At 72.9% G+C, this 56,447-nt stretch carries 48 protein-coding genes, 1 tRNA gene and 2 pseudogenes (2 of these 51 only partly in view); 25 read left to right on the forward strand and 26 right to left on the reverse strand.

All coding sequences use genetic code 11. From position 1 onward, the window contains the following. On the reverse strand, positions 1 to 59 hold the start of the coding sequence (locus ACIP2X_RS10970) for a LacI family DNA-binding transcriptional regulator (protein WP_401670385.1). Its footprint begins 976 nt before the window's first position; 59 of the gene's 1,035 nt are visible here — the first part of the coding sequence; its start codon is at positions 57 to 59; its stop codon lies off the left edge, out of view. Positions 60 to 259: 200 nt separating this feature from the next. Between ACIP2X_RS10970 and ACIP2X_RS10975 the strand changes: the two genes are divergently transcribed. The 3 genes from ACIP2X_RS10975 to ACIP2X_RS10985 are packed head-to-tail and all read left to right on the forward strand — an operon-like array spanning position 260 to position 2,993. Next, on the forward strand, positions 260 to 1,108 hold the full coding sequence (locus ACIP2X_RS10975) for an ABC transporter permease (RefSeq protein WP_401672294.1): 849 nt from the start codon (positions 260 to 262) through the stop codon (positions 1,106 to 1,108). 35 nt (positions 1,109 to 1,143) lie between these two features. Further along, entirely contained in the window at positions 1,144 to 2,163 is a 1,020-nt protein-coding gene (locus ACIP2X_RS10980) for an ABC transporter substrate-binding protein (RefSeq protein ID WP_401670387.1), read from the forward strand. Further along, positions 2,160 to 2,993, forward strand: a complete 834-nt coding sequence (locus ACIP2X_RS10985; protein WP_401670389.1) for an ABC transporter ATP-binding protein — start codon at positions 2,160 to 2,162, stop codon at positions 2,991 to 2,993. Before ACIP2X_RS10980 ends, ACIP2X_RS10985 begins: the two co-directional genes overlap by 4 nt. Before the next feature lie 91 nt (positions 2,994 to 3,084). Here ACIP2X_RS10985 and ACIP2X_RS10990 read toward each other — a convergent pair whose 3' ends face one another. Further along, positions 3,085 to 3,942: a sugar phosphate isomerase/epimerase family protein gene (locus ACIP2X_RS10990; RefSeq protein ID WP_401670391.1), complete on the reverse strand. Its 858-nt coding sequence runs from the start codon at positions 3,940 to 3,942 to the stop codon at positions 3,085 to 3,087. Between the two features lie 28 nt (positions 3,943 to 3,970). Beyond that, positions 3,971 to 7,444: a ThuA domain-containing protein gene (locus ACIP2X_RS10995; RefSeq protein ID WP_401670393.1), complete on the reverse strand. Its 3,474-nt coding sequence runs from the start codon at positions 7,442 to 7,444 to the stop codon at positions 3,971 to 3,973. A 367-nt stretch (positions 7,445 to 7,811) separates the two neighbouring features. Between ACIP2X_RS10995 and ACIP2X_RS11000 the strand changes: the two genes are divergently transcribed. The 4 genes from ACIP2X_RS11000 to ACIP2X_RS11015 all read left to right on the forward strand — a co-directional run bounded on the left by ACIP2X_RS11000 (position 7,812) and on the right by ACIP2X_RS11015 (position 10,631). After that, a complete protein-coding gene (locus ACIP2X_RS11000; protein WP_401670396.1) occupies positions 7,812 to 9,077 on the forward strand; it encodes a serine hydrolase domain-containing protein in 1,266 nt (421 codons plus the stop codon). A 149-nt stretch (positions 9,078 to 9,226) separates the two neighbouring features. Further along, on the forward strand, positions 9,227 to 9,442 hold the full coding sequence (locus ACIP2X_RS11005; RefSeq protein WP_401670400.1) for a hypothetical protein: 216 nt from the start codon (positions 9,227 to 9,229) through the stop codon (positions 9,440 to 9,442). A 92-nt stretch (positions 9,443 to 9,534) separates the two neighbouring features. Then, complete coding sequence (locus ACIP2X_RS11010) at positions 9,535 to 10,008, forward strand: carboxymuconolactone decarboxylase family protein (protein WP_401670286.1); 474 nt, start codon at positions 9,535 to 9,537, stop codon at positions 10,006 to 10,008. A 137-nt stretch (positions 10,009 to 10,145) separates the two neighbouring features. After that, a complete protein-coding gene (locus tag ACIP2X_RS11015) occupies positions 10,146 to 10,631 on the forward strand; it encodes a MarR family winged helix-turn-helix transcriptional regulator (RefSeq protein WP_401670403.1) in 486 nt (161 codons plus the stop codon). Between the two features lie 80 nt (positions 10,632 to 10,711). On the opposite strand, the gene ACIP2X_RS11020 is transcribed toward ACIP2X_RS11015, so the two are convergent. Beyond that, on the reverse strand, positions 10,712 to 11,362 hold the full coding sequence (locus ACIP2X_RS11020; RefSeq protein WP_401670405.1) for an FMN-dependent NADH-azoreductase: 651 nt from the start codon (positions 11,360 to 11,362) through the stop codon (positions 10,712 to 10,714). A gap of 146 nt (positions 11,363 to 11,508) precedes the next feature. Between ACIP2X_RS11020 and ACIP2X_RS11025 the strand changes: the two are divergent. From ACIP2X_RS11025 to ACIP2X_RS11045, 5 genes and pseudogenes are all read left to right on the forward strand, one after another. Continuing rightward, positions 11,509 to 12,171 (forward strand): annotated as a pseudogene (locus ACIP2X_RS11025) (nitroreductase); the annotation flags it as partial. Positions 12,172 to 12,775: 604 nt separating this feature from the next. Further along, a complete protein-coding gene (locus tag ACIP2X_RS11030; protein WP_401670407.1) occupies positions 12,776 to 13,984 on the forward strand; it encodes a macrolide family glycosyltransferase in 1,209 nt (402 codons plus the stop codon). A 3-nt stretch (positions 13,985 to 13,987) separates the two neighbouring features. Continuing rightward, positions 13,988 to 14,476, forward strand: a complete 489-nt coding sequence (locus ACIP2X_RS11035; RefSeq protein WP_401670410.1) for a hypothetical protein — start codon at positions 13,988 to 13,990, stop codon at positions 14,474 to 14,476. Next, entirely contained in the window at positions 14,473 to 15,405 is a 933-nt protein-coding gene (locus ACIP2X_RS11040) for a hypothetical protein (RefSeq protein ID WP_401670412.1), read from the forward strand. Before ACIP2X_RS11035 ends, ACIP2X_RS11040 begins: the two co-directional genes overlap by 4 nt. Positions 15,406 to 15,539: 134 nt before the next feature. Further along, positions 15,540 to 16,385 (forward strand): polysaccharide deacetylase family protein, encoded by an 846-nt coding sequence (locus ACIP2X_RS11045; protein WP_401670416.1) that lies wholly within the window; start codon positions 15,540 to 15,542, stop codon positions 16,383 to 16,385. Positions 16,386 to 16,539: 154 nt separating this feature from the next. Here ACIP2X_RS11045 and ACIP2X_RS11050 read toward each other — a convergent pair whose 3' ends face one another. The 4 genes from ACIP2X_RS11050 to ACIP2X_RS11065 form a co-directional block, all read right to left on the reverse strand. Further along, positions 16,540 to 17,619: a hypothetical protein gene (locus tag ACIP2X_RS11050; protein ID WP_401670418.1), complete on the reverse strand. Its 1,080-nt coding sequence runs from the start codon at positions 17,617 to 17,619 to the stop codon at positions 16,540 to 16,542. Positions 17,620 to 17,684: 65 nt separating this feature from the next. Next, the gene (locus tag ACIP2X_RS11055; protein WP_401670420.1) at positions 17,685 to 18,941 is read right to left on the reverse strand and encodes a wax ester/triacylglycerol synthase domain-containing protein; all 1,257 of its coding nucleotides are present in this window, start codon (positions 18,939 to 18,941) and stop codon (positions 17,685 to 17,687) included. 86 nt (positions 18,942 to 19,027) lie between these two features. Next, a complete protein-coding gene (locus ACIP2X_RS11060; protein ID WP_401670423.1) occupies positions 19,028 to 19,738 on the reverse strand; it encodes a sulfite exporter TauE/SafE family protein in 711 nt (236 codons plus the stop codon). A 245-nt stretch (positions 19,739 to 19,983) separates the two neighbouring features. Next, complete coding sequence (locus ACIP2X_RS11065; protein ID WP_401672297.1) at positions 19,984 to 23,700, reverse strand: S8 family serine peptidase; 3,717 nt, start codon at positions 23,698 to 23,700, stop codon at positions 19,984 to 19,986. A 225-nt stretch (positions 23,701 to 23,925) separates the two neighbouring features. Between ACIP2X_RS11065 and ACIP2X_RS11070 the strand changes: the two genes are divergently transcribed. Next, entirely contained in the window at positions 23,926 to 24,417 is a 492-nt protein-coding gene (locus ACIP2X_RS11070; RefSeq protein WP_401670426.1) for a flavin reductase family protein, read from the forward strand. Here ACIP2X_RS11070 and ACIP2X_RS11075 read toward each other — a convergent pair whose 3' ends face one another. Continuing rightward, positions 24,418 to 25,389, reverse strand: coding sequence for a LysR family transcriptional regulator (locus tag ACIP2X_RS11075; protein WP_401670429.1), 972 nt, complete (start codon positions 25,387 to 25,389; stop codon positions 24,418 to 24,420). Between the two features lie 135 nt (positions 25,390 to 25,524). Between ACIP2X_RS11075 and ACIP2X_RS11080 the strand changes: the two genes are divergently transcribed. Then, complete coding sequence (locus ACIP2X_RS11080) at positions 25,525 to 26,733, forward strand: MFS transporter (protein WP_401670431.1); 1,209 nt, start codon at positions 25,525 to 25,527, stop codon at positions 26,731 to 26,733. A gap of 6 nt (positions 26,734 to 26,739) precedes the next feature. Here ACIP2X_RS11080 and ACIP2X_RS11085 read toward each other — a convergent pair whose 3' ends face one another. From ACIP2X_RS11085 to ACIP2X_RS11130, 10 genes are all read right to left on the reverse strand, one after another. Continuing rightward, positions 26,740 to 27,528 carry an endo alpha-1,4 polygalactosaminidase gene (locus ACIP2X_RS11085; RefSeq protein ID WP_401670433.1) on the reverse strand — a complete coding sequence of 263 codons (789 nt, stop codon included), beginning with the start codon at positions 27,526 to 27,528 and terminating at the stop codon, positions 26,740 to 26,742. Beyond that, positions 27,525 to 28,187 (reverse strand): spherulation-specific family 4 protein, encoded by a 663-nt coding sequence (locus ACIP2X_RS11090; RefSeq protein ID WP_401670436.1) that lies wholly within the window; start codon positions 28,185 to 28,187, stop codon positions 27,525 to 27,527. Before ACIP2X_RS11090 ends, ACIP2X_RS11085 begins: the two co-directional genes overlap by 4 nt. Continuing rightward, the gene (locus ACIP2X_RS11095) at positions 28,184 to 29,110 is read right to left on the reverse strand and encodes an NAD-dependent epimerase/dehydratase family protein (protein WP_401670439.1); all 927 of its coding nucleotides are present in this window, start codon (positions 29,108 to 29,110) and stop codon (positions 28,184 to 28,186) included. Before ACIP2X_RS11095 ends, ACIP2X_RS11090 begins: the two co-directional genes overlap by 4 nt. A gap of 6 nt (positions 29,111 to 29,116) precedes the next feature. Further along, positions 29,117 to 29,830 (reverse strand): NDP-sugar synthase, encoded by a 714-nt coding sequence (locus ACIP2X_RS11100; protein ID WP_401670442.1) that lies wholly within the window; start codon positions 29,828 to 29,830, stop codon positions 29,117 to 29,119. Between the two features lie 31 nt (positions 29,831 to 29,861). Further along, on the reverse strand, positions 29,862 to 30,863 hold the full coding sequence (locus tag ACIP2X_RS11105) for a GDP-mannose 4,6-dehydratase (RefSeq protein ID WP_401670444.1): 1,002 nt from the start codon (positions 30,861 to 30,863) through the stop codon (positions 29,862 to 29,864). A gap of 75 nt (positions 30,864 to 30,938) precedes the next feature. Next, on the reverse strand, positions 30,939 to 32,363 hold the full coding sequence (locus tag ACIP2X_RS11110) for a hypothetical protein (RefSeq protein ID WP_401670446.1): 1,425 nt from the start codon (positions 32,361 to 32,363) through the stop codon (positions 30,939 to 30,941). Beyond that, the gene (gene pelF, locus ACIP2X_RS11115; protein ID WP_401670449.1) at positions 32,360 to 33,871 is read right to left on the reverse strand and encodes a GT4 family glycosyltransferase PelF; all 1,512 of its coding nucleotides are present in this window, start codon (positions 33,869 to 33,871) and stop codon (positions 32,360 to 32,362) included. The genes ACIP2X_RS11110 and pelF overlap by 4 nt, the downstream gene beginning before the upstream one ends. 85 nt (positions 33,872 to 33,956) lie before the next feature. After that, positions 33,957 to 36,089: a hypothetical protein gene (locus ACIP2X_RS11120; RefSeq protein WP_401670452.1), complete on the reverse strand. Its 2,133-nt coding sequence runs from the start codon at positions 36,087 to 36,089 to the stop codon at positions 33,957 to 33,959. A 398-nt stretch (positions 36,090 to 36,487) separates the two neighbouring features. Next, entirely contained in the window at positions 36,488 to 37,012 is a 525-nt protein-coding gene (locus ACIP2X_RS11125; protein ID WP_401670454.1) for a hypothetical protein, read from the reverse strand. A gap of 321 nt (positions 37,013 to 37,333) precedes the next feature. Further along, complete coding sequence (locus tag ACIP2X_RS11130) at positions 37,334 to 38,818, reverse strand: SpoIIE family protein phosphatase (protein WP_401670456.1); 1,485 nt, start codon at positions 38,816 to 38,818, stop codon at positions 37,334 to 37,336. Between the two features lie 220 nt (positions 38,819 to 39,038). Here ACIP2X_RS11130 and ACIP2X_RS11135 point away from each other — a divergent pair, with 220 nt between their 5' ends. The 8 genes from ACIP2X_RS11135 to fdh all read left to right on the forward strand — a co-directional run bounded on the left by ACIP2X_RS11135 (position 39,039) and on the right by fdh (position 47,927). Beyond that, the gene (locus tag ACIP2X_RS11135; RefSeq protein ID WP_401670458.1) at positions 39,039 to 39,752 is read left to right on the forward strand and encodes an SDR family NAD(P)-dependent oxidoreductase; all 714 of its coding nucleotides are present in this window, start codon (positions 39,039 to 39,041) and stop codon (positions 39,750 to 39,752) included. A 42-nt stretch (positions 39,753 to 39,794) separates the two neighbouring features. After that, a complete protein-coding gene (locus ACIP2X_RS11140) occupies positions 39,795 to 40,160 on the forward strand; it encodes a YybH family protein (RefSeq protein WP_401670462.1) in 366 nt (121 codons plus the stop codon). Between the two features lie 82 nt (positions 40,161 to 40,242). Then, positions 40,243 to 40,545 (forward strand): muconolactone Delta-isomerase family protein, encoded by a 303-nt coding sequence (locus ACIP2X_RS11145; protein ID WP_401670465.1) that lies wholly within the window; start codon positions 40,243 to 40,245, stop codon positions 40,543 to 40,545. An 85-nt stretch (positions 40,546 to 40,630) separates the two neighbouring features. Continuing rightward, positions 40,631 to 41,101 (forward strand): MSMEG_6728 family protein, encoded by a 471-nt coding sequence (locus ACIP2X_RS11150; RefSeq protein ID WP_401670468.1) that lies wholly within the window; start codon positions 40,631 to 40,633, stop codon positions 41,099 to 41,101. 33 nt (positions 41,102 to 41,134) lie between these two features. After that, on the forward strand, positions 41,135 to 42,106 hold the full coding sequence (locus ACIP2X_RS11155) for an SDR family NAD(P)-dependent oxidoreductase (protein ID WP_401670470.1): 972 nt from the start codon (positions 41,135 to 41,137) through the stop codon (positions 42,104 to 42,106). Between the two features lie 419 nt (positions 42,107 to 42,525). Beyond that, positions 42,526 to 43,398: a 4Fe-4S dicluster domain-containing protein gene (locus ACIP2X_RS11160; protein WP_401672299.1), complete on the forward strand. Its 873-nt coding sequence runs from the start codon at positions 42,526 to 42,528 to the stop codon at positions 43,396 to 43,398. Positions 43,399 to 43,586: 188 nt separating this feature from the next. After that, entirely contained in the window at positions 43,587 to 44,537 is a 951-nt protein-coding gene (gene nrfD, locus ACIP2X_RS11165; protein ID WP_401672302.1) for an NrfD/PsrC family molybdoenzyme membrane anchor subunit, read from the forward strand. Positions 44,538 to 44,666: 129 nt separating this feature from the next. Further along, entirely contained in the window at positions 44,667 to 47,927 is a 3,261-nt protein-coding gene (gene fdh, locus ACIP2X_RS11170) for a formate dehydrogenase (protein ID WP_401670473.1), read from the forward strand. Between the two features lie 51 nt (positions 47,928 to 47,978). On the opposite strand, the gene selD is transcribed toward fdh, so the two are convergent. Further along, positions 47,979 to 49,001: a selenide, water dikinase SelD gene (selD, locus tag ACIP2X_RS11175; RefSeq protein WP_401670475.1), complete on the reverse strand. Its 1,023-nt coding sequence runs from the start codon at positions 48,999 to 49,001 to the stop codon at positions 47,979 to 47,981. A gap of 52 nt (positions 49,002 to 49,053) precedes the next feature. Between selD and ACIP2X_RS11180 the strand changes: the two genes are divergently transcribed. Continuing rightward, positions 49,054 to 49,146 (forward strand) — tRNA-Sec (locus ACIP2X_RS11180). A gap of 35 nt (positions 49,147 to 49,181) precedes the next feature. On the opposite strand, the pseudogene ACIP2X_RS11185 reads toward ACIP2X_RS11180, so the two are convergent. From ACIP2X_RS11185 to ACIP2X_RS11205, 5 genes and pseudogenes are all read right to left on the reverse strand, one after another. Then, positions 49,182 to 50,951, reverse strand: a pseudogene (locus ACIP2X_RS11185) (SelB C-terminal domain-containing protein); the annotation flags it as partial. Beyond that, on the reverse strand, positions 50,948 to 52,348 hold the full coding sequence (gene selA, locus ACIP2X_RS11190) for an L-seryl-tRNA(Sec) selenium transferase (protein WP_401670477.1): 1,401 nt from the start codon (positions 52,346 to 52,348) through the stop codon (positions 50,948 to 50,950). The gene selA and the pseudogene ACIP2X_RS11185, both read right to left, overlap by 4 nt. A 119-nt stretch (positions 52,349 to 52,467) precedes the next feature. Continuing rightward, positions 52,468 to 53,037 (reverse strand): DM13 domain-containing protein, encoded by a 570-nt coding sequence (locus ACIP2X_RS11195; protein ID WP_401670479.1) that lies wholly within the window; start codon positions 53,035 to 53,037, stop codon positions 52,468 to 52,470. Positions 53,038 to 53,141: 104 nt separating this feature from the next. Then, positions 53,142 to 53,879 (reverse strand): flavodoxin family protein, encoded by a 738-nt coding sequence (locus ACIP2X_RS11200; RefSeq protein ID WP_401670481.1) that lies wholly within the window; start codon positions 53,877 to 53,879, stop codon positions 53,142 to 53,144. Between the two features lie 305 nt (positions 53,880 to 54,184). Continuing rightward, a complete protein-coding gene (locus ACIP2X_RS11205; RefSeq protein ID WP_401670483.1) occupies positions 54,185 to 54,472 on the reverse strand; it encodes a DUF3040 domain-containing protein in 288 nt (95 codons plus the stop codon). A 239-nt stretch (positions 54,473 to 54,711) separates the two neighbouring features. On the opposite strand from ACIP2X_RS11205, the gene ACIP2X_RS11210 reads away from it, so the two are divergent. Together ACIP2X_RS11210 and ACIP2X_RS11215 are read left to right on the forward strand one after the other, a co-directional pair. Then, positions 54,712 to 55,653, forward strand: coding sequence for a HAMP domain-containing sensor histidine kinase (locus ACIP2X_RS11210; RefSeq protein WP_401670485.1), 942 nt, complete (start codon positions 54,712 to 54,714; stop codon positions 55,651 to 55,653). Between the two features lie 2 nt (positions 55,654 to 55,655). Next, the gene (locus ACIP2X_RS11215) at positions 55,656 to 56,318 is read left to right on the forward strand and encodes a response regulator (RefSeq protein ID WP_401670488.1); all 663 of its coding nucleotides are present in this window, start codon (positions 55,656 to 55,658) and stop codon (positions 56,316 to 56,318) included. 31 nt (positions 56,319 to 56,349) lie between these two features. Here the strand turns inward: ACIP2X_RS11215 and ACIP2X_RS11220 are convergent, their stop codons facing one another. Then, positions 56,350 to 56,447, reverse strand: partial view of a cation:proton antiporter gene (locus tag ACIP2X_RS11220; RefSeq protein ID WP_401670490.1) — the final stretch only. It continues 1,192 nt past the right edge of the window; only the last 98 of its 1,290 coding nucleotides appear in the window; the start codon falls outside the window, past its right edge; the stop codon is at positions 56,350 to 56,352.

A 56,447-nucleotide genomic window follows, 5' to 3' on the forward strand; every position in this document is an offset into this window, starting at 1 on the left:
ACTCTGGAGGCCGTGGCCAGGGAGACGCCGGCCTCTCGCGCGACGACGTCGAGCGTCACATGGACGGATGTTGCATGCCGTTCTCTCACCGCACCCCCGAAACTTCGGGACGACCTATTGACCGTGCGCACAGGCAGTCACTAGCGTGGCCACACCTTACCAGAAAGCGCTTTCTGAAAGCGTTTTCCGACCACCCCGGACCACAGCTCCTCCCCACCGCTCCGGAAACCGGAGGAATCGACCCGTGAGCCAGAGCGTCATGAACGCAACACCCGGTAAGGCGACGGGAGTTGCCGAGCGGAACAAGCCGGGAGCCGCAGAGCGGATCACCCGGGCCCTGGAGCGAAGCTGGCGCCCCTTCGCGCTGCTGCTGGCCTGCTTCGGCGCCTGGTGGGTGATCGCGGCGGCCGAACTGGTCGAGCCCTATCTCGTCCCCTCGCCGGGCGCGACGCTCGACGTCCTGACCGGCAAGACCGACTACCTCTGGCAGCACACCTGGGTGACCACCTACGAGACGCTGCTGGGCTTCCTCATCGCCGTCGCCGTCGGTGTGGCCGCCGCGGTGATCATGGTCTACTCGTCGACCGTCGAGAAGACGCTCTACCCGATCCTGCTCTTCGCCCAGGTCGTCCCCAAGATCGCCATCGCCCCGCTGTTCGTGGTCTGGCTCGGCTTCGGCATCGCCCCGAAGATCCTCATCGCCGTGCTGATCGCCTTCTTCCCCGTGGTGATCTCGATGGTGACCGGACTCAAGGCCGTCGACCCGGAGATGCTCCAGCTCTCGTCGACGATGGGCGCCAACTCCTGGCAGACCTTCGTCAAGATCCGCTTCCCCGCCTCGCTCCCCCACCTCTTCTCCGGCCTCAAGGTCGCGGTCACCCTCGCCGTGACCGGCGCCGTCGTCGGCGAGTTCGTCGGCGCGAACGAGGGGCTCGGCTACGTCATCCTCCAGGCCAACGGCAACCTCGACACCCCGATGCTCTTCGCGGGACTGCTCGTGATGTCGCTGATCGGCGTGGTCCTGTTCGTCCTCGTCGAGATCGCCGAGAAGTTGCTCCTCCCGTGGCACGCCAGCCGCCGCGACTCCGGTGTCACCACCGCCTACTGACCCCGCACGACCCACGCTGACGAGAAGGACCAGCCATGACTGCGCGCAGACTTCTGATCGGCCTCGTTCCGCTGCTCCTGGTCGCCACGGCCTGCGGTGAGGACGGCTCGGACCAGAGCACCAGCGAGTCGGGCAAGAAGCTCGACAAGGTCACCCTGACCCTCAACTGGTATCCCTACGGCGAACACGCCCCGTTCTACTACGGCAAGCAGCAGAAGATCTTCGAGAAGCACGGCATCGACCTCACCATCCAGGCCGGCCAGGGCTCCCAGAAGACCGTCCAGGCCACGGGCGCCGGCCAGACCGACTTCGGCTGGGCCGACACCCCCGCGGTGCTCTCCGGCGTCGACTCCGGCGTCAAGGTGAAGAGCCTCGGGGTCTTCCTCCAGACCACGCCGTCCTCGGTGCAGTTCTTCGCGTCGCAGGGCATCAAGTCCCCCGCCGACCTCAAGGGCAGGACCATCGCGGGCACCGCGGGCGACGCGCTCTCGAAGACGTTCCCGATCTTCCTGGAGAAGAACGGCCTCGCGGAATCGGACGTCAAGGTCCAGAACACCGACCCGGCGGGCAAGATCGCCGCGGTGATCTCCGGCAAGACGGACGGACTGCTCGGCTACGCCAGCGACCAGGGCCCCACCATGCAGAACAAGGCGAACAAGCCGGTCGCGTATCTGCGCTTCTCCGAGCACGGGCTCAACTTCTACTCCAACGGCCTCATCGCCGGTCAGCGCTTCCTGACCACGGAGAAGGACGTCGCCGCCCGGATGGCCAAGGCGGTCAGCGAGTCCTTCGCCGCCGCGGAGAAGTCCCCCGACCCGGCCGTCGCCGCGATGGAGGGCGCCAGCGAGCAACTCCCGCCCAAGGAGGTGCTGTCCGAGCAGTTCAGGACGACCCTGACGCTGCTGCACACCCCGGCGACCGAGGGCAAGGCACCGGGTGTGAACACCGAGGCCGACTGGCAGCAGACGATCGACGTCTTCTCCGAGGCAGGCCTGGTCCAGAGCCCCAAGGCCGTGGCGGAGTACTGGGACAGCGCCACCGCGATGAAGGGATGACGATGGCGAGAGAGACGACGGTGCGGGAGCCCGCTGTGGAGCTGGACAAGGACGAGCGGCGGCCGGCGGTCGGACTCTCCGACGTGGCGGTCCGCTTCCGGACGAAGAACCGGGACGTCACCGCGCTGGAGCGCGTCTCCCTCGACGTCGCACCCGGCGAGTTCGTCGCCCTCGTCGGCCCCTCGGGCTGCGGCAAGTCCACCCTGCTGAAACTGGTCGCGGGCCTGCTGAGGCCGTCCGCCGGGGACGTCCGGCTGGCGGGCGAGCAGGTACGCGGTCCGCGCCACGACATCGGCTACGTCTTCCAGCGCGCGGCCCTGCTGGAGTGGCGGTCGGCGCGCCGCAACATCCTGCTCCAGGCCGAGATGCGCGGGATGCCGGGCGCCGCCGCCCGGCGTCGCGTCGACGAGCTGATCGCCATGACCGGCCTCGACGGCTTCGAGGACGCCTATCCGCACGAGCTGTCCGGCGGTATGCAGCAGCGGGTGGCGCTGTGCCGCGCGCTGCTGCACGAGCCCCCGGTGCTGCTGATGGACGAGCCGTTCGGCGCGCTGGACGCGCTGACCCGCGAGCAGATGAACATGGAACTCAACCGGATCTGGCGGGAGACGGGCACCACCGTGCTGCTCGTCACGCACTCCATCTCCGAGGCCTGCTACCTGGCCGACCGGGTGGTGGTCATGAGCCCGCGGCCGGGCACGGTCACGGAGATCATCGAGGTGGGGCTGCCGGCCGAGCGCGACTACACCGAGACGATGGGACGCCCGGAGTTCCGGGAGGCCACCGGCCGTGTCCGGCATCTGCTGGGGGCGGCCTCCGCGGCGGACTGACCCGGGCCCTCGGGTCGGCGCGCGCTTTCACGCCACTGGGCCTCGCACCCCTCCTTGCCGGGGTGCGAGGCCCAGTGGTGTACGCGTGCCGTCAGTACCGCAGACGGGAGAGGTACCGGTAGCTGTTCAGCGCGGTGGCGAACGGGTCCGCCGGCGCGTCGTGCTCCACCAGCCACTGCCGCACGCCGCCGCTGTCCGCCGTCTCGAACATCGACGGGAAGTCGAGGACACCGGAACCGACGTCGGCGAAGTCACCGTTCACGGCCATGTCCTTGACGTGCAGCGCGGGGAAGCGCCGGCGGTGGCGCAGGAACAGCGACCGGGGATCCGCCCCGCCCTTGGCGGCCCAGTACACGTCGAGTTCGAACCCGACCAGGTGCGGGTCGGTCTCCTCCAGCAGGATGTCGTAGAGGTTCTCGCCCTCCACGACCTCGTGGTCCAGGCCGTGGTTGTGGAACAGGAGGGGTCCGAGACCGGCCTCGCGGGCGGCGAGACCGGCCTTGTTGAACTCCCGGGCGGCCTCCCGGAACCCCGCCGGGGTGTGCATCGCGCTGGGCAGGCTCGGGACGACGATCCACCTGGCGCCGAGGGTGTGGATGTCCTCCAGGGCCTGCGGCAGGCCGCTGCCGCGGACGATGTCGTACCCGACGTGTTCGAGCACCGCCTTGAGGCGGGTCTCGTCCAGCATCCTCCGGATCGCGGCAGCGCTGTTGCCGTGCCGGCCGCTCACGCCGACCGTCGCGTAGCCCATGTCCGCGAGCCGGGCGAGGGTGCCCTTGAAGTCCGTCGCCAGCGGGGTGCGCATGGTGTAGAGGTGCATCCCGATGCCGGACGGCGGTATGCGCCGCCGGCACCGGCCCGTCTCGGCGGCCTGGGCGGGTGCGCCGAGGCCGGTCGCCGCGGCCGCGCCCAGTGCGGTGGCGAGGAAGGCGCGTCGTGTGCCGTTCATGTCAGCTCCTCTCATGTCCGTTCCTGCCTCAGCTCACGGTGACGCGGGCGAAGGCGCTGGTGGTGTCGCCCTTGTCGTCGGTGACGGTCAGATGTGCCGTGTACGTGCCGGGCCTGGCGTAGGTGTGCGTGGCCGTCGCGCCCTCGGGGCCGGTGGGCCTGGTGTTGTCACCGAAGTCCCAGTGGTACGAGGCGACGGTGCGGCCGGCGAGCGGTTTCACGGTGCTGGTGAGCTGGACCGCGAGGGGGGCCGCGCCGGAGGCCGGAGCCGCCTTCACGGTGACCTTGGTGCCCGGGTGCTTCTCGACGCCACGCCCGTTGAAGTGCAGCCAGTCCAGGGCGAGCAGGTCAGGCTTGTCGGCGGCCCACTGCGGGTTGGAGAAGACCACGTACAACGGGGCGGTGATACCCGCGAACTTCAGGGGTGTCGTCGGTGAGACGACGTTGCCCCAGCCCCCGGTGCTGGGCACGTTCACGCTGCCGAGCAGCGAGCCGGTGGGTGAGCCGGAGCGGAACTCGACGGTTCCGCCGAGGCCGCCCGAGGCCGCGCCGACGGTCACCGAGTCGATGCCCTTGAGGTGCACGGGATCGAAGCGGATCCAGTCGCCGTCCTCGATCTCCGTCAGCCGCTTGCCTCCGGAGGCGTCGGCGCGGTCGGCCACCACCACGCCCTCGTGGGCGCCGCCCGTGGAGGTGTGGTGCTCCGCCTCACGCAGGGCGGGGCGCAGGGTGAGCGAGGTGGACCCGGTGAGCGCCGGTGCCCCGGGCGCGCCCTTGTCCTCGTACTGGGCGGTGATCCCGTAGTAGAGGTTCTGGCCGGGGCCGTGGCTGTCGCCGGCGTCCGTGCGGATCTCGCCGGCGCATCCGGTGTAGTTGTCCAGCGGATGCAGATGCGAGTCATGGCCGAGCTGCGACTGGACGACCACCCGCGAGCAGTCGATCTCGCCGTCCTCCCGGTCCTTCACCTTGACCTTGAACGGGATGGTGTCGCCGAAGCTGAACATCCCGCCGTTGGGCGGCTGCTGGATGGTCACCTCGGGCCGGGAGTTGCCGACGGTGATGTCGGTGACGGCGAGAGCGCTGAGGTTTCCGGGGGCCGTGACCGTCAGCCGGGCGGTGAAGCGGCCCACGGTCCGGTAGACATGGGTCGGGTTGGCGACCGTCGAGTCGGTCGTGCCGTTGCCGTCGAAGTCCCAGGCGTACGTCATGGGGGCGCCACTCGGCAGGCCCGAACCGGCGCTGGAGAACTGGACCTTCAACGGCGCCTTGCCACTGTCGGGCGTGGCGCTGACCTTGGCGTCCGGCAGCCGGTCGTCGCCGACGTAGTCGATGCGGTAGATGCCCGACCCCTCGTTACTGCCGCCGCGGCCGGTGCCGCTGCCGAGACCGAAGTCGATGACGTAGAGCGCGCCGTCGGGCCCGAAGTCGGCGTCGAAGGGCTGGTTCCACTTCATGTCGCCGAAGATCCCGTTGATGGAGTGCAGATCACCGGCCTTCACCGGCGCGAAGCGGGGATCGGTGAACGTCTGGTCCTTCTGCTGGAACGAGAACGCCTTGAACCAGGTGCGGGTGAGCTCGTAGTTGAGCCACTTCCCGTCGAAGTACTCCGGGAACTTGGTGCGGTAGGTGTTCTCCGGGTCGTAGTCGTAGACCGGACCGCCCATCGGCCCGCCGCCACCCGTGCCCACTTCGGGGAACTCGGGGGAGGCGGAGTAGGCGTACCAGACGGTGGCCGGCTGGGCGGGCGGCAACTGGGTGAGCCCGGTGTTGTTCGGCGAGTTGTTGACCGGGGCGGAGCAGTCGAACTTCGGACCCGACGTCTTCGTCGTGAAGTCGTAGTCGTTGAAGGGGGTGTTGTTGCCGATGCAGTACGGCCACCCGAAGTTGCCGGCCTTGGTGATGCGGGTGTACTCGACCGTGCCCTCCGGGCCGCGGTCCGCCTTGGCCTCGCGGGCGTCGGGACCGTAGTCCGCCACCATCAGCGCGCCGCTGTGCGGATCGGTCGTGATGCGGAAGGGGTTGCGCATGCCCATGGCGTAGACCTCGGGGCGCGTCCTGTCCGTTCCCGGCGCGAAGAGATTGCCCTCGGGGATGCGGTAGGTCCCGTCGTCCTGCGGGGTGATGCGCAGGATCTTGCCACGCAGGTCGTTGGTGTTGCCCGAGGTGCCCTGGGCGTCCCACGCGCGACGGCCCGCGCCCTCGTCGATGGGCGTGAATCCGTCCGAGGCGAAGGGGTCGGTGTTGTCCCCGGTCGCGATGTAGAGGTCGCCGTGCTTGTCGAAGGTGAGCGAGCCGGCCATGTGGGAGTTGGCCCTGCCCTCGCCGCGCAGGGTCGGTATCGCCAGCAGCCGCTTCTCCGAGGCGGGGTCGATCGTGTTGCCGGTCACCGTGAACCGCGACAGGTTGATCTGCTTCTCGGTCTTGTCGGAGTTCAGGAGATACAGCCAGTGGTTCTCGGCGAAGTCCGGGTCCAGGGCCAGGCCGAGAAGGCCGTCGGACTGACTCGTCATCTCCGGCGTGTAGGCGAAGTCCAGGGCGGTGGTGACCTTGAGCGTCTGCTGGTCGATCACCTTGACCTTGCCGGTGCGCTGGATGAAGAACACGCGCCGGTCGGGCGCCACGGCCAGTTCGAAGGGGTCGGCCAGATCGCTGGTGGCCAGCGGGGTGCGCTGGAAGGCGCCGGTCTTGGTGGCGGTGCAGTCGCCGGGCTTGTCGCCCGCGGCCCACTGGATGCCGCCGAGCAGATGCCTCAGGAACGGGGCCTCGCTGAACGCGGCCTTGTCGTGGCCGCCGGCGGTGAACCAGGAGCGTCCGCCGTCGTAGTTCTGGCACCAGGACCACGGATGGTCGACGCCCTCGTCAAGGCCGGTGATGCCGTCGCGCACCTTGATCTGGGCGAGCGTGTGGACCTTGCCGGTCGGGTTGGTGCGCCAGTTGTACCACTCCTCGGAGCGCTCCCAGAGCTCCGGCAGGCCCTTGGTGGAGGGGTGCGCCTGGTCGAGGACCTTGACCCGCCCGGTCTGGACGGCGGGGTGCTTGTCGAAGATGGCGCCGACGAGTCCCTCGTACCAGGTCCAGTCGCGCTCGCTGGCCGAGGCGGCGTGCAGACCGACCCAGCCGCCACCGCCACGCACGTACTTCTGGAGCGCGGCACGCTGCGCGGCGTCGAGCAGATCGCCGGACTCCGGCGTGGAGTTGGTGTTGTTGAAGACGATCGCCTGGAAGCGCGCGAGGTTCGCGTCGGTGAAGGCGGCGGCGTCGTCGGTGGCCTCGACCTCGAAACCGTTCTCGCTGCCCAGTTTCTCGATGGCCTCGATCCCCGCGGGGATGGAGTCATGGGTGAAGTTGGTGACCTTGGAGAAGACCAGGACCCGGTAGGCCGCGGCCGCTTCCGCGCGTGGGGGCGCGGCCAGCCCTAATCCGACGAGGAGCGCGAGAAGCGCCGTGGCGACGGTGGCGGGAAAGAGGACTCTTCGGCGGAGCCGGGTGTGATGACTGCTCAATGTGCGCTCCCGGTGCTGGTATGCGGACCGTGATCTGGAAAGCGCTTTCTGGTATACGTCGCACAGCGTAGGTTCCGGCTTCACAGGGGGTCAATGGGTCGGATGCGGCCCGTGTGAGGCGCCGTCGGCCACTGACGGGGCGTCATGTCGCCCGCTCCGGGCGCCGCCGCGTCCCCGGTCCGGCGGTGCCGAGTGTCTTTTCAAGGGCGCGTCGCGTTTCTGCAACCGGAGGCCGACTTCAGGCACTCCTGACCCATGCGTGCGCGTGGCCGACCACCTCGTGCGCGCGGCACCCAGCCGAAAACGCGGCATCCACCGCATCAACCGCATCAACCGCATCAACCGAGGAAGAAAACGAGGATTCATCGTGTTGCTGTCGCCACGCCGACGTCTGACCGTCGGCGTCACCGTGATCACCGCCCTCGTCGGGGGAATCGCTCCTCTCACCACCGCGTCGGCCGCTCCCGCCGCGCCCCGTACCGTCGCCGGGGCGCCCGTCTCCCCCGCACCGGACATGGGCGGGGTCGTCGCGGCCCTGAACGGGGCGATGGCCAAGGGCGCTCCGGGCGCCATGGCGCGCTACAGCGCGCCGGACGGGGTCCGCAGCCGCGCCGTCGGAGTCCGCGACAGAGTGTCGGGGGCGCCGATGGACATTCACGCGCGCTTCCGGATCGGCAGCGTGAGCAAGACCTTCTCCGCCGTCGTGCTGCTCCAACTGGTGGAGGAGGGCAGGCTGGAGCTGGACCGGCCCGTCAACGACGTGCTGCCGGGGCTGCTGCCCGACGACCGGATCACGGTCCGTCATCTGCTCACCCACCGCAGCGGCCTGGCCGACTACACCGAGGCCATGTTCCAGCACACCGTGCCCGGCTTCGAGGCCGTTCGCCACCGCGTCTTCAGCTACCAGGAGCTTCTCGACCTGTCCCTCGCCGAGCCGCCCACCACCGAGCCCGGCGCCGCGTACAAGTACTCGAACACCAACTTCGTGGTCGTCGGCATGCTCATCGAGAAGCTGACGGGCCGTCCGGTGGCCGACGCCTACCAGCGCCGCGTCATCAAGCCGCTGGGGCTGCGTCAGACCTCGTACGTGCATCCCGACACGCGTATCAAGGGACTGCGGGTCCGGGGCTATCTGCACCCCGACGAGGCCGGCGCGCCGCTCGTGGACTCCACCGAGCAGACCGTGTCCTGGGCGCAGTCGGCCGGCGCCGTCATCTCCAGCCCCGCCGACCTCAACACCTTCACCAGCGCGCTCATGCGCGGCCGGCTGCTGTCCCGGGCCACGCTGGAGGCCATGACGACGGTGACACCGACGGACACGACCAACACCCGCTTCTACGGGCTCGGTCTGCGCCGCTACGACCTGTCCTGCGGTACGCGGGTGTACGGCCACACCGGCACCGTGCAGGGCTACTACACCTACGCCTTCTCGACCCGCGACGGCCGCCGCAGCCTGTCGGCGATGGCGAACACCTCCAACCGCGGCGAGGCCAACACGGCGCTCGGTGACACGCTGGAGGCCGCGTTCTGCGGGAAGCGGCCGGCGCCCGCGCCGTCCGCGCGCACCGCCACCGCGCCGGTGCGGGACACGCAGTCGCTGCCGGCCGAGCGCGACCTGCCCGAGCGGCGCTGATCCCTCGCCCCGGGGGACTCGGGCGTGGTGGTGAGGGCACAACCCCTTCACCACCGCGCCCGCGGCGCGCGCTTTTTGCGGTCGCGCACATATCACCGGGCGATTCCGGGGCACCCGCCTGGCATGGCGATCGAGGGAGGGGAAAGCCCGTGCTGATGCTCGCCGTCCTGCTGCTGCCCGGTCTCAGCCTGCTGCTGATCATGATGAGCCGTATGGAGGACAAGCTCAACGAGGATCCCCGGCCCGGCCGGCACGCCCGGCGCCGTCGCCATCTGCGGCTCGTCCACGGCGGCCTGAAGGGTGGCGGCAGGGCGGCCGGCGGCACCGGCGCGGGCGATACGGACCGGCGGACCGCGGCGGCCTGAGCCGCTCACCCCGTCCTTCGGGACCCGGGTGTCACAGACGGTGGGGCCGGCCTGTCTGAACTGCGTACCCGGTACCCGATCAGGAGATCCCCATGGAACCCCGCCTGAACTTCTTCGGCAACGCCTTCGCCGGCAAGGTGCTCCGCCACATCAACACCGCCAACAAGGTCGTCACGGAATCCACCCTCCCGACCACCACCCAGGAACTCGTCAAAATCCGCGCCAGCCAGATCAACGGCTGCGGCTTCTGCACCGACATGCACACCAAGGACGCCACCCACGCCGGCGAAACCCAGCAACGCCTCAACCTCGTCGCCGCCTGGCGCGAAGCCACCGTCTTCACCGACGCCGAACGCGCCGCCCTCGAACTCACCGAACAAGGCACCCGCACCGCCGACGCCGCCGGCGGCGTCACCGACGAAGCCTGGAACAACGCCACCAAGCACTACGACGAAGACCAACTCGCCGCCCTCATCTCCCTCATCGCCGTCATCAACGCCTACAACCGCATCAACGTCATCAACCAGCAGCCCGCCGGCAGCTACCAGCCCGGCCAGTTCGGCTGATCACACCGTCCGTCTCCCCGTCACCCCGACCTCCGTCGGGGAGACGGACCGCCGCGGCTGAGGGCCGCCGCAGGCACGGCCACACTTGGAATCGGGCGAGACCGTATCGAATGAAACGTGGCTGCTACTGTGCATCCATGGCCGCCGACGCACCTGACGAATCCGCCACCTCACGTGCGACCGACCGTCCGGGGGACGCCTCGCCCTTCGCGCTCGGCCTGCTGCTGCGCCGGGCGCACTGGCGTGCCGCCGCGGTGATGACGGAGGCGCTTCGGCCGCTCGGCATCGAGCTGCGCCATTTCGCCGTGCTGATCGTGCTGGTGGAGCACGGGCCCACGATGCAGCGGGACTTGGCCGCCGCCACCGGGTCGGACAAGGCGGGGGTCATGCGGGTGGTGGACGATCTGGAGCGCCGGGGGCTCGCCGAGCGCAAGGCCGTTCCGGGGGACCGCCGGGCGCGGGCCGTGGAGATCACGCCTGACGGCCTCGCGCTCTTCGACGCGGCCCATGTGGCAGCGGGACCCCTGGCCGAGCGCCTGGTCGCCGAACTGGCCCCCGGGGAGCCCGAGCAACTGGCGGACCTGCTGACCCGCTTCGCCTATCCGCGCGGCGAAAACTCCTGAACGCGCGCGGCCGACGGGGCCGTGACGGCGCCGTATGACGACCTGGACGCGGGCGTCACACGGTGCCTGCGCCCCTGGGGTCAGCGCGCGAGCCGTTCCGCGAGCGCCTTGGCCTTGGTCGCCGCGTCGGCGAACGCGCGCTCGCGGGAGGCCTCGTAGAGGGGGACGAGATCGGACATGGCCGCGTTGCGCGGGGCCATGGTCAGTTCCGGGACGATGAAGTCGGGCTCCAGACCGAGGCTGCCCTTGAGGACGGCCTCCAGGTAGTTCTGCACGAACTCGAAGCCCTCACGGGGAGTGCCCGGCGCGTAGGAGCCGCCTCGGCTGGCGACGACGGTGACCGGGGTGCCCTCGGCGGACGGCGCCTCCCCGGTGGTGCGGCCGGGCAGGATGACGTTGTCCAGCCATGCCTTGAGGGTCGACGGGATCGTGAAGTTGTACATGGGGGCGCCGATCAGGATGGCGTCCGCCCGCTCGAACTCCTCGATGAGTGTCATGCGCACGGCAAAGGCGGCGGACTGCTCCGGGGTGCGGTCCGCCGGGGCGGCGAAGGCGGCGGCGTGGGCGTCGATGCCGATGTGGGGGACCGGCGCGGCGGCGAGGTCGCGGTAGATCACCGTGCCGTCGGGGTGCTGCTCCTCCCAGGCCTTGCGGAAGGCGTCCGTGACCGCTCGGGACGCGGACAGGCCGCCCGGATACAGGGACGAGTCGATGTGCAACAGCGAGGCCATGGGCTTCCTCCGGGGTGCGGCAACCAGGGCGACAGGGCCGTGGGCTGCGGATTCCTGCTCGGTGACCGTTACAGCCGAGACGGTATCGAGTGATACTATCGTGAATGCAACCAGTATGAATGCCGAGCACCCGGGAGGTGGAGACGATGTCGGACGTCTATGAGGCGGTCACCAGCAGACGGGCGGTACGGGCCTTCACCGACCGGCACGTCCCGCGGGAGGTGCTGGAGCGCGTGCTGTCCGCGGCGGCCTGGGCACCCTCCGGGTCGAACCTTCAGCCCTGGCACACCTACGTGCTCACCGGCGACGCGCTGGCGGAGCTCAAGAAGCGCACGGGCAGGCGGTTGGCCGCGGGCGACGCCTTCGACCAGCCGGAGTACCAGCAGTACCCGCCCGTACTGAAGTCCCCGTACCGCGAGCGCCGGTCCGCCTTCGGTGAGCAGCGCTACGGCGCGCTCGGCATCCCGCGCGAGGACCTGGAAGCCCGCCAGCGGGCGTCCGCCGAGAACTGGAACTGCTTCGGCGCCCCCGCCGCCCTGTTCTGCTACGTCGACCGCGACATGGGCCCGGCCCAGTGGTCCGACGTCGGCGGCTATCTGCAGACCGTCATGCTGCTCCTGCGCGCCGAGGGTCTGCACAGCTGCCCGCAGATGGCGTGGGCGAAGTTCCACGCGTCCGTCGCGGCGATCGTGGCACCGCCGGACGATCTCCTTCTCTTCTGCGGCATGTCGATCGGCTTCGCGGACGCCGGCTCGCGGCAGCCCCGCACGGGCCGGGCACCGCTCGACGAGACGGTCACGTTCGTCGACACGCCGGGCGCCGCGTCCCTTCGGCGTCCGCCCGAGCGGACGGCGGGCCGCGCGGCCTCGAAGCCCACCCGGCCACGGATCACGAGCACGGCTCCCGCGAGGCGTCCCGCGTCTCGGCCTCGGCGGGTACGGGGCGTCGTCGCGCGCCTCGGCGACGGCCTCACCAGGCGCATGGGCCGGCTCGCGTCCCGGATCGGGGTGCCGCCCGCCGGCTGAGAGCCGGTCCCGATCCGTGGCGTGGCTCGGCGTGGCGTGGCAAGAGAGGTTGATCAATGAGGATTGCTTGTGGCCGGGTTCCGGTCGCAGGGGTGCGCCCGGGCTTCGGTCACGACGCGACGCGGGGACGTGACCTCCGCGGACGCCGGCCCGCGAACGGCGACATGGGTCCGGACCAGGGGCCATGTGCCCCGGTGCCGGGCCCGCGGCCCGACGGCGGCTTCGGCCGGTCGCGGCGGCTGATCAGCACCGCACACCGCACGGCCGGTCGGTCCCACGACCGGCCGCGCAGCAGTGGTCCCGGTCCGTACCGGACCGAGGAGCCCCCGGAGGCATCGGCCGACCCGGGCGGCGAGGCATCGACCTATTCCTTCTCGCGGAGCGCCATGTGAGTACCATCGCTTTTCTCGGCATCGCCATGCACGGGCACGTCAATCCGACGCTGCCGCTCGTGGCGGAGCTCGTACGACGTGGCCACTCCGTCACGTACCACACCTCCCCCGCCTTCTTCGGCCGGATCGCGGCCACCGGCGCGAAGGTGTTCCTCTACCCCGGCGCCGACCAGCCGCTCCCCGATCCGCCGATCCCGCTCACCCTGATCGAGGGACTGACGGACACGGCCACCCACCTGCTGCCCCCGGTGCTCGAAGACCTGCGCGAGATCCGGCCCGACCTGATCGTGCACGACAACACCTGTCCGTGGGGCGCCGTCGCCGCTCGCGAACTCGGGGTGCCGGCGGCGTCGTCGTTCACCACGTTCGCGTTCAACCGGCGGGTGCACAGCCCCACCCGCGCCTCGCGTGACCTGCTGGTCGCGGCGGCGGCCCGTCCCGGCAGCCTCCGGCGCCACCTGCGCTCACGTCTGCGACTGCGCCACGACTACGACACGAAGGGGCTGCCCTGGTTCGACATGCTGAACATCCGCCAGCCCCTCAATCTCGTCTACACCGCCCGGGAGTTCCAGCCCGCCGCCGACAGCTTCGACGAGAGCTACCGGTTCGTCGGCCCCAGCATCGGCGCCCGGCCGGCGGATCCGTCGTTCTCCGTCGAGCGGCTGCACGACCCCGTTCTCTACGCGTCCCTGGGCACCGTGTTCAGCGCCGACCCGCGCATCCTGCGCAGTTTGGCGACCGCGCTCGCGCCCCTGGGCGGCACCGTGGTCGTCTCGACCGGGCAGACCGAACCCGACGCGCTGGGCCCCCTGCCGGCCAATGTGCTCGCCCGCCGCTTCGTCCCGCAGCCGGAGGTGCTCGCGCGTGCCGCGCTGTTCGTCACCCACGGCGGGATGAACAGCGTCAACGAGGCCATGTACGCCGGGGTCCCGATGCTGGTCGTGCCGCTGGGCGCCGACCAGCCGCTGGTGGCCCGCCGCGTCATGGACCTCGGCGCCGGACTGTCACTGCCTCCCCAGGACGTCACCAAGGAGTCCGTACGTGCCCTCGCACGGCGGCTGCTGCGCGAGGACCACTTCCGCGAGTCCGCGGCCACCCTGCGGGACGCCCTGCACGCGGCGGGCGGCTACCGGCGCGCCGCCGACGAACTCGAACGGTACGTGCGTGCGGCCGGGTCGTCCGGCGCCTCGGTGCGGCGAGGCTGATCGATGTCACTTGTCGTCGTCCTCCTGCTGCTGCTCGCGGGGGTGTCGGAGGCCGCCGGGCGCATCCTGCCCCTGGCGGTGCGCCGGCCCGGCATGCCGCGGAGCCTGGTGGCCTCGTTGCTGCTGGCCGGCGGACTCGTCGAGGGCGTGGTGTTCGCGCTGTGGCCGCTGACCGCGTGGACCCTGGCCGAACTGGTGCTGTCGTCCCCGCCGCCCGGTGACGGGCTGGTGTGGACGCCGGGCGTGGCCGCACCGCTGGTGCTCTCCGCCGTCCTCGCGTTCCCCTGGCTCGGCCCCGTGCTGCACCTGCTGCTCTTCGTCGGGGTCGGAGCCGGTCTCGCCGGGCCCCTCGCCACGGCGACCGAGCTCGGCTGGTGGACCGCCGTGGGGTGCGTCGCCGTCGCGGGCGCCGGACTCGGTGCCGCCGTCGAGGCCGTCCGCCGGGTCGTCGTCCGCCTCAGCGCCGCCGGAACTCGGGAGTCGCTCGCATGAACAGCTTCCTGCTCTGGGTCTTCGCGATCGGGCCCGCCCTGCTGGCCGAAGCCCTGCTGGCCCGCTACGAGGTGCTGGCCTACGGCGCCGGCTGGCGGGCCCCGGTCACCGTGCTGCCCCGGGGGGTGCCCTACGCCCGGGGCGCCGAGCCCGACACTCCCCCGGACGCCTACCTGGTCTACCTCGACGGCATCGGCAAGCGGCGCGTGCGCGACAGCCGGGACGGCGGCCAGCTGGTGAAGGCCCTGCTCGCCGGGGCGCCGGAGCTGCGGGTGCTGGGCCAGGTGCAGCCGTACTCGCCGCTCGCCGACCCGCTCGCCGACCGGCCGGTGTGGGCGTGGCTGCAGCGCCGCGTCGGACTGCTGCTCTTCCTGCACAACGTCATGCAGATCTTCGTCGCCGCCGACCGCCGCTACCGCCCGTTGTACAACCGGGCGGTCGGCTCCCAGATCGCCACGCAGCTACGGCTCGCGGGCTACCTGCCCGACAGCGGCATCCCGGTGGTGCTGCTCAGCTACAGCGGCGGCGCGCAGGTCGCCTGCGGCGCCGTCGCCGAACTGCACGCGCAACTGCGCTCCCCGCTGCTGCTGATCACGCTCGGTGGTTTCCACAACGGCGCCAACGACCTCACGCATGCCGACCACCTCCACCGGCTGACCAGTGCCGGCGACCGGATCGAGCGGCTCGGCACCTGGATCTTCCCGCAGCGCTGGCCGCTCGTGCGGGCCAGCGCCTGGAACCGCGCCGTCCGGGCCGGGAAGATCACCTCGCACCGGCTGGACCCGGCCACGCACGTCGGTCCGCTCAGCTACATCAGCCCCGCCGCGCAGTTGCCCGACGGCCGCACCCACCTCGCCCGCACCGCGGAGACGGTGATCGCCCTCGTCCGCGCCCACCGCGGCACGACCCTGACGGCGGATCGCTCGTAGCTCTGCCACGACGCGCGGGGCCGCACTCCCGACGAAGCCGTACGGCCCGCCCGGACGCGGCGCAGCAGACCGACCGTGACACCGGCGCCCGCCACATCCCCAGCACCGAACCAACCGCCCCGAAAGGGACCACAGTGACGTCCGCAGCACCGCCGCGAGGCACCGCACCCACCCCATCCGGGCCGGCCCGGACCCGGCCCAGGAGAGGCCGGGCGCTTGCTGCCGTCACGCTCGCCGCGCTCGCCCTCACAGGCTGCCGAACCGACTTCACCTCGCCCTCCGAGGCCCGCGCGCAGGCGCTGGAGGACGCCGGGGCCGTCACTGCAAGGCCGACGGAGTCCACGATCGCCGCGCGCCCCGACCTACCCGTCGACTGCGAGAGGGCCAAGTGCATAGCCCTGACCTTCGACGCCGGCCCCGGCAGGGACACGCCCGAGCTCCTCGACATCCTCAAGAAGGAGAAGGTCCGCGCGACCTTCTTCCTGCTGGGCAGAAACCATGTGCTCAGGTATCCGGAGACCGTTCGCCGCCTCGCGGCGGAGGGCCACGAGGTGGGCAACCACACCTGGACCCACCAGCGTCTGGACAGGCTCGACAAGGACGCCATACGGGACGAGCTGGCCCGCACGCAGGACGCGATAGCCGACGTCACCGGCCGGAGGCCCACGCTGATGCGGCCTCCGCAGGGCCGCACCGACGACGAGGTCACCGCCGTCTGCAAGGAGCTCGGCCTCTCCCAGATCCTGTGGAGCACGACCGCGAAGGACTACGCGACCAAGGACTCGGCCCTGATCCGGAAGCGCACCCTGGACCAGGCAGGCCGGGACGGCATCATCCTGCTGCACGACATCTACGACGGCACCGTGCCCGCCGTGCCGGGCATCATCGCGGAGCTGAAGAGACGCGGCTACACCTTCGTCACGGTGCCCGAACTCCTCCATCCCGCCCGGCCGGTGCCGGGAGCGGTCTACCGCCCCTGAAGCAGAGTTGGGCGACCCCAGCCCAGGGCGCAGAGGTACGGGGGCCGCCCGGGCCCTGCGGCCCGGTTGGCGCAAGGCACTTCGACGCTAGGTCCCCACGCCCCGCCGGGCCCGCTCGGCGGGGCCGGGCGGGTGACCGCCTCGGCCCGGCGGTTCACTCCAGGCCGACGCGCGTGCCGTGCTCGGTGAGGAGGTCGAGCACCTCGGCGAACACGTCGTAGGGCCGGCCGTCCGGGGTCAGCCTGCGGGACAGATGCTCGCGGGCGGTCGCCGAGTCCCGCCAGCGCAGGGTCGCGGGGACGCTACGCCCGAGGGCGCCGCGCAGGCAGTCGTCGACGGCCGCCAGGCAGCCGCCGAGGTAACCGCCCGGCCCGTGCACCGCTTCGCCGAGCGCGAGGTAGAGGCCGGGTTCGTCGGTGACGTGCCGCCCGTCGAGCTCATGGGCGTGACCGGCCGGCCTGTCGGCGGGGGCGCGCAGGAAGACGCGCTGTTGCACCAGGTCGAGCCAGGCCCCGCGGCGCCGGGTGTCCAGAGCGGACCAGGCGGCCGGGGTGTCCGGTGGTCCGCCGAGCCACCGCTCCCAGACCGGCCGCGCGTACTCGGGAACGGGCGCGAAGTGCCTGCCGTCGAGCTCCAGGTCGATCAGATCGGCACCGTAGGACGACGGGCGCCAGGCGATGACCTCGGTCCACAGCAGTCGCCGGTCCAGCGGCTCGCCGCGGGCGTCCTGTGTCTCCAGCGCGACCTGCTCCAGGTCCAGCGCCCGCCGGCTGCCCCGGGCGAGGGCCGCACGCAGCGGCTCCCGCGGCGCGAGTCCCCGCAGGACGAGCGGGGGCGCCACCGGCTCGGCCGGCAGGACGCGGGTGAACTCCTGGCAGGAGCCCAGCCATCGGCGCCCGTCATGCACGCGCACGCCGCCCCGGTGGCCTTCGGGCGGGCCTTCGAAATCGTCGAGGCCCCTGAGCACGAGGCTGTCCGTCCCCGACGGTCGTCCCGCGCTCTCCGCGTCCTCCAGCAGCCAGGGTTCGAGTGCCTCGTCGTCCGGCACGAGCCACACCCGGTCGCCGACCCACCCGCGTACCTCGGGACCTTCCGGCACCCACCCGAACAGTTCGTACGTCCCCCGCTGCGGCTGCCCGAAGAGTCCGTCCACCGCGACGCACACGCCCAAGGCGTCGCCGTGTTCCGTCCTGCTCAGCGTGTGACGCCCGCGCGCGCCGCTCTCCGTGTGCACCAGGGCATCCTGCCCGGCCCGGCGCTCAGGACGAAGCCCTTTTCCTGGCCCTTGCCGGTCTCGTCTCAGGGGCTCGGGCGGGTGGTGACGAGTTCGTCGAGGGCGGTGCGCCAGTGGTCGCCTAGGCAGTCGATGCCGGTCAGGGCGTCGTCGTGGACGACCGTGAGCCGGGCGTTGTCCTGGTACGTCGTCAAGGCGGTGTAGCAGCGCAGTCCGCCCGCCAGGGCGATGAACATGGCGGCGCGCGTGGCCCGTAGGCCCTGGTGGGTCAGCTCGGGCCCGGCCTCCATCGTGGACGCCAGGGCGGGGACCGCCTCGGCGTCGGCCAGCCGCAGGGCCGCCCGCATGCCGACGGCCGGAGGCAGGCTGCGCAGCAGGACGCGGGCGGCGTGCCGATGGTGGCTGCGCCGGAGGGGTCCGGTCTGGGAGATGACGTGCCGCAGAGCCCCGTGGGAGTCGCCGTGTGCGCAGGGCAGGGTCACCCGTGCGGTCACCAGCGCGTTGCCGACGGCCAGTTCCTGACCCGGCGCCCGCACCGACAGGGGCATCGAGATCGGCATCGGGGGGTGCGTCCGGCCGGTGCGCTCCACGTGCCAGCGTCGGACGGCCTGCGAAAGGGCCGCCAGATAGACGTCGTTGACGGTGCCGCCGTGGAGGCGGCGCGCCGCGTGCAGCCGGTCCAGGGCGGCGTCGGCGTGGAACATGCTCTGCGTCCCGGCGGAGGCGCCGGCGAAGGCCGGGGGCACCTCGGGGGAGCGCAGGGCCCGCAGCGCCTGCCCCGTCACCGATGTGAACCCGCGCAGGCCGGGGGTCACCGCGGGATGCGTCCGTGGCCGCCAGCCGGGCCGGTCGTCCAGCAGGGCACGGGTGATGCAGACGGCGGCGGCTCCGTCCCTGAGCGCGTGGTCGGAACGGAAGCACAGCGAGTGGCCCCGCGCTCTGGGGATCAGCCACAGGTCCCACGGCGGCCGGCTCGACGTCAGCGGAGTGCTGATCATCCTGCGGTCGGCCGCCCGGTCCGCGTCGTCCGGGCTCTCGTACTCCTCCCGCGTGAGGTCGAGCCGGTGCACGTGCTCGTCCACCGCGAGCGCGGTGACGGCCCGCAACTCTCTCTCGTCACCGTCGACCTGGTAGTGCAGGGAGGCGATGTCCGCGACGCGTTCGGCGACCCGGGCGCGCAGGCTGGACAGGGTAGGGGCGGGGCCCTCGAAGTCGAGCATGATGCCCATGGGCAGCGGACCGGCGGCCACCGCGCGGAAGGCCCGGTCGACCGCCCCCAGGTTCCTGGGTGGACGAGGCGAGGTCGAAGGGGACGGCTGCATGGCGGACCTCTCGGAACGTGACTGACGGGTCGTCTGGCGTACAGCCTGGCAGGAACATCCGCGGCACGGAGAACCCACCGGCCGGGTCAGAACCCCAGCATCAGCACCACCCCCGACACCAGCGCGAACCCCAGCACGAACAGCCGCATCCTGCGGCCGTCCAGGCGCCCGTGCGTCACGCGGCTGAGCCACGCGCCCGCCGCGATCGCCGGGAGCAGGACCGCCGCCTGGGTGAGTTCCGCCGGTTGGGCCTTCCCCGCGGCGAACAGCAGTGCCAGGGAGGCGACTTCACCGACCAGGAAGCACGCCGCGACGGTGGAGCGCAGTTCGGCCGGCGGCCGGTGCTGGTAGACGAGCGCGAGCGGGGGGCCGCCGACTCCCGTCGCGGTCTCCGTCAGTCCGGTGACGGCGCCCGCGCCGACGTAGGCGGCCCGTCCTGGTGTGAAGGCGGGCGCGGCAAGGCTCACGGCGGCCGCGAGGACGGTGGCGGCGCCGACGAACAGGCCGAGACTCCGTTCCGGGATCAGCCGGAGCAGGGCCAGCCCGGCGGGAGTGGCGGCGAGCCGCGCCCCGGTGATCCAGCCCGCGCCCCGCAGATCGAGCGACGCCCGTTCGCGCCAGGCCACGTACAGGTTGAGCGGGATCATCGACGCCAGCACGAAGACCGGGACCAGACCGGGGTCGAGGATGCCGGCCACCGGCGCGACGATCAGCGCGAATCCGAGCCCGCTGCTGCCCTGGACGAACGCCGCGGCGGCCACCGTCAGGGCGAGGACCGCCAGGGTCTGGGTACTCACCGTGCCGCACTCCGCTCCCGCTCCCGCTCCCGCGCCCGCGCCCGCGCCCGCGCCCGCGAGGGTGGCGCGTGCCGGCATCCGTCATCGCGGGCCCCGTCGATTCGGCCGTCAGTATGTGAGGGCTTGCACCCACCGTCAAGATTCGGGCGGCTGCCGTGCTGGAGGCGTGCAGCGAGGGCCGGCCGGACGGCGAAGGGCGGGGCCGCTGGATGCGGTCCCGCCCGTGCGCGTGCTGCTCCGGGACGTCAGCGCAGGCCGAAGGCCCGGGTGATCGTCTGGATGACGGTGTTGCCGGCGCTGTCCCTGCCGGTGACCCGCAGGGTGACGAAGTCCGCGCTCCTCGGGGCCTTCAGGCTCGTGCGCCAGCCGTCACCGTGACGGTCCACGTCCGACCGGTGCCAGGTCGCCCCGTCGTCGTAGGAGACCTCGACGGAGAGCTTCCCGACGGTCGCGGCCGTCCCGGGCAGATGTGACGCCGTCACCGTCAGTCCGGCGCGCCGGTCGGCCCGGCCGGCCTTGTCGGTGTCCACGTCGTAGTCCAGCTGGATCAGCGGGAGCGCCTCGGCCGACTCGGTACCGGTGACACCGGAGGTGAAGGTCCACTCGGTCGAGGTGTGTGTCGAGTACGGGTGCTCCCAGGCGCCGCGGTCGTTGTCGACCACCAGCCGGTAGGGCAGGCGCTCGGCGGGGAGTTCGGGGGTCGTGAGCCGCTCGGCGTTGCCCCAGTCGAGCTCGCGGTCTCCCTGGTGCAACGACACCCGGTTGACGGCGTCGTAGTTGCCGTACGCGTCGCCGACATGGCCGGCTCCGGAGTCCCCCCAGCCCGGGGCGGGGATGTACATCGTGTCGAGGTAGCGCACCGGCTGGAAACCGCGCGCGCTCATCCGGGGCCGCTGGACGGGGCCGAACCACTTGACGTCACCGGTCCTGCGGGGCGCGTAGCGCAGGACGTCGATCGACTGCTGTCCGGTCTCCCCCACGACGTGGGCCGCCTCCAGCCAGTCCGCGCCGGCGGTGACCCAGTCGGTCCGCTCCCCCTGGGCGGGCGCCGTGAGCTGGTTGCCGGCGGTCCAGCCCTCCCACAGGTCGTAGCGGAACTCGTTGGCCTTGCCGGGCCGGGGGTTGCGGAAGGAGACGTCCACCCGGCCCAGTTCGCGCGGCTCCACGCGCCAGGTCGGGTCCGCCGGGACCGCGCCGCTCCAGTGCCGCACCACGTCGTAGGCGTAGTCGGTGGTGGGATGCGAGGTCACCTTCAGTGCGACCGCGCCGCGCCGCAGCCGGTCGATCAGGTCGGCGCCCTGGTCGGCGTTCAGCGTCGCCACGGTCAGCGGGGCCGGACTCGCCGGGCTGAAGGGGTGCTCGTCCCAGGGCTGCAGGCGGCCGATGCCGTCGTTCACGACCAGGAGCAGCCGCGCGCCCGCCGCGGCGGCGGCCTCCGCCTGCTCCCGGATCTCGGCCGTGTCGCCGCGCCGCACCACGACGGCCTTGCCGCGCACGTCGTGCCGGGCCAGGGCGTCGGGCGTCCCCGCGTCGGCGAAGACCGCCTTCAGGGTCCTGGTCCCGGCAGGGAGCGGCTGGGCGGCGCGCTTGACCAGCGGGTCGTCATAGGTTCGGTTGCCCGTGCCCACGGTCAGCGCCGGCTGTTCCAGGCGGAAGCGGGCACCGAAGTCGAAGGCCCCCTCCGTGACCTTCCGGCCGGTCGGCAGCGCCCAGATGCTGTCGTAGGCCGGGTTGGGCAGCATGGAGGACGCGAACAGGCTGTCGCCGAAGGACCGTTGGACGTCCAGTCGGGGTGCGACGGCGGTGGTCTGCCGGGGTGCGCGCGCGACGATCCGGCGCGCCTCGCGGGCGTCCAGGGTGACCGTGCGGTCCTGGTCGAGCCGGACGTCGTTGAAGGCGAGCAGCGCCATGCCCAGCGAGTGGGGTCCCTCGGCCCCCGCCACGTCGGCGGTCAGCCAGCCGCTGTAACTGCCCTCGGGAAGGCGGGCCGTGCCGGTGCCGGACGCGTCGAGGTCCAGCACCTCGAAGCGGCCCTTGGATAGGAGGTAGACCCGGCCGGACAGCGGTCGGCCCGAACGGTCCTTGGCGACGACGGTCAGTTCGCGCCGCAGCCCCTCCCGGGCCCCGCCGATCAGGGTGCGGGCCCGGACCTCACCGGCCCCGTCCGTGGCGGTGATCATGCCGCTGACCGGCCGGTCGGCAGGAAGCAGCGGAAGGTCCGCGGTGAGGGAGACCGAGGCGGTGCCGTGGGCGGGTACGGTGATCCGGCCCTCGGAGAGGCCGAACAGCCCCGCCGGGGCGCTGTCGGCGTCGATCGCGAGGTCCAGGTCGACCGGGGCGTCCCCGACGTTGGTGTACGTCACCTTCCGGACGTCGGTCTCTCCCGGCTGCGCGGGCGAGGTGTGGAAGCCGGAGTAGGCGCTGACGGTCGCGAAGACCGAGGCACGCACCGCCGCGGCGGCGTCGAGCCGTCCGGCGCCCGCCTGGTACGGCGTGTACGCCGGGGTGGCCTCGGCGCTGGACACCAGCGCCTCCTTCAGGCGCGCGCCGGTCCAGTCCGGGTGCGCCGCGGCCAGCAGCGCGGCGGCGCCGGCGACGTGCGGTGTCGCCATCGACGTGCCGCTCATCGTGGTGTAGTGGCCCGTGCCGCCCCGCTGGTAGTGGGTGCGCGCCGCCAGGATGTCGACGCCCGGCGCGGTGATCTCGGGCTTGAGGCCGGCGTCGCCGTCACGCGGGCCCTGGCTGGAGAACTCGGCGAGCCGGTCCGCCGCGTCGACGGCGCCGACGGTGAGCGCCGAGTCCGCGGCACCGGGGCTGGTGACGGACTTGGGGCCGCCGTTGCCCGCGGCGACGACGAACAGCGCGCCCGTCTCGCGGCTGAGCCGGTCGACGGCCTCGCTCATCGGGTCGGTGTGGTCCCCGCCGCCGCCGAGGCTCATGTTGACGATCTTGGCCTGCTGGTCCCGGGCGGCCCATTCCATGCCCGCGATGATCCAGGACTCCTGGCCCCGGCCCTCGTTGTCGAGGACCTTGCCGATGCCCAGCCGGGCGCCGGGGGCGACGCCCCGCTCCTTGCCCTCGGAGGCGCTGCCGGTGCCGGCGATCGTCGAGGCGACGTGCGTGCCGTGACCGTGGTAGTCGGTGACGTCCTCCTCGTAGGGGACAAAGGTGGCACGGGCGTCGACCTGTTCGGCGAGATCGGGGTGTTCGGGGTCCACGCCGGTGTCGAGGACCGCGACCTTCACGTCCTTGCCGGTGTTCCCCTTCTCCCACACCTCCGGCGCGCCGACCTGCGCGGTCGACTCCGACAGGTCGGCCCGCACCCTGCCGTCCAGCCACACCTTGGCAATGCCGTTCGTGAAGGCGGGCCGCGCGCCACGGGCCGTCGCCGGGGCCGGGTCGCCGGTGAGCGCGGACCAGAACACCGTTGCCTTCTGGCGGTTCTGGGCCAGGGAGGCGCCCTGCATGCTGTTCAGCCGGCGGACGACGGTCGCGCCCGCCACGTCCGGCCGGGTCCGTGACCTCGCCGCCGCGTCGGTGTACCGCACGATGAGCGGTAGCCGGTCGGCGTGCGCGTCGTCGTAGCCGTCGGCGATCAACTGCGTCACGTTGAACAGCCGTTTGTCGAGCTTCCCGGCGCTGACGTAGGGCAGCACGGAGTCCGGGTAGACGTAGGTCGCGCCGTCGAGGACCGCCCGGTGGTAGCCGGTGGTGGTGCCGTTCGCGCCTTCGAAGGACCGCACGACGGTGCCGTCGGCGGCGGTGCCGATGGTGACCTTGTCGCCGGTGATCAGCGTGACGGTGTGGGTGCCGCCGTTGCCGGGTGACCGTGGTGCGGTGCCGGCGGACGGCGCGGCACCGGCCGGGTGCCCGGGTACGGCGGTCGCGGCCGGTACGGCCCCGAGAACCAGGGCCGCGACCGCGCCGAGCGCCAGCAGGCCGGGCCTGGGGTGGGGAACCATGTGCAAGAGGACTCCTCAGACCGTGGTGAAGAGAGGAAGACCCTGATCGTCGGGCCACCCCCGGCCGTGCTCAAGAGCCGGGTGGCGTCGCGGTTGTGCCATGGCGCAGTTGCGACGCGGGACGCGTCCGGTGGCCGCGACGGTTCGGGGCGGCAAAGGAAGCCGTTTTCGGGGCACTTGTGGGTCGCACGGTCGCACGCCGCACAGAGCAGGAGGGGTTCGAGCATGCCGCACATGGACGAATTCACCGACCGCCTCGATCCCGACATGTATGTGGTGACGGCCGTGGCGGGCGAGGAGCGCGCCGGATGCCTCGTCGGGTTCGCCTCGCAGTGCTCGCTGCGCCCGGTGCGGTTCGTGGTGTGGCTGTCGGAGGCGAACCGCACGTTCCGGGTGGCGCGGTCCGCGCGGTTCCTGGCCGTCCATCTGCTGGGCCCGGAGCAGTCGGGGCTGGCGGAGATCTTCGGTGGGCGGACCGGCGACGACGGGCACGACAAGTTCCGGGACGTCCGGTGGCGACCGGGGCACGGCGGCACCGCGGTGCTGGAGGACGCCGAGGCGTGGTTCGTCGGCCGGGCCGTGGAGCGGGTCGGCGGAGGCGATCATGTCGGGTTCGTCCTGGACCCGGTCGAGTGGGGCGCGCGGGACGCCTCAGGCGGGCCGCTGCTCCGGCTCAGCGACACCTACGGCATCGAGCCCGGCCACCCCGTGGAGTGATCAGCGCGACCACACCCGGTCCCGCGGCCCCTCCGCTGTCCGGTCCGGTGTCCACTCCGGCACCCAGGTCCCGGCGGCGTGGTGGCCGTCCGCCATGGCGGCGAGGTGGGCGCGGAGGGTGGCCAGCGCCGGGTGCGGGTCGTCGCGGCGCCACACGAGGGAGTGCGGGTAGACGGGTGTCGGGCCGGTCACCGGGATGCGGCGCAGTCCGTGGCCGGCGGGCCAGACGAGCCGGGTGTGCCCGCCCATGAACGTGGCCAGTGCCGGGGTGTCGGCGATGGTGTCGAGGAGCGCGTCGGAGCCGAAGTTGGGGCCGGTGGCCTCGATGGTGAGGCCGAACTCGGCGACGAGGTCGTCGTAGTAGGCGGCCCACTCGGTTCCGGGGACGATGCCGGGCATCCAGATCCGGTGCCCCACGAGCTCGGCGAGGGTCACCGCACGGGCGCCCGCCAGCGCGTGCGCGGGGCCGGTGAGGAGCTGGAGCGGTTCGTCCAGCACCCGGACGGAGGCGATGTCCTCGGGCAGCGGCCGGCCGGGCGCGCCGACGGCGCGGAAGGACGCGTCGACGGCGCCGGAGCGGATCGCCGCGACGGCCGTCTCGATGTCGAACAGCATCACCACGTCGAGCTCGATCTCGGGGTACGCCCGGTGGAAGCCGCGCAGGAGGCCCGACGCGGCACCGCGCGAGGCGATGATGTCGACGCGCAGCGGGCGGCGGGCGGTGTGCACGGAAGCGGCCGCCCGCTCGGCGACGCGCAGCAGTTCGCGGGCGTGGGGAAGGAACGCCTGGCCGTCGATGGTGAGTCCGGCGCCGCGCGGGGTGCGCGTGAACAGCCGCACCCCGAGGTGGCGCTCCAGTGAGGCGATGCGCTTGGAGACGGCCTGCTGGGTGACGGCGAGCTCGGCCGCGGCCTCCTGGAACTGCCCCGCGTCGGCGGCGACGACGAACGTGCGGACGGTGTCGAGGTCCATGCCGACACCCTAGGGCCACAACCATTGGTTGTGGCACACCGGCTCCGTGGTTGTTTGACCTGGGTCGACGGCGCTCGTTTTGATGCCTCCGGTCGCGGATCAGTTGTACACGGCGGAGGCGGGAGGGGGTCGGCCATGAGGTACGGGCAGCGGCTGGGCCGGCGGTTCGGGTGGCTGTGGGCGGCGTACGGAACCAGTGCGCTCGGCACCTGGCTCGCCTTCGGCGCGTTCCCGTTGATCGCCCTCCAGGTGCTGCACGCCGGGCCGGCCGGGGTCGCGGCGCTCTCCGCCGTGGGGGCCGCGGTGGGCGCGGCCGTGGCGGTGCCGCTCGGCCCGTGGGTGGAGTTCCGCCGCAAACGGCACGTGCTGATCGCGACGGACCTTGTGCGGTGCGCCGCGCTGCTGACGGTCCCCGCCGCGTACGCCCTCGGCGCGCTCACCTTCCTTCAGCTCCTGCTGGTCTCGGTGGTCGTCGCGGCGGCCGACATCACCTTCCGGGCCGCCTCCGGCGCCTACCTGAAGGCGCTGCTGCCGGCCGAGCACCTGCTCGTGGCCAACGCCCGGTTCGAGTCCACGGCCTGGACGGCCACGATCGTCGGGCCGCCGCTGGGCGGTGCGGCGATCGGCCTCCTCGGTCCGACGGTCACCGTGTTGGCCGACGCGGTCAGCCACCTGGCCTCGGCCCTGGGCATCCGCGCGATCGGTGGGCACGAGCCGCCGCCCGAGCGCCGCGAGGCCGGGCGCCTGCGGGCCTTGGACCTGCTGGACGGCTGGCGGTACATCCTCGCCGACGCCACGCTTCGTCCGCTGTTCCTGAACACCGCGCTCTTCAACGGACTGGTGATGGCCGTCTCACCGCTGCTGGCCGTCCTGATGCTCGGGCACCTCGGCTTCGCGCCGTGGCAGTACGGCCTGGCCTTCGCCGCGCCCTCGGTCGGCGGGCTGCTCGGCGCCCGGCTGGCCCCGCGCCTGGTCACCCGGTTCGGGCAGCACCGGGTCCTGGTCACGGCCGGGTCGCTGCGCGCGGCCTGGCCCGTCGGCCTGGCCTTCCTCGGGCCGGGCACCGGCGGGCTGCTGCTGGTGACGGGCGTCGAGTTCGCGCTCATCCTCTGCTGCGGTGTCTTCAACCCCGTCCACGCCACCTGCCGCCTGGAGCGCACCCGGGCCGACCGGGTCACCCGCACCCTGACCGCCTGGGCGGTGACGACCCGGGCGTCGACCGCGCTCCTGACGGCCCTCTGGGGCGTGCTCGGCGGCCTGCTCGGCCCGCGTACGGCCATCGGCCTGGCCGGTGTGCTGCTGCTGGCGACCCCGCTGCTGCTCCCCCGCCGCGCCGCCGCGTGACCGCGCTCAGCACGGTTCGCGCCAGGTGCCCAGCTCCAACTTCTTGCGCATCGACGACAATTTCAGTTGCCGGGCCTGCGCGCAGAAGCTTCCGGTGGTCCGCGCGTACTCCACGTGGAAGACCGCCTTGCCGGCGGCGATGAAGGGTGCGAGGAGCGCGCACTCGTCGAACTGCGCGCACTCCTCGTTCACGGCGAAGTCGAAGTCGTCGAGCAGGTGGGGGATCTGGGCCAGGTCGTTCTTGAGACCCACGGCAAGGCCGCGGTCGTGGGCGATGTCGGCGATCATGCGGTTGTAGCGGAGCTGGTCGCTCGCGGTCAGGGGGAATCCGGTTTCGTTGGCGTAGCCCTCCACCAGGTCTGGTTCCACTGCGTCGAAGCCCTTGTCGCGGCACATGTCGAAGCGGCGTTCCATGAGGGGCCGCAGGACGCCGATACGGCGGATGTCGAGCCAGCGTTCGCCGTGCCAGCCGTTGGGCCTGCCCAGCAGGGAGCGCGGGAAGGCCTTCCGGTCGGGACGGTAGTCCTCCCAGGCGCCGACGTTGATGTAACAGATCACCTTGCGGCCGTCGCGGTGCAGGCGGGCCACGTCGTCGGCGCTGTTCTCGAAGCCGTCGATGTCGTAGACGGGCACGTCGACGGACGGGTCGACCTTGCCGTCGAGCTGCCACTGCCAGGCGAGTCCCGGCCGCGGCTGCCACAGCGCGCGGGGCGCGCGCTCGGGCTCCTCGGAGCATGCGGCGAGGGTGGCCAGGAGCAGCAGCACGGCGGTGCAGGCCGCGACCGGCCCTCTCACCGGTCCGCCTCGGCCAGCGCGGGGGTCAGCCCCGACCAGGGGTTGGGCGGCTCGCCCGTCACCGGCCCGCACACCGCCGCGCCGCGCTGGAGCGCGGTGCGCACGGCGAGCGGAACCAGCGGGGCGGGCACGCCGTAGACCAGGTGGCAGAACCGTTCGGGCGGCTGCCGCTCGGTCCACGACGGGCGGCTGAACGACGAGACGTACGTGGACCAGTGGCCCTCGAAGGTGACGGTCAGGTCGGCGAGGGCCACGTAGCCGGGGGCGGGGTGGACGCCCGGGTTGAGGACCACGGTCGACACGCCCTGCTTGCGCAGGGAGCGCACCAGACGCCGGCAGGCCGGCAGTCCGTCGGGGTCCGCGGTCGTCTGGTCGAGGAAGCAGCCGTCCGCGGCGTACCACTCCTGGTGCCGGCGCATGTCGGCGATCACCTGCGCCGGTTCGCGCGCCCCGTAGTCCGTGTCGACGTAGCCGAGCAGCCGGGCCCCGGCCGCGCGCAGCGCCCGCGCGGCGGCGAGGAACGCCGGGTCCTTCACCTCACCTGGTCCGTTCGCGGGGTTGAGCACGACCGCGTGGGTGCGGGCGGCGCAGGTGATGAGGCGGTGCCACGCGGCCGGGTCCTCGGCCGGGTGGACGTAGAGCGGGATCAGCAGGCTCACGGTGCCGGTACCCCTTCGGGGCGCGGGGACCGGACCGCGCGCGCGGCCCACAGGGCCGCCACCGACACGTCGAGGCCGTGCGTGGGCCGCCAGCCGAGGGCGTCGCGTGCGGCGCTGATGTCGGAGCACTGCCAGGACACCTGAGCGGAGCGCGCGGACCCGCCGCCGCCCGCTTCGGTGATGCGGCCCCGGAACCCGGCGGCCGTCGCCAGCCTCCGCACCAGCTCCCGTACGGGGACCGCCTCACCGCCCCCGATGTTGAGAAGGGGCGGCAGCGGACCCACGGCGGTGGCCGCGAGCTCCGCCGCGGCGGCCACGTCGCGTACGTCCACGAAGTCGCGGTGCGCCGAGAGGTCGCCGAGCCGCAGCGTCGCGTCCGGATCGCGCCCGGCCTCGCCGAGCAGCGCGGCGACCCGTCCGGGCAGCCCGGTGGGCGGGGCCCCCGGTCCCACCGGGTTCCCCACCCTCAGCACCACCGCGTCCAGACCCGACGCGGTCACCGCCACCGTGCCCGCCAGCTTGGTCGCGCCGTAGGGCCCGACCGGGCCGGCCGGGTCCGACTCCCGCACCCGCAGGCCCGGTGTGCCGGGTCCGTACTCGGCGGCCGAGCCGAGATGGACCAGGCGGGCCGCGGGAGCCGCCTCCCGCAGTGCGGCGCACAGCGCGGCGGGGCCGCGCGCGTTGACCTCCGCGAGGGTGACGGCGTCGCCCCCGGTCGCGCCCGCGCAGTTCACGACGACCGCGGGCGCGGCCCCGGCCAGCGCCTCGGCCAGTTCGCGCGGGCCGCCACGGGCGAGGTCGACGGCGACGTCGGCGTCGGGTGAGCGGCCGCCGACGAGCAGCTGCGTGCCGGGGCGGGCACGCAGCCGCTCGACGACGTGTCCGCCCAGGTAGCCGGTGGCGCCGAGGACGAGGATGCGCATCGGTGCTCAGGCTCCTTTGAGCAGCAAGGACTTGCGGCTGGTGAACTCCGCGTTGGCCCGGTCGTAGTCGTCGGGGCGCCCGATGTCCAGCCAGTAGCCGTCGAACTCGTAGGCGTGCGGCGGCTGTCCGGCCGCGAGCAGATCCAGCACCAGCTCGTCGAAGCCCAGCGGAAGGCCGGGCGTGTAGCCGTCGAGGGTGGTCCGCGAGACGCCGTAGACGCCCATGGACACCCGGTAGTCGATGCTGGGCTTCTCGGTGAAGGCGACCACGCGGCTGTCGTCCGTCGTCAGCACGCCGAAGTCGATGTGCACCTTGCGGGCGTACGTGGCGATGGTCAGCGGCGCCGCCGACTCCTCGTGCCGGCGCAGCACGTCGGCGTAGTCGAGGTCGGTGAGCACGTCGCCGTTCATGACCAGGAAGTGCTCCGGGAGACGCTCGCGCAGTTGGAGCAGCGGACCCATGGTGCCGAGCGGGCTCTCCTCGGTGGCGTAGTCGACTCTCATGCCCCACTGCGCGCCGTCGCCGACATAGGCGCGGATGATCTCGCCCAAGTGGCCTATGGCGAGGGTGCAGTGGGTGAAACCGGCCGTGGACAGCTGGCGCAGCACGATCTCCAGGATGGCGTGCTGGTCGCCGATGGGAACCAGGGGCTTGGGCAGCGCCGTGGTGTACGGCCGCAGCCGAACGCCCTTTCCTCCGGCCAGGATGACTGCGTGCATGGCATACCTCCTGCGAGTACGTCCGGTCGGGTCAGATGTTGTAGATGCCGGTCTTGTAGCGGGCGAGGTTGGCCGGATCGGCGAACCACCGCGCGGTGCGCGAGAGTCCCTCCTCCAGCGTGTGACCGGGCCGCCAGCCGGTCGCAGCGGTCAGCCGGGTCGCGTCGGCGACGAGGCGCATCACCTCGGAGGCCGCGGGGCGCAGGCGTTCGGCGTCCTCACGGACGTCGAGGGGCGCGTCCATGACCTTGCCGATCAGCGCGACCAGGTCGCCGACGGAGATCTCGCCGCCGGTCCCGGCGTTGAAGGTGCGGCCCACGACCTGCTCGGCCGGGGCGGTGCCGACCGCGAGGAAGGCCTGCGCGGTGTCCTCGACGAAGGTGAAGTCCCGGGTGGGCCGCAGGTCGCCGAGGGTGATGGTGCGCTGCCCTGCCGCCACCTGGCCGACGACGGTGGGGATCACCGCGCGCATCGACTGGCGCGGGCCGAAGGTGTTGAAGGGCCGCAGCGTCACCACGGGGGTGCCGAAGCTGGCGTGGTAGCTGTCGGCGAGCCGGTCGCCCCCGGCCTTCGAAGCGGCGTACGGGGACTGGGTGTTGATGGGGTGGTCCTCGGTGATCGGCACGGTCTGCGCGGTGCCGTAGGTCTCGCTGGTCGAGGTGTGCACGAGGCGCGGTGTGCCCAGCGCGCGTACCGCCTCCAGCACGTTGAGGGTGCCGGTGACGTTGGTGTCCACGTAGCTGTGCGGGGCCTGGTAGGAGTACGGGATCGCGATGAGCGCGGCCAGGTGGTACGCGCAGTCGGCGCCGTCGAGCAGTCCGCGTACCGAGCCGGGATCTCGTACGTCGCCGAGGACGATCTCCACCTGGTCGAGCACCTCGGCGGGCAGGCTCTCCAGCCAGCCGTAGGAGGAGAAGGAGTTGTACTGGGCCATGGCCCTGACGCGGTGTCCGGAGGCGACGAGCGCCTCGGTGAGGTGCGAGCCGATGAAACCTTCGGCTCCGGTGACGGCGGCGAGCGGTGCGGAGGTCAACTCTTCGGTTCCTTTCGTCGTGGCAAGGGCAAGGTGCCGCTCCGGTGGGCGCGCGGCGGGTGGGCAGCGGCGAGGTCAGAGGTGCGGGGACGGCCTGCCGAGCAGGCGTACCGCACAGGCCGCGAGGCAGACGGCGGCCACACCGCAGGCGGCCGGCAGAACGGCCGGGCCGGGTGGCAGGTGCAGCCAGGTGACCGCACCGGCGGCGCCGGCCGCCGCAAGGCAGAGCACGGCCGGCGGCCAGGCGATGCCGAAGGCCTGCAGGAGGAGCGCGGTCCACAGGGCCGCCGCGAGGAGCAGCACGGCGGCGGGGTCGGCTCCGGTCAGCAGCGCCGGGGGCAGCAACAGCAGCAGGTAGCAGGTCAGGCAGAGGCCGAGGACGGCGGCCGAGCGGCGTACGAACGCCCGCGGTGTCCGGCTGACCCGCAGGGCGGCGACCGACCAGCCCCGGTAGCGGTACAGCAGCCACTCGGCCGGGCCCATGCTCAGCGTCAGCGCGATCACCGCGTACGGGTGCCGCCGGCCTTCCAGCATGACCAGCACGGCCGCGGCCAGCCCGAACAGGCCGTACGGGAGGGAGGAGAGCAGGGGCGGGCGCGGACCGCCGGGGGCGGCCGCGGTCGCGAGGCCCGCCCGCAGGACGTGGGCGGTGGCGGCGAGGGTGGCCAGCAGCGCCAGCAGGGGCAGTGTCCACCGCAGGACGGGACCCGGTTCCCACCACGGCAGCAGCGCGGCCCCCGCGACCAGCGGGCTGAGCGCGGCCAGCAGCAGCCTCTCCCGGGCCAGCACCAGCAGCACGCCGGCCGCCGCCAGGTACAGCGACTGTCCGGCCGCCACCGCGAGGACCGTACCGCCGCCTCCGGCGGGCAGTGCGGCGAGTCCGGTGGCCACCGCTGCGCCGAGCAGGGAACCGGTCAGCAGGGTGCCGGAGGCCTCCCGGCGGCCCCTCACCAGCCGGAGGTGCGCGCGGTGTCCGAGGGCCTGTCCCCAGGCCCAGGAGGCGATGCCCGCCACGACCAGGACGGGTGCGTACCGCGCGACGGGCCACAGCGGGGCGGTGAGCAGGTAGGCCAGCGCGGGCAGGGCGAACAGCACCCCGCGCAGCAGGCAGCGGACCGTGTCGGGCCGCCACGGGTCGGGCGGCGCGGACGGCTCGGGGAACGACCGTGGCACGCGCGCGTACAGCGCTGACGCCAGGGAGAACAGGTTCGGATGGCCGTAGCGCTCGTTGACGACGGAGGCGGACAGGCCGTCCGCCTCCAGCAGCGCGGCCACCTCGTAGGGGTGGACGGCCGGGCCTATGCGGTCGGCGAGTTCGGCGGCGAGCGCGCTGACCGCCTCCTCGTCGGGTCCCTGGCGCGGCACCCGGATCGCGAGCGTCCTGTCGTCGGCCGTGTCGTCCAGGGCCCAGCGGGGGCGGCGGCGCCGGGGCCGGGCCAGCCGCAGCGCCAGCGTGTCCTGTTCGACGCCGCCGGGTTCGAGGGACATCGGCCCGCTCATACGGCGAGGCTCCCGGTGCCGGTGACCGCCGGGGCGGGCAGGACGATCCGGTCGGGCGACTGCTGCGGGCCCGTGGCGAGTTCGTGGTAGATGGCGCGGAACGTGTCGATGGTCTGCCGGAGCGTGAACTGCTCGATCACGCGCAGCCGGGCCGCCTCGCCCATGGCCCGGCGCCGGGCGGGGTCGCCGAGCAGTTCCAGGGCGGCCGCGGCCATCGCCTCCGGGTCGCGCGGCGGCACCACGAGACCGGTGTCGCCGACGGCCTCCCGGACACCGCCCACGTCGGTGGAGACGGTCGCCCGTCCGCACGACATGGCCTCGATCAGGGTGAAGGGGAAGCCCTCGCTGATGCTGGACAGCATCACGACGTTGCCCGCCGCGTAGGCGTCCTTGATGTCGTCGACGCGTCCCTCGAACGTCACGGCGTCGGCGTGTCCCAACTCGGCGGCGAGCGCCTCGCAGCGCTCCCGGTAGGCCTCTCCGCCCCGGGGCGTCCCGCCGAACATCCGCAGCCGCGCGTCGGGCAGCCGGTCGCGGACGAGGGCGAAGGCCCGGATGAGGGTCTCCAGGTCCTTGATCGGGTCGACCCGCCCGGCCCAGCTGAGGGTCGGCGTCCCCGGCTCGGGGCCGGCCGGCGGGAACGCGGCGGGGTCGACGCCGTTGTAGACCGTGCGGATCGACGCCGGGTCGGCGCCGCCCTGCTCCTCCCACAGCCGGTTGTAGCGGTTGCCGGGGGTGATCAGTGCCGCCCGGCGGTAGCTCTCCTCCGCCAGCAGCCGGAAGAAGCCCAGGATCACCGCCTTCACCGGCCAGCGGTAGGGAGCGGTGCGGTAGCCGAGGTAGCGCTCGCGCAGGTAGACGCCGTGCTCGGTCAACAGCAGGGGCACCCCGTGGCGTTCGAGGGCCGCGAGCCCGGGCAGGACGGCGACCCCGCCGCTGACGGCGTGCGCGACGCCGTTCTCGGGTGGCGGTGCGGCCAGCGGGCGCAGGGCGTGCTCGAGCAGCCCGGTCGCCGTGAGGGCGTCGTGCAGGGTCGGGCCCGCCTCACGCACGGCCAGCCCCGGCCGCCGCCATACGGCGGTCAGCACCGCGATCGCGGTGTCGCCGCGCAGGAAGGGGCTGAGCGCTCCGTCCGCCGCCGCCCCCGCCAGCGTGTACAGGGCGGGGGCGAAGCCGTGCTCGGCGCCCGGGTCGAGCAGCGCGGTCACGAAACGCTCGTAGGCGTCCGCGAGCCGTCTGCGGGCGCGGCCGCGGGGCGGGCCGCCCGCCGGGGCGTCGCCCCACATGGGGACGGACAGGACGCCGGAGACGTGGTCCGGCAGTTCCCACACGACCGGCTCACGGCCGGTGCCCGTGACGGCGATGACGTCGAAGTCGATGTCCGGCATGCCGGTGACGAGCTGGTCGCACCAGACGCTCACGCCGCCGTGACTGTGGGGGTAGGTGCCTTCGGTGAGGAGGGTGACGCGGGTCGCGCCGAAGGGCCGCCCGCTGGGGTGAACGTGCATCGATGTGCTCCACGGCCGAGGTGTGGGTGGTCGTGCCGGTCCCGGCCGCCGACGGGCGGCCGGGACCTCGCTGCCGGTGGTCCGGTCAGCTCCCCGCGCCGGGGGAAAGGGGTTCGGCGACGCCCTCGGGCACGCGGGTGTCCGGCGCCGGCTCACCGGCGGGCGCGGAGCCGACGGTGTCGGAGGCCGTGGAGGCGGCGGCGGAGCCCGGCAGGGTGAGGGTGAGCGGCGCGCCGGCGGAGGCGGTCCATCCGGACCGGTCGCCCGCGTAGGCCTCACCGAAGGCGGAGCCGGCCCGCGTGGTGCCGTCGGGCATGGTCGCGGGGACGGTCACACCGGCCGGGCCCTCGACGGTGACGGTGGTGCCGATGCGGTAGGCGGTGACCTGTCCGTCCCGCACGGCGGCGCGCCAGGCGGCGCGGCGCTGGAGTTCGGCCCCGATGTCCGCCATCGGCAGGTTCACCAGGGGGGTGTTCGACGCGAAGAGCGTGTCGTAGGCGTCGAGGACCCCGTCGAGGACGGGGTAGGCGATGCGGTCCTCGGCCAGGTTCGACTGGTGGATGAAGTGCGGCTTGGGGTCGTTGGCCAGGACGTGGCCGAGGGCGATCTGCCGCTCCAGCGGGACGATGTGGTCCGCGTAGCCGGTGGCGAGGTCGAGCGGGGCGGGCAGGCAGGTGGTGGTGGCCGGGTTGTCCTCGCAGATGCCGCTGCCGCCCTGTGCGCGGCTGGTGTAGATCCAGTTGTACTCGTCGACCTGCTCGGCCGCCCTGCCCGCGTTGTAGAAGATGTTCATCGGGTAGCGGGGCACCGTGGTGGCCGCCCCGACCCGCCGCTGGTCGGGCTCGCGGGAGTTGTCCGAGGCCAGCCAGTCGACGCCGTTGTCGGCCAGGGCGGGCGCCAGGTTCGGGTTGTCCACCGTCTGCTGCGGCAGGACCCGCAGTCCGGAGTGCTCGCCGGTGACCAACTCGTCGTCGTCGAGGGGCAGTCCGGCGAGGCGTCCCCACACCCGGTTGGCCGCGATCTCGTCGGCGATGTCGTTGCGGCTGACCCACTTGACGGATCCGTCGGCGTTGGTGGCGCAGCGCCAGGGCACGACGGCGGTGTCCTGCTTGCAGCCGAGGAAGGCGTGCGTGTAGGTGTGGTTGATCCAGCGGAACTCACCGCGTTCGGTGAGGAGCCGGTCGGCCAGCGGGTCGGCGCCGCCGTTGTCCTCGCGGTGGTCGACGCTGCCGGCGCCGTTGTAGGCGAAGTCGAGGGTGAAACCGCGCTCACGCTGCCAGGCGACCGCGTGGTCGACGTCCGCGGGGACCATGCGGATCGGGTCGGGCGTGGCGTTCGGGTCCGTGCAGTCGACGTCGCCGGGCGTGCAGTTGAGCGTGGAGTTCCAGCGGTCGTCCGCCGCGAAGACGTCGTCGACGTGCACGGCGAAGTAGTTGCGGGAGGCGCCGAGGTGGATGCCGTCGGTCATCCAGGCCACGATGCCGCGGGCCAGCAGCCGGAACTGCTGCTGGTACTGGTTGTAGACGAAGGTCACGACGAGTTCGCGCCGTCCGTCGTGCCGGTACTCACCGACCAGCGAGCCGCGCCTGCCGGTGCCCGGGATGGCCGCCTCGACGTACGGGGTGAAGTCGGCGCCGGCGACCGGCGTCGACAGGTAGGCGTAACTCTCGCCCACGGTGGGCGAGTTGTCCTCGAACGGCACCGCACCGTCGAGGTAGCCGAACGGACCGGACCGGCCGGCGTCGGTGATCCGGGCGCTCACCCCGTCGAGGCTGCCGGAGTAACCGCCGAACACCGGGTACTGGAGCCCGGCCTCGGGACGCGCGTACGTGTACGCGTCGACCTGCGGGATGTCGTAGGCCCGCTCGTAGGCCACGAGCGCGGCCATCTCCGGGGAGTTCGCCGGGAACGGGTTGTCGTTGGGCAGCACCACGGCCTGGAACCTGGCGCGGTCCCGGCCGTCCACGGTGTCCGCGAGATAGCCGGCGTCGATCACGGGCCGGTCGGCACGGGTGAGGTCGATCTCCGTGTACGGCGTTCCCGCGGCGTCCAGTTCGGCCGCGATGGCGTCGGTCGCCGGCCCCCCGTCGGTCACGACGAGCACCCGCAGGTCGACACGGGCGTCGGCGGCGTCCGCCGGTGCGGCCGCAGCCGGCACGCAGAGGGCGGCTATCAGCGCGCCCGTCGTCACCAGAGTGGTGCGAAAAGTCCGCTTCATGCGGTGCTGTCCCCTCCCCAGGGCAGGGGTGAGTACGGCTCCGCGGAGCGGACGCACCCCCTCGCGTGCCGCCGGCTTCCCCCTCAGAGACCGGTCGTTCACGCATCCGTCGCGTCAAATGGTGGGGTACCTGTGAAGCTTTTGTGGTTCCGTTGCGAAACCTGACGGAAAAAAGCAGGTGGCCGGCAGGCACCGACTCGGCTCGGGCCGGGTGTCCACCACCCCGGCACCCACCCCCGCGGGACCCCCCTTCGAGGGCGACTGCCCAGGTGGGAGGGGTGAAGCAAGCCGCCGGCGGGCCCTGTGGGCTCGCCGGCGGAGCTGTCATCGGGAGCGAACCGCGCGGCGGACGACCATGGAGGGGTTTCTGGTCATGGCGTCCCGCCCGGCGCGGGGCGTCAGGCGCACAGCACGCGCGTCTCGGGCGTGTAGACCGGACCGCCGCTGATGCTCGCGGTGTCGCTGAACTCGGCGTAGAAGTACGAGTAGAAGCCGATGTTCCCGTTGCAGCCGGAGTCCGGGGCGACCTGCAGCGTCAGCGTCACGGTGCGGCTCTGGCCGGGCGGGATCGTGGCGCCGTAGTTGGCGCCGAGGTTGGCGGGGCCGGTGCCCGAACACGAGCTGGTGCCGCTCGGCGCGGTGAGGGTGCAGCCGGTGAAGGAGTACTTGAGGTCCGGGCGCTGGGTGGTCAGCCAGGTGGGGTCGATCGTCTGGTAGACGAACCAGATGTCGTACGTCTTGTTGTTCGTGAGCGTCATCGACACGTCGACCGTGCCGCCCGGCGTGGTGGTGGCGGCATCGGTGGTGAAGGACAGCTCGGCGGGGGCCGGATCGGCGCTCGCGGCGGGGGCCAGGCCGAACACGGCGAGGACGAGGGCGAGGACGGTGGTGAGACCGAGGCGTCTCATCAGAGGTGATCGCATGGCCAGGGAGGCTAGGCACGGGGGCGACCGGCCGTCTGCCCCCGCAGGGCGGCCGCGATCCGGGGACGACCGAAAGTGCGCTTCGCGTGAAGGTGGTGCGGGGGAAGTGTGACGAGAGGTCGCGGATCGTATACGTGCACGCCGCGCCCGGTACGGCGAGGGGGCCGCGGGGCGGCGGTGCGGGCCGGGATCCACCGGCGCGGCGGTGGCGCCTTTGGCGCGTACCGATCGCGCAGGGGGGTCCGGGAGTACGGATGCGGTGGGGGCGCACCGGTCGATCTCGGTCAGCCGGGTGGTTTTCGGCCTTGCCGCCGCTGCCGCTCAACCGGCTCGGGCGATGAGCAGGGCCACGTCGTCGCGGTCCCCTCCGGTGCGCAGGATGCGCAGGAGCCGGTCGCAGGTGGTGTCCAGCGGTCGGGCCGGGTCGTCCAGGACGGCCAGCAGCACCTCCAGGCAGGTGTCGATGGGCCGGTCACGCCGCTCGACGAGGCCGTCGGTGTACAGGACGAGCTGATCGCCGGGCCCGAAGGCGAAGGAGGTGGAGTCGAAGGCGATGCCGCAGCCGCCCAGCGGCGCGCCGGTGGGCAGGACGAGGAGTTCGCAGGCCCCGTCCGCGTGCAGGAGCGCGGGCGGCAGATGCCCCGCGAGCGAGATCCGGCATTGCGCCGCGCCGGGGTCGAAGACGGCGTAGACGCACGTCGCGAGGGTTTCGAGGTCGTCGGTGATGTGGTCGAGGTGGTGCAGCACCTGGGCGGGTGGCAGATCGAGGTCGGCCAGGGTCCTCGTGGCGGTGCGCAGCTGCCCCATGGCCGCCGCGGCCGTGACGCCGCTGCCCATGACGTCGCCGACGACGAGTGCCGTCTTGTCGCCCGCCAGGGGAATGACGTCGAACCAGTCGCCGCCGATCTCGACGGTGGCCTGCGCGGGACGGTAGCGGTAGGCGACGTCGAGGCCGGGGCGCTGCGGTGGAGGGTGCGGCAGCAGGCTGCGCTGGAGGGTCAGGGCGGTGCGGCGCTGCTCCTCGACGGCGCGGTGCCGGTCGGTGACGTCGACGCTGGAGGTGGCCACGCCCAGAACCGTGCCGCTGGAGGCTTCGAGCCGGTAGAACGAGACCGACCAGGCGTGGTCGTTGTCCGGGTCGGCCGCCGTGCGGCCCACGGTGTACTGGTCCAGGATCGGCGTCCCGGTGGCCAGCACCTGGCGCATGGACTGCTCGAAGGACCGGTCCAGGTGGGGCAGCACCTCACTGACGTGACGACCGACGTGCTGGGCGGCCGGCACGCCGTTCATCCGTTCCTCCGCGGCATTGACGGAGAGGTAGCGAAGGTCGCCGTCCAGCATGGCCAGCCCGATCGGTGACTGGGACACCAGCTGGTCGGACAGGGAGAGGTTGCGCTCCACCTGGCGCAGCGTCGCCTGGTCCGCGGCCAGCCCGAGCGCGTAGTAGTCGCCCCGCTCGTCCAGCAGCCGCATGTTGCGGAACTCCACCAGGCGCCTGCTGCCGTCCTTGTGCCGGACGGGGAAGACCCCGGCCCAGCTCTCGCCGTCGCGCATGACCCGGGCGAACAGGTCGAGCACGGTCTCCAGGTCCTCCTCGTCGATCAGCAGCCGGGCGGCGTACCGGCCCAGCGCCTCCTCGGCGCTGTAGCCGAAGAGGAGCTCGGCCTGGGGGCTCCACAGGTCGATCCGGCCCTCGGCGTCCAGCAGGACTGCGGCCACGTTCAGCACGTCCAGCAGACCACCGGACCCCGACGCGACCCCGCCCGACGTGCCGGGAGCACTCCGGAGGGGTTCGGTCGCACGCATACCCCTGGCTCCTTCCGGCCGCCGATCCGCCGGCCGGACCACGGGCCGGCTTTCCCTACGACGGCCACTCCATCGTCCCTCGCCGCGACCGGCGCGTGCACACCGGCGACGCTTCTCACACACCCCACCCGGCGCCCCGCTTTGCATATAATCGACCGGTCGTCTACTTTAGACGACCGGTCGGCTGTCGATCGGTCCCCCACTTCCCGGAGAGGTCATCATGAGCACTCGGACACAGAAGGTCGCGGTCGTCACCGGTGCGTCGCAGGGCATCGGCGCGGGTCTGGTCACCGCGTACCGCAAGCTGGGCTACGCCGTCGTCGCCACCTCGCGCGGCATCGCCCCGTCGCAGGACACCGACGTCCTCACCGTCCAGGGAGACATCGCCGACCGTGACACCGCCGAGCGCGTCATCGCGGCCGGTGTGGAGCGGTTCGGCCGGATCGACACGCTCGTCAACAACGCGGGGATCTTCCTCGCCAAGCCGTTCACCGAGTACACGCGGGAGGACTACGAGGCGGTCCTCGGGGTGAACGTCGACGGCTTCTTCCGCATCAGCCAGCTCGCGATAGAGCAGATGCTCCGGCAGGGCGGCGGCCACGTCGTCCAGGTCACCACCAGCCTGGTCGACCACCCCAACTCGGGAGTGCCGTCGGTGCTCGCGTCCCTGTCCAAGGGCGGGCTGCAGGCCGCCACCAAGGCACTGGCCATCGAGTACGCCTCCCGCGGCATCCGCGCCAACGCGGTGGCCCTCGGCACGATCAAGACGCCCATGCACCCCGAGGAGCACCACGAGACGCTTGCCGCCATGCACCCCCTGGGCCGCATGGGAGAGGTCGCCGACATCGCCGACGCGGTCGTCTACCTGGAGAACGCCCCCTTCGTCACCGGCGCGATCCTCCCCGTCGACGGCGGACAGACCGCCGGGCACTGACCCCCTCGACCTCGATCCCCCCGGATCAGGAGGAGCAAGGCCATGAGTCACCCCCTGCACGACGTCCTCACCCGCTGGAAGGACGCCTTCGACCACCACCGGCCGGACGTGATGGCCGAGCTGTTCACCCCCGACGCGCTCTTCCAGGGCTTCGGGCCGGTGCCGACCGTCGGCCGCGAGAGCGTGCGGTCCTACTACGCGGCGGTCGCGCCTGACCGGCGCGCCGACGTCACGGTCCTGCACACCTACGCCCTCGGCGAGAGCGTGGCCGGCGGCTTCGCCGACGTCACCTTCAGCGACCCGGCGGGGTGGGAGGCGAAGGTGCACCTGTCGCTGGTCCTGCGGCGCGACGAGAACGACTGGAAGATACGTCAGTACCACGTCTCCCGGACCGCTCCCGAGGACTGAGGCACCGCGGCGGGGGCCGCGCACGGCGGTCCCCGTTCCCTTCCCCGGGCGCCGGGACGCCCACACGAGAGAGAGTACGAACATGCGAGAGTTCCTCGTCGAACTCACCACCACCGTCCCGGAGGGCACGGACCCGGCGGAGGTCGACCGGGTCCGGGCCGCGGAGGCCGCACGTGCCGGGGAACTGGCGGCCGGCGGGCACCTGGTGCGGCTGTGGCGCCCCGTCGGGGAGCGGCGCAGCATCGGCGTGTGGCGCGCCGCCGACGAGGCGGAACTGCGCCGGGACGTCCTCGGCACACTGCCGTTGTGGCCCTGGATGACCGCTGACGTCACCGAACTGGAGCCCCACCCCAACGATCCGGGCAGTGCCGGCCCGCCCGCGTGAGAATGGTGGTGCGCGCCCCCGAGGCCGGCCGGACCGCCCGAAGACGGCGGCGCATCCGCACCACCCCCACGTCAGGACGGCGCTCATGCAGACGTTCCTGCCCGATCCGGACTTCCGCCGTTCCGCGTTGCTGCTCGACCGTCGCCGGCTGGGCAAGCAGCGGGTCGAGGCGCTCCAGGTGCTGCGGGGCCTGACCGTGCCGGGGTACGGCTGGCGCAGGCACCCCGCGGTGCGCATGTGGAGCGGCTACGAGGAGGCGCTGGTCCGCTACGGGCTGGAGGTCTGCCGGGTCTGGCGTGAGCAGGGGCACCAGGACAGCTGTGCCGCCTCGCTCGTCGCGGGCCTCGGCGCGTCCCGTCCGGGCGCCCCCGTGCGGGACCAGGCCGCGCTCGCCGCCGCCGGGGAGCTGCCGCCCTGGCTGGGCGACGCCGCCTTCCACCTCAGTCACCGCTCCGCGCTCGTGCGCAAGGACCCGGAGTCGTACGCGGACGCGTTCCCCGGAGTGCCGGACGATCTGCCCTACGTGTGGCCGCGGTCCGACCGGGGCAGCGTTTGACTTCGAGGGCACTCGAATTCGTAGCGTGGATCCATGAGCTACCGCACCACACCTCAGCACAAGCTCGGTTCCGGGTTCGGCGCCCGGAGCACCGCCGACGACGTCCTCGCGGGGATCGACCTCACGGGCCGGCTCGCCCTGGTGACCGGCGGCTACTCGGGCATCGGCGTCGAGACGACGCGGGCGCTCGCCAAGGCGGGCGCCCAGGTCGTCGTCCCGGCACGCCGGGTCGACGCGGCGCGGGAGAACCTGGCCGGGATCGACGGCGTCGAGGTGGACGAACTGGACCTCGCCGACCTCGACAGCGTGCGCGCGTTCGCCGAGCGGTTCCTCGCCTCGGGCCGGAGCCTGGACATGGTCATCGACAGCGCCGCGGTCATGGCCTGCCCGGAGACCCGGGTGGGACCGGGCTGGGAGGCGCAGTTCGCCACCAACCACCTCGGCCACTTCGCCCTCGTCAACCGCCTCTGGCCGGCGATCGAGCCGGGCGGCGCCCGCGTCGTCGCGGTCTCCTCGTCCGGTCACCATCGCTCCCCCGTCCACTGGGACGACGTCCACTGGCGGAGCGACTACGACAAGTGGGAGGCGTACGGCCAGGCCAAGACGGCCAACGCCCTGTTCGCCGTGCATCTCGACCGGCTCGGCCGGGAGTGCGGCGTGCGGGCCTTCTCGCTGCACCCCGGCGGCATCCTCACCCCCCTCCAGCGGCATCTGGCGAAGCAGGAGATGGTCGAGCGGGGCTGGATCGACGAGGACGGCAACCTGCTCCACCCCGAGGCGTTCAAGACGCCGCAGCAAGGCGCGGCGACGCAGGTCTGGGCGGCGACCTCCCCCCAGCTGGACGGCATGGGCGGCGTCTACCTGGAGGACTGCGACATCGCCGGACCCGCCCCCGCGGACGGTGCACGGGTGGGCGTCAAGGAGTGGGCCACGGATCCCGAGCAGGCCGCCCGCCTGTGGGCCCTGTCCGCCGAACTGACAGGCGTGGACGCCTTCGCCGCCTGACTGCCGGCCAGGCCGCGACCCCGGCGGCCTGGCCGCCGTCGCGGCCTTCGCGCCGCGAACGGGCCCGCCCGGGCTGCGGACACCCGGGACAGGGCGTCTGCTGGAGGTGAGACGGCCGCGGCAGCACGACTCGGTCCGGCCGGTGGTGACGAACACGCGCAGACTTTCGTGCGTGGGGTGTCACCGCCGTGGGCACCCGGGCCGCGGGTGCGACGCCGGTTCCGTGAGCAGTGAGCACCGCCTCGGGAAGGCGTCCGGCCACAGGGGGCCGACGAGTGGTGAGCGAGGAGGTCCCGGGCATGACGGAGGACGGCACCGCACGTGCGGGAACAGGCAAGGGCGCGGCCCTCGGCGGCCGGCCGACCGGTCAGTGGCCCGACCCGGCCGGGGCCGCCGGGTACCCCGACCATCCGCCGCGCATGGGCTTCTTCACCGACAGTTCCGTGTGCATCGGCTGCAAGGCGTGCGAGGTGGCGTGCAAGGAGTGGAACGCCATCCCGGAGGACGGCCTGCAGCTGACCGGCATGTCCTACGACAACACCGAAGGGCTCGGCGCCAGCACCTGGCGGCACGTCGCCTTCATCGAGCAGCGCAAGCCGCTCGTCGCGCAGGAAGAGGGCATCGGCCACGAGGACGTCGACGTCTTCACGGCCGCCACGAATCTGGGTGCCGCTCCCGCACCCGCACCCGCACCCGTCTCCCCCGTCGCGCCCGACGGACGTACCGAACTGCGCTGGCTGATGTCCTCGGACGTGTGCAAGCACTGCACGCACGCGGCGTGCCTCGACGTGTGCCCCACCGGATCGCTGTTCCGCACCGAGTTCGGCACGGTGGTCGTCCAGGAGGACATCTGCAACGGCTGCGGCTACTGCATCCCGGCCTGTCCGTACGGCGTCATCGACCAGCGCAAGGACGACGGCCGCGCCTGGAAGTGCACCATGTGCTACGACCGCCTCGGCGTCGGCATGGAACCGGCCTGCGCCAAGGCATGCCCCACCGACTCCATCCAGTTCGGTCCCCTGGACGAACTGCGCGAGCGCGCGGCGGCCCGGGTCACGCAGTTGCACGCGGCCGGGGTCACGGACGCCCGCCTGTACGGCGAGGACCCGCAGGACGGCGTCGGGGGCGACGGGGCGTTCTTCCTGCTGCTGGACGAGCCGGAGGTCTACGGGCTGCCGCCCGATCCCGTCGTCACCACCCGTGATCTGCCCGCCATGTGGCGGCACGCGGCGGCGGCCGCCGCGTCGCTCGCCGCGCTGGCCGCAGTCAGTTTCGCCCGGAGGCCGCGATGAGGCGATTCGCCTGGATGCCGGGACGGGGCGTCCGGCACGGAGAGCACGACGAGCCGTTCCCCCAGGAGGCAGCGACGAGCGGGTCCGACGTCACCCCGCACGGGACGGACGGCGCGCGCCCCGGACGCGACGCCCTCACCGCCGGCCGGCGTCGCCGGAGCCGTGGGCGTGGGCGCGGGGAGCAGGCGATGGTGCCGGAGGCGGAGTTCTCCTCGTACTACGGCAAGCCGATCCTGAACAGGCCGACGTGGAAGGCGCCGGACATCGCGGGCTACCTCTACCTCGGCGGACTCGCGGGGGCGTCCTCCCTGCTGGCCGCCGGGGGCCAGGTCACCGGTCGCCCGGGGCTGGCCCGCGCGGCGAAGCTGGGCGCGTCCGGGGCGATCTCGCTGTCCCTGGTGGCGCTCGTGCACGACCTCGGACGCCCCGCCCGCTTCCTCAACATGCTCCGCGTCTTCAAACCCACCTCGCCGATGAACCTCGGGTCGTGGCTGCTGGCGGGCTACGCACCGCTCACCTTCGCCGCCCTCGCCACCGATGTCGCCCGCCGCCACGGGACCGTCGGTGCCGCCGCCACGGGCGGCGCGGCGGCGCTCGGCCCGGCCGTCGCGACGTACACGGCGGTCCTGCTGTCCGACACGGCGGTGCCGTCGTGGCACGAGGGCCACCGGGAGATGCCGTTCGTCTTCGCGGGTTCGGCCGCCACCGCGGCGGCCGGGTTCGCCCTGGTCTGCGCGCCGCTCCGGGAGACCGGGCCCGCGCGCCGGATGGCGGTGCTGGGCGCCGGTCTGGAACTGGGCGCCTTCGGGCTGATGAAGCGCCGTATGGGCCTGGCGGCCGAACCCTACGAGCAGGGTGCGCAGCGCCGGCAGCTGCGCGCGGCCGAGGTGCTCACGGCGGGCGGTGCCGTGCTGGCGGCGTACACGGAGGGCCGGGGCCACGCGAGCGGGCGGGCCCGGCTGCTCGCCGCGGCGGCGGGTGCGGCCCTGCTGGCCGGTTCGGCGGCCCTGCGCTTCGGTGTGTTCCACGCCGGCGTGGCCTCCGCCGAGGACCCGAAGTACACCGTCGTACCGCAGCGGGAGCGACTGGAGGCCCGCGCACGGTCCGACGGCCACCGGCCCGGGCCCGGGCCCGGCTGACCGTTTCGGCGTGGCTGCGCCGGGTACTCCGCGCGGTGCCGCGCGCGGTGGACGGGCAGCGGATGCCGCGCGGACCCGGTTGCGGGAAAATGGGCCGCGCGGAGGGTGGCGGAGAAAGGGCGGACGGACATGGGCGTGCGCACATGGATCGACTCCTGGCCGGTCTACCGCCAGCTGAAGGGCACGGACCCCCTGGGCCGCGGTGCCGCCGCGAAGAGCGGGAGGAGCGCACGGCTCGCTCCCCGGGTGGCGTCGGCGGACCGCGTGGTGAAGTCCATCTGCCCGTACTGCGCCGTGGGCTGCGGCCAGAACGTGTACGTCCAGGACGAGCGGGTCACACAGATCGAGGGTGACCCCGACTCGCCCATCTCCCGCGGCCGGCTGTGCCCCAAGGGCTCGGCGAGCCTCCAGCTGACCACCGGCGGCGCCCGCGAGCACCACGTCCTCTACCGGCGCCCGCACGGCACCGGGTGGGAGCGCCTCGACCTCGACACGGCCATGGACATGATCGCCGACCGCGTGATCGAGGCGCGCCGGGCGGGCTGGCAGTGGGAGGTCGACGAGACCCGCACGCGGCGCACGCTCGGCATCGCCAGCCTGGGCGGGGCCACGCTGGACAACGAGGAGAACTACCTGATCAAGAAGTTGTTCACCGCGCTGGGCGCCGTGCAGATCGAGAACCAGGCGCGTGTTTGACACTCCTCCACCGTTCCCAGTCTGGGAACCTCGTTCGGCCGCGGCGGCGCGACCACCTTCCAGCAGGACCTGCAGAACTCCGACTGCATCGTCATCCAGGGCTCGAACATGGCCGAGTGCCATCCGGTCGGGTTCCAGTGGGTGATGGAGGCGAAGGCCCGCGGCGCGAAGGTCATCCACGTCGACCCGCGCTTCACCCGGACCAGCGCGATGGCCGACGTCCATGTGCCGCTGCGCGCGGGCTCGGACATCGCCTTCCTCGGCGGGATCATCAACTACGTCCTGAGCAACGACAAGTACTTCCGTGACTACGTGGTGGCGTACACCAACGGTCCCGTCGTCCTGCGCGAGGACTTCCGCGACACCGAGGACCTCGACGGCGTCTTCTCCGGCCTCGACCCCGACACCCGCAGCTACGACAACACCACCTGGCAGTACGCCGGTACGGAGTACCAGTCGGCGTCGGGCGAGCGCGACGAGGAGTTCGCCGCGCGCACCGGCGACGGCAGCGCGGTGACGGAGGCGGCCCGCGGCGAGGCCCACGGCGCGGGCGGCGCCGACGTGGGCGAGGAGGAACCCGAACGCGACGAGACGCTCTCGCACCCCCGCTGCGTCTTCCAGGTCCTCAAGCGGCACTACGCCCGCTACACCCCGGAGATGGTCGAGGCCATCTGCGGTGTCCCGCCGGACCTGTTCCGCCAGGTGTGCGAACTGGTCACCGAGAACTCCGGACGGGAGCGCACCACCGCGTTCGCCTACGCGGTCGGCTGGACACAGCACACGGTGGGCGTCCAGTACATCCGCGGGGCCGCCGTGCTGCAGAGCCTGCTGGGCAACATCGGCCGGCCCGGCGGCGGCATCCTCGCGCTGCGCGGGCACGCCTCGATCCAGGGGTCGACGGACATCCCGACGCTGTTCAACCTGCTGCCCGGCTACATCCCGATGCCGCACGCCCACCACCAGCAGGACCTGGACACCTTCGTGCGGGCGGACGCGGCCCGCAAGGGCTACTGGGGCAACATGCGGTCGTACCTGGTCAGCCTGCTCAAGGCGTACTGGGGCGAGGCCGCGACCGCGGAGAACGACTTCTGCTTCGACTACCTGCCGCGGCTGACCGGCTCGCACTCCACCTACGAGACGGTCATGGCGCAGCTGGACGGCACCTGCAAGGGCTACTTCCTGATGGGCGAGAACCCCTCGGTGGGGTCGGCGGACGGGAAGATGCAGCGCCTCGGCATGGCCAACCTGGACTGGCTCGTCGTACGGGACTTCTCCCTGATCGAGTCGGCCACCTGGTGGCAGGACGGACCGGAGATCGAGACGGGTGAGCTGCGCACCGAGGACATCCGCACCGAGGTGTTCTTCCTGCCGGCCGCCGCGCACACCGAGAAGGACGGCAGCTTCACCAACACCCAGCGCCTGCTGCAGTGGCACCACCAGGCCGTGGAACCGCCCGGTGAGGCGCGCAGCGACCTGTGGTTCACCTACCACCTCGGACGGCTCGTGCGCGAGAAGCTCGCCGCCTCCACCGACGCCATGGACCGGCCCGTGCTGGACCTCGCCTGGGACTACCCGACGAAGGGCGAGACCGCCGAGCCGGACGCCGAGGCCGTCCTCGCCGAGATCAACGGCCATGACGCCGAGGGCAACCCGCTGTCCTCGTACGAGCAGTTGAGCGACGACGGCTCCACGGCCTGCGGCTGCTGGATCTACTGCGGTGTCTACGCCGACGGCGTCAACCAGGCCGCCCGCCGCAAGCCGGGCGAGGAGCAGAACTGGGTGGCGAACGAGTGGGGCTGGGCGTGGCCCGCCAACCGGCGCATCCTCTACAACCGCGCCTCGGCCGATCCCGACGGCAGGCCCTGGAGCGAGCGCAAGGCGCTGGTGTGGTGGGACGCGCAACGGCGCGAGTGGACCGGCCACGACATCGCCGACTTCAAGAAGGACAAGTCCCCAGACCACCGGCCGCCGAAGGGCGCGACCGGTCCCGAGGGGCTGTCGGGCACCGACCCGTTCGTGATGCAGGGCGACGGCAAAGCCTGGCTGTACGTGCCCTCCGGGCTGACCGACGGCCCGCTGCCCACGCACTACGAGCCGCAGGACTCACCGTTCCCGAACCTGCTGTACGGCCGGCAGCGCAACCCGGTACGGCATCTGCTGCCGCCGCACCCGGACAACCGCTACCAGCCGAGCGGCGGTGAGCCCGGCTCCGACGTGTTCCCGTACGTCACCACCACCTACCGGCTCACCGAGCACCACACGGCGGGCGGCATGTCCCGGTGGCAGCCGTATCTGGCGGAGCTGCAACCGGAGTTCTTCTGCGAGGTCTCCCCCGAGCTCGCCGCCGAGCGCGGCCTGGAGCACACCGGCTGGGCGACGATCGTCAGCGCCCGGGGCGTGATCGAGGCCCGCGTGCTGGTCACGGACCGCGTGCCGCCCCTGACCGTGCACGGGCGTCCGCTGCACCAGGTGGGCCTGCCGTACCACTGGGGCACGAACGGCTACAGCACCGGGGACGCCGCGAACGAGTTGGTGCACATGGCACTCGACCCGAACACGCACATCCAGGAGACCAAGGCGTTCGCCGTCGACATCCGGCCGGGGCGCCGACCCAGGGGCCCGGCCGCCGTGGAGCTGGTGCGCGGCTACCGGGCGCGGGCCGGCATCGACGAATGGACCGGCAGGGAGCCCTGAGGCACTTCTGCCGTCCGGCGTCCTCCGTTCTCCGTTCTCCGTTCTCCGTTCTCAGCCGAGGACGACGGAGTGCTCCCGCAGCGGGACGAGTTCTCCCACCACCGGCGCCCCGGGCACCTCTCCGGCCACCAGCAGGCCGCCCGAGGTCTGCGCGTCGGCCAGGAGCAGCCGCGTGTCGTCGTCCGCGCGGCCGAAGTCCGTGAACGGCGCGACCCATTCCAGGTTGCGCCGGGTACCGCCGCTGACGTAGCCGTCCCGGACCGCCTCCCACGCCCCGTCCAGGTAGGGCACGGCGGCGGTGTCGACGACCGCGGTCACGCCCGAGGCGCGGGCCAGTTTGTGCAGGTGCCCGAGGAGGCCGAAGCCGGTCACGTCGGTCGCGCAGGTCGCGCCGGCCGCCAGGGCCGCGGCCGACGCGTCGCGGTTGAGCGCCACCATCGTGGCCACCGCCTGCTCGAAGCGCTCACCGGTGGCCTTGTGCCGGTTGTTCAGCACTCCGAGGCCCAGGGGCTTGGTCAACGACAGCGGCGTGCCCGGCCTGCCCGCGTCGTTGCGCAGCAGCCGCGCCGGATCGGCGAGGCCGGTGACGGCCATGCCGTACTTGGGTTCGGGGTCGTCGACGCTGTGTCCGCCCCCCACGTGGCAGCCCGCCTCGGTGGCGATGTCGAGCCCGCCGCGCAGCACCTCGCGGGCCAGGTCGAAGGACAGGACGTCGCGCGGCCACGCCAGGAGGTTGACGGCGACGAGCGGACGGCCGCCCATCGCGTACACGTCGGAGAGCGCGTTCGCCGCGGCGATGCGTCCCCAGTCGTACGGGTCGTCCACGACGGGCGTGAAGAAGTCCGCCGTGGACACCACCGCCCCGGCCGAGGCGCCGCCCCCGGCGGGCAGGGCGACGACGGCCGCGTCGTCCCCGGTGGCCAGCCCGACCAGGAGATTGCCGTCGCCCGCGTCCGCCGGCCGGGCGAGCCCGCCGAGCACGGCCTCCAGTTCGCCGGGCGGGATCTTGCAGGCACAGCCGCCGCCGTGGGCGTACTGGGTGAGGCGCACGGGTGTTTCACGTGTGGTGGTCATGCCGGGTCCTCCCGGTCGTCGGTGTGGCCCTCCGGTAGCCTGGGCGGGCGATGGAGGCGTGTGGGTGCCTGGTGGCCCTCCCGGTCTTCAAAACCGAGGTGTCCGAGGATCTCGGGCAGGCGGGTTCGATTCCCGTCCGCCTCCGCTCCCCGCGTCCGTACGGCAACGCCGGCGCTGATCGTCCACGCGTTCCGTGTGTCCCCGGGCGTCCAGGAACTCCAGCAGCGGGACGGCCACCCGGCGTGTGGTGTCGAGGGCCCGACGGGCCTCGCTCAGGGTGAACGGCTGCGGCAGGCGGCGCAGTACGGCGGCGGCGCGCGCGTCCGCGTCGGGCAGCAGCACGATCCCTTCGCCGACCCGCAGCAGCGCGCCCGCCGCGACCGCTGCCGCCAGGGTCTTGCGGGTGAGCCCCAGTTCGGCGAGGCGGCCCGCTTCCGGGGCGCGGAACGGCGCCCGCCCCAGCTCCTCCCGCAGTGCCTCGACGGCCGACCGGACGGGCGGCGGCAGCGTGGGCCGCAGGTCCCCGGGTCCGTACAGCCGTCCCTGGCTGCCGTGCAGTTTCCCGGACGTGCCGGCGAGGGCGTCGACAAGGGCCCGGTCGGGCAGGCCGAGCAGCCGACGGGCCGCCTCGGTGGGCAGGCCGGGCTCCAGCGGGTGCTCGGCCGCATGGCGTTCGACCTCGGCCTCCAGGCGGTCCCGCAGTGCCGTCCAGTGGGCCGCGTCGGCCAGCCAGTCGCCCGCCACCGGCGCGACGGGCGCCGGGACCCCCATCGCGGCCAGTTCGGAGCCGCGGACCAGCCGGCGCCGCCGCAGTTCCGCCGCGCCGTCCGGCCGTCCGGTCATGTCCGCGAGCTCGGCGGCCCTGGCCCGGGCCGCTCCGCGCCGGGTCAGCCGGGGCGGTCGTACGTCGAGGACGGTCGCGGCGCACGCGATGCGCCGGCCGCCCGGTTCGCGCAGCACGGCGCGGTCGCCGACCCGCAGGGGAAGCGCGCGGTCCAGGGTCAGCCGAGCCGTGTCCGGGCCGAGCGGGCGCACGGTCACCGGCACCGCGGCGGTCCCGACGTGCAGGGTGAGCGTCCGGGGCAGGTCGTCCAGCGGCACCCCGCCGACCCGCACGTCGACCAGGCCGGTCAGCAGCCAGCGCTCCGGGGTCAGCAGCACCTGGCCGCGGTGCACAAGGCCCTCGGCGGCACCGTGCACGTTGACCGCCACGCGCGCCACCCCGCTGACGGCGGCGACGTCCTCGTGCAGGCACTGCAGTCCGCGCACCCGGAGCGTGGTCGCGCCGTCCCCCAGCATCAGCCGGTCGCCGACCCGGAGGGTGCCCGCGCTCAGGGTGCCGGTGACGACCGTGCCGTGACCGCGCACGGTGAAGGCGCGGTCCAGCCACAGCCGGACGTCCGCGGCGGCGGACGGGACGGGCAGCGCGTGGCCCAGCCGGACCAGTTCCCGGCGCAGCCGGTCCAGTCCGGCGCCGGTCACCGCGCTCACCGCGACGGACGGCACGGGGCCGAGGGAGGTCGCGGCCATGCGGGCGACGGCGTCCGCGCGCACGGGTTCGGGGTCGGCGAGGTCGCTGCGGCTCACCGCGAGCACGGCGTGCCGTACGCCGAGGGCGTCCAGGATCTCCAGGTGCTCCTGCGACTGCTGCTGCCAGCCCTGGTCGGCGGCGACCACGAACAGCACGGCGGGCACGGGTCCGACACCGGCCAGCATGGTGGCGACGAACCGCTCGTGTCCGGGCACGTCCACGAAGGCGATGGGTTCCCCGGCCGGTCCGGCGGCGGTGCTCGTGCCGTCCGGGTCCGGGCGGGTCCACACGAAGCCGAGGTCGAGGGTGAGTCCCCGGCGCCGTTCCTCCTCGAAGCGGTCGGGTTCCATCCCGGTCAGCGCTCGTACGAGGGCGGACTTGCCGTGGTCGACGTGCCCGGCGGTGGCCAGCACCCTCATCGCGCTCGCCCTTCCGTAACCGGGTCCGGGACCGAGCGCACGGCCTCGGCCAGCCGCTCGTCGTCCTCGGGCGGCACCGCCCGCAGGTCGAGCAGGCAGCGGCCCGCCTCCAGCCGCCCCACCACGGGGACCGCGCCCGTCCGCAGCGCGGCCGCGTACCGCTCGGGCAGCGACAGCGCGGCGCTCGGCAACGTCACACCGGGGGCACCGCCACCCCCCACCGTCGCGGTGCTCGCGACCGCCCGGACGTCGACGCCGTGGGCCGCGAGGGCCGTCGCGAGCCGCCCGGCCCGGTCGAGGAGGTCCGCCGAGGTGGCGCCCAGCGCGGCGGCGGTCGGGGTTTCGGGCCCGGTCAGCGTGGCCTCCAGGGCGGCCAGGGTCAGCTTGTCCACGCGCAGCGCGCGGGCCAGCGGATGCCGCGACACGCTCCGCACCAGGTCCTCCGACCCGAGGAGCAGTCCGCACTGCGGTCCGCCGAGCAGTTTGTCGCCGCTCGCGGTGACCAGCGACGCCCCGGCTCGCAGCTCGGACTCGGCGTCGGGCTCGTCCGGCAGCAGGGGGTGCGGCCGGAGCAGTCCGGAGCCGATGTCGACGACCACCGGGACGCCGAGATCCGTCAGCTGCCCGGCGTCGGCGGTGCGGGTGAAGCCGGTGATGCGGAAGTTGGAGGGGTGCACCTTCAGCACGAAGGCCGTCTCCGGGCCGATCGCGGCGGCGTAGTCGGCGACCGTGGTGCGGTTGGTGGTGCCCACCTCCCGCAACCGGGCCCCGGTGGACTCCAGCAGGTCCGGCAGGCGGAACCCGTCCCCGATCTCCACCATCTCGCCCCGGCTGATGACGATCTCCTTGCCGGCGGCGAGCGCGGTGGCCACCAGGACGAGGGCGGCGGCGCCGTTGTTGACGACGTGCACCGCGGCGGCCGACGGCACCCGCTCGCCCAGTGCGGCAAGCGCCGTCCGGCCGCGGCGGGCGCGCACACCGGTGCGCAGGTCCAGTTCGACGTCGGTGGGCCCGGCCGCCTCCTGGACCGCCCGGCGGGCCGCCGCGGACAGGGACGCCCGGCCGAGGTTGGTGTGCAGCACCACCCCGGTGGCGTTGACGACCGGCCGCAGCCCGCCGGCCGTGGACGGCAGCAGGGCCAGAGCCGTGTCCGCCACGGCCTCCGGCGGGACGGAGCCGTCCCGCGCCCGCTCCTGGGCCCGGCGGACGGCTGTCTTGACCACGTCCGCCCCGAGCCGGTCGGCCGCCTGCGCGAGGCGCGCCTCGCGCAGCAGCGCGTCGGTACGCGGAATCCGGCGGCGCGCGTCCGCCGGGTCACGGCCGTTGCCGGCCGGGCCGGAACCGGTGCCGCCGGTCTCCTTCGCGCTGCCGACCGGGGTAGCCGCCCGCTGGTCCACGCGGCCCCATCCTTCCGCTCGATCCCAGGGCTGCCGGGGAACGCCCATCCCAGCCGAGTGCCCCGTGCCGCTGTCACGACACTCCCGGCCATGATGGCCGATCCGGCCCCCGGACGTCGTCAGGCGCGAGCCAGCTCGGCGGCGCCGAACGACACGTCGAAGCGGTCGCACCAGATGCTCACGCTGCTGTAGCCCGCCGGGTCGACGTCCGGGGGCAGGACGTAGTTCTGGCTCCCCTTGTTCCCCTTGAGCGCGCCGAGGCTGACGTACTCGCCGTCGTCGAAGACGCGCCACCCGGCCAGTCCCCGCTTCACCGGCGCGTCGGTCAGCCAGACCCGAAGGTCAGGCCCGCTGCTGGTCGCCAGGTCCTCCAGCCGCAGGACGTGCGACCCGTCCGGCAGCCGTACGAGCTTCGCCGTGCCCGTCGTCTCGTGCTCGTGGCTGATCAGCTCGCCGCTCGCGAGCGTGCGCGGACCTGGAGCCGGGGAGGGCTGCCCGGAGGACCCGGCCGGGGGTGCCCCCGCGGACGGTTCGGAGGTGACGACCCCTGGCAGGGCCTCGTCGACGGTCGTGTCCTGCCACAGCTTCCACGGCTGGAACCAGTAGAGCCCGAAGCCGGCTCCGCCGACCGCCACCACCAGTACCGCGACGACCAACGGCCGGGTCAGTACCTCGCGCACGCGCGCCATCTCCGCCTCTTCTCCTGGGAGTTCGCCTGTTGCCCTCCCATTCAACGGAAGCGGGCCGCCGTCCCGTACCGCGGAGCCGATGACGAAATCCTTACGCCACGGCTTCAGCGGTGCTCGGGGTTGTCCGCCCCCGGCCGGCAGCCGGCGTCCCACTCCGAGCGCTGGTTGCCGTGGGCGGGAATGCCCCCGGCGCGTTTGATCATCGCCGCCAGGTGCATCAGGTTCCAGGTCATGAACACGGTGTTGCGGTTGGTGAAGTCGTTCTCCGGGCCGCCGGAACCGGGGTCGAGGTACGAGGGTCCGGGACCGGCCGCGCCGATCCAGCCCGCGTCGGCCTGCGGCGGGATGGTGTAGCCGAGGTGCTGGAGGCTGTAGAGGACGTTCATGGCGCAGTGCTTGACGCCGTCCTCGTTGCCGGTGATCAGGCAGCCGCCGACGCGTCCGTAGTAGGCGTACTGGCCCTGCGCGTTCAGCAGGCTGGAGCAGCTGTACAGCCGTTCGACGACCTTCTTGGTGACGGAGCTGTTGTCGCCCAGCCAGATGGGACCGGCCAGCACGAGGATGTCGGCGGCCAGCACCCGCTCGTACAGGGCCGGCCAGGCATCGGTGGCGAAGCCGTGTTCGGTCATGTCGGGGTAGACGCCCGGCGGGAGGTCGTGGTCGACGGCCCGCACGACCTCCGTGGTCACCCCCATCGAGTCCATGACGGCCCGGCTCTTGTCGACCAGACCCTGGGTGTGACTGAGCTGGGGGGAGGGCTTCAGCGTGCAGTTGATGAAGAGGGCACGCAGGTCGTCGAAGCGGTGACCGTCCCCGGTGGACGGGGCGGACGGTGCTGCCATGGCGGACTCCGGGAGGGGGGCGAAAGGGTCGGGGCGGGGTGCCCACGGCAGCGTCTCGCGGAAGTCGCGCGCGGTGCGGGTGCGACGCACCGGCACACGGGTTCCGGAGCACCGGGCGTCTTACGGAGTCGTGACAGGGCGGGACCGGCCCGCGGTACGGGGGGTTCTCCGCCTACGGTGGGCGCGTCAGGGAGTCGCGCGGACCGGCCGCGCGGATCCCGCGCCCCGGAACCGGTGGTGCCGCCCGTTTCAGGAAGCGGCCGCGGGCGGTGCCACCCCGGGACGAGGGCACCGGGCCGCCGTGCTCAACGGGGCGGCGGGGGACGCCGTCCCGGGCGGGTGCGGTGGGGGTCGAACAGCTGGGCGCCGAAGCCGGCCAGGATCAGGCCGGCCGCGATGAGCAGCCCGTCCGCCACGACCACGCCGGTCGCCAGCACGGCCAGGGCGACACCGACCGTCCACCAGGCCCGGGTGCGCCGGTACTCGCGGGGCCGCACGGGCCGGCCGGTTCTCAGTGCGCGGGTGAAGCGCGGGTCGTCACGCTCGGACCGTGCGGCGAGAGCCACCAGACGTTCGTCCTCGTACCGGGGCACGGCGCCTCCCTCCCGGGCTCCGCGGTCTTCGTCCGCACTCCAGGCTTCCGCCTGGTGACCCCCGCCCGCCATCGGCGCCGTCCCCCATCCCTCGGACCGGCGGGACCCCACGGGAACCGGGGACCGACGCCTGCCACGCATCGCAAAGGTGGGTGTTGCCACGGATGGCGGTCCGTGGGGTCACCACTCACGATGAAGCATGGCGGGCCGCCAGGACCAGAGGGAGGAGGCGATACGTCGTGCCCCTGTACTGGCGGATCTTCCTGCTGAACGGGGTCGTGCTCCTCGCGGCAACGGCCCTGCTGCTGGGCCCGGTGACCGTGTCCACCCCTGTCCTGCTCACCGAGGCCGCGGTCCTCACCGGCGGCCTGGCCGCCATGCTCGTCGCCAACGCCCTCCTGCTGCGGGTCGGGCTGGCCCCCCTGGAGCGCCTCACCCGCGCCATGACCACCACCGACCTGCTGCGTCCCGGCCGGCGTCCGGCGGTCAGCGGCCACGCGGAGATCGCGGAGCTGATCACGGCCTTCCACACCATGCTCGACCGTCTGGAGGAGGAACGCGCCACCAGCAGCGCCCGTGCCCTGTCCGCCCAGGAGGCCGAACGGCACCGCATCTCGCAGGAGCTGCACGACGAGGTGGGCCAGACGCTCACCGCCGTGCTGCTCGAACTCAAACGCGTCGCGGGCGACGCCCCGCCCGCGGTGCGCGAGGAACTGGGCCAGGTGCAGGAGACCACCCGCGGCAGCCTGGAGGAGATCCGCCGGATCGCCCGCCGGCTGCGCCCCGGCGTCCTGGCCGAACTCGGCCTGACCGCCGCGCTGAAGTCCCTGACGACCGAGTTCACCCATCCCGGGCTGTCCGTCAGGCACCACCTGGACCCGGACCTGCCACCGCTCGGCCGCGACACCGAACTCGTGCTCTACCGCGTCGCCCAGGAGGGACTGACCAACACCGCCCGCCACGCCCGGGCCCGCCACGCCGAGCTCACCCTCCGGCACACCGCCTCGGGCGTCGAACTGCGCGTCCACGACGACGGAGGGGGCATCGGCGCCGCCCCCGAGGGCGCCGGCATCCGCGGCATGCGTGAACGCGCCCTGCTCATCGGCGCCCGGCTCTCCCTGGAGCCGTGCCCCGGCGGCGGCACCGACGTACGCCTCACCGTCCCCGACCGGAACAGTTGACCATGCCTGAAGCAGCCGCCCCCACCCGCATCCTGCTCGCCGACGACCACGCCCTGGTCCGGCGAGGGGTCCGCCTCATCCTCGACGGCGAACCCGACCTCACCGTCGTGGCCGAGGCCGACAACGGCGCCGAGGCGGTGGAACAGGCCCGGGCCCACCACCCCGACCTGGCCATCCTCGACATCGCCATGCCCCGTCTGACCGGTCTGCAGGCCGCCCGCGAACTGTCCCGCATCCAGCCGGACATGCGCATCCTCATCCTGACCATGTACGACAACGAGCAGTTCTTCTTCGAGGCCCTCGCCGTCGGCGCGTCCGGCTACGTCCTCAAGTCCGTCGCCGACCGGGACCTGGTCGAGGCGTGCCGCGCGACGATGCGGGGTGAATCGTTCCTCTATCCGGGGGCCGTCAACGCCCTGATCCGCAACTACCTCGACCGCCTCCGGGAGGGCCGCGCCCTGCCCGCCAAGGCGATCACCCACCGCGAGGAGGAGATCCTCAAGCTCGTCGCCGAGGGCCACACCTCGCAGGAGATCGCCGACCTGCTCGTCATCAGCCCCAAGACCGTGGAGCGCCACCGCGCCAATCTGCTGCAGAAGCTCGGCCTGAAGGACCGCCTCGAACTCACCCGGTACGCGATCCGTGTCGGACTGATCGAACCCTGACCGCGGGTGCCGTGGCGCCCGGGGTCTTCCCTCAGCGCTCGGCCTCGAGGGGCAGCGCCGACGAGGCGGACGGAGCGGGAGCCGGGGGCACGCCGTCGTCCTCCGGTGCCGTGCCGCGCGGCGGGCCGG

Origin of the sequence: Streptomyces sp. NPDC089424, assembly GCF_044749345.1 — a bacterium.
In the GTDB taxonomy this organism is placed as follows: Bacteria; Actinomycetota; Actinomycetes; order Streptomycetales; family Streptomycetaceae; genus Streptomyces.

What these genes read in the sequence shown, in the direction of transcription:
- ACIP2X_RS10975 (WP_401672294.1), top strand. Translation starts at nt 260, where the DNA reads ATGAACGCAACACCCGGTAAGGCGACGGGAGTTGCCGAGCGGAACAAG.
- ACIP2X_RS10980 (WP_401670387.1), top strand. Translation starts at nt 1,144, where the DNA reads ATGACTGCGCGCAGACTTCTGATCGGCCTCGTTCCGCTGCTCCTGGTC.
- ACIP2X_RS10985 (WP_401670389.1), top strand. Translation starts at nt 2,160, where the DNA reads ATGACGATGGCGAGAGAGACGACGGTGCGGGAGCCCGCTGTGGAGCTG.
- ACIP2X_RS10990 (WP_401670391.1), bottom strand. Translation starts at nt 3,942, where the DNA reads ATGAACGGCACACGACGCGCCTTCCTCGCCACCGCACTGGGCGCGGCC.
- ACIP2X_RS11010 (WP_401670286.1), top strand. Translation starts at nt 9,535, where the DNA reads ATGGAACCCCGCCTGAACTTCTTCGGCAACGCCTTCGCCGGCAAGGTG.
- ACIP2X_RS11015 (WP_401670403.1), top strand. Translation starts at nt 10,146, where the DNA reads ATGGCCGCCGACGCACCTGACGAATCCGCCACCTCACGTGCGACCGAC.
- ACIP2X_RS11020 (WP_401670405.1), bottom strand. Translation starts at nt 11,362, where the DNA reads ATGGCCTCGCTGTTGCACATCGACTCGTCCCTGTATCCGGGCGGCCTG.
- ACIP2X_RS11035 (WP_401670410.1), top strand. Translation starts at nt 13,988, where the DNA reads ATGTCACTTGTCGTCGTCCTCCTGCTGCTGCTCGCGGGGGTGTCGGAG.
- ACIP2X_RS11040 (WP_401670412.1), top strand. Translation starts at nt 14,473, where the DNA reads ATGAACAGCTTCCTGCTCTGGGTCTTCGCGATCGGGCCCGCCCTGCTG.
- ACIP2X_RS11055 (WP_401670420.1), bottom strand. Translation starts at nt 18,941, where the DNA reads ATGCAGCCGTCCCCTTCGACCTCGCCTCGTCCACCCAGGAACCTGGGG.
- ACIP2X_RS11065 (WP_401672297.1), bottom strand. Translation starts at nt 23,700, where the DNA reads ATGGTTCCCCACCCCAGGCCCGGCCTGCTGGCGCTCGGCGCGGTCGCG.
- ACIP2X_RS11070 (WP_401670426.1), top strand. Translation starts at nt 23,926, where the DNA reads ATGCCGCACATGGACGAATTCACCGACCGCCTCGATCCCGACATGTAT.
- ACIP2X_RS11075 (WP_401670429.1), bottom strand. Translation starts at nt 25,389, where the DNA reads ATGGACCTCGACACCGTCCGCACGTTCGTCGTCGCCGCCGACGCGGGG.
- ACIP2X_RS11080 (WP_401670431.1), top strand. Translation starts at nt 25,525, where the DNA reads ATGAGGTACGGGCAGCGGCTGGGCCGGCGGTTCGGGTGGCTGTGGGCG.
- ACIP2X_RS11095 (WP_401670439.1), bottom strand. Translation starts at nt 29,110, where the DNA reads ATGCGCATCCTCGTCCTCGGCGCCACCGGCTACCTGGGCGGACACGTC.
- ACIP2X_RS11100 (WP_401670442.1), bottom strand. Translation starts at nt 29,830, where the DNA reads ATGCACGCAGTCATCCTGGCCGGAGGAAAGGGCGTTCGGCTGCGGCCG.
- ACIP2X_RS11110 (WP_401670446.1), bottom strand. Translation starts at nt 32,363, where the DNA reads ATGAGCGGGCCGATGTCCCTCGAACCCGGCGGCGTCGAACAGGACACG.
- pelF (WP_401670449.1), bottom strand. Translation starts at nt 33,871, where the DNA reads ATGCACGTTCACCCCAGCGGGCGGCCCTTCGGCGCGACCCGCGTCACC.
- ACIP2X_RS11120 (WP_401670452.1), bottom strand. Translation starts at nt 36,089, where the DNA reads ATGAAGCGGACTTTTCGCACCACTCTGGTGACGACGGGCGCGCTGATA.
- ACIP2X_RS11125 (WP_401670454.1), bottom strand. Translation starts at nt 37,012, where the DNA reads ATGCGATCACCTCTGATGAGACGCCTCGGTCTCACCACCGTCCTCGCC.
- ACIP2X_RS11130 (WP_401670456.1), bottom strand. Translation starts at nt 38,818, where the DNA reads ATGCGTGCGACCGAACCCCTCCGGAGTGCTCCCGGCACGTCGGGCGGG.
- ACIP2X_RS11135 (WP_401670458.1), top strand. Translation starts at nt 39,039, where the DNA reads ATGAGCACTCGGACACAGAAGGTCGCGGTCGTCACCGGTGCGTCGCAG.
- ACIP2X_RS11140 (WP_401670462.1), top strand. Translation starts at nt 39,795, where the DNA reads ATGAGTCACCCCCTGCACGACGTCCTCACCCGCTGGAAGGACGCCTTC.
- ACIP2X_RS11145 (WP_401670465.1), top strand. Translation starts at nt 40,243, where the DNA reads ATGCGAGAGTTCCTCGTCGAACTCACCACCACCGTCCCGGAGGGCACG.
- ACIP2X_RS11150 (WP_401670468.1), top strand. Translation starts at nt 40,631, where the DNA reads ATGCAGACGTTCCTGCCCGATCCGGACTTCCGCCGTTCCGCGTTGCTG.
- ACIP2X_RS11155 (WP_401670470.1), top strand. Translation starts at nt 41,135, where the DNA reads ATGAGCTACCGCACCACACCTCAGCACAAGCTCGGTTCCGGGTTCGGC.
- ACIP2X_RS11160 (WP_401672299.1), top strand. Translation starts at nt 42,526, where the DNA reads ATGGGCTTCTTCACCGACAGTTCCGTGTGCATCGGCTGCAAGGCGTGC.
- nrfD (WP_401672302.1), top strand. Translation starts at nt 43,587, where the DNA reads ATGGTGCCGGAGGCGGAGTTCTCCTCGTACTACGGCAAGCCGATCCTG.
- selD (WP_401670475.1), bottom strand. Translation starts at nt 49,001, where the DNA reads ATGACCACCACACGTGAAACACCCGTGCGCCTCACCCAGTACGCCCAC.
- ACIP2X_RS11195 (WP_401670479.1), bottom strand. Translation starts at nt 53,037, where the DNA reads ATGGCGCGCGTGCGCGAGGTACTGACCCGGCCGTTGGTCGTCGCGGTA.
- ACIP2X_RS11200 (WP_401670481.1), bottom strand. Translation starts at nt 53,879, where the DNA reads ATGGCAGCACCGTCCGCCCCGTCCACCGGGGACGGTCACCGCTTCGAC.
- ACIP2X_RS11215 (WP_401670488.1), top strand. Translation starts at nt 55,656, where the DNA reads ATGCCTGAAGCAGCCGCCCCCACCCGCATCCTGCTCGCCGACGACCAC.